The organism is Bacillus thermozeamaize (assembly GCA_002159075.1).
Classification (GTDB): Bacteria; Bacillota; Bacilli; order ZCTH02-B2; family ZCTH02-B2; genus Bacillus_BB; species Bacillus_BB thermozeamaize.
Genome location: LZRT01000121.1, coordinates 1 through 57,671, shown reverse-complemented (window position 1 = coordinate 57,671; position 57,671 = coordinate 1). Strand labels below are relative to the sequence as shown.

Here is a 57,671-nt window from a genome sequence, read left to right as displayed (position 1 = left end):
CTCTCCTTGGCCGAGACGTTCAATCTCCTGCCGTTGCCGTTTTAAATCCGGTGTCAGCTCGCCATACACCACTTCCAGGACCTCGGACAAGCGGCTCCGGGAAACCCGCTCCGCCTCTTCCACCTCGCGGTTGATCTTCTCCCGGCACGCTTCCTTGAGCTGCTCTTCCTGATCCTCGTCCCAGATCCCCTTGGACAGCAAGTACGTTTTCAGGCGTTGAATCGGATCGCGCCGGCGCCATTCATCCAGTTCTTCCTGCATGCGGTAACGGGTCGGGTCATCCGAGGTGGTATGCGGTCCATAGCGGTACGTCACCGCCTCGATCAACGTCGGTCCACCGCCTTGCCGCGCTCGATCCAGCGCCTCTTTTGTCACTTCATAAACCGCCATCACGTCATTGCCGTCCACGCGCACGCCGGGCATCCCATAGGCAGCCGCTTTTTCCGCGATGGTGGCCGTCGCCATCTGCTTGGCCAGCGGTGTGCTGATGGCCCAGTGGTTGTTCTGGCAAAAAAAGACAACCGGCGCGCCCAAAACGGCTGCGAAGTTCATTCCTTCGTGAAAATCTCCCTTGGAGGTGGTGCCGTCTCCAAAATAGACAATCGTCGCCGCTTGTTCTCCACGGATCTTGGAAGCCCAGGCGGCGCCGACAGCCTGCGGAATTTGCGTGGCCAGCATAATCTGAGCAGGCATCAAGTGCACGCCTTCAGGCGATCTGGCGCCATGCAAGTGGCCCATCGTGTACAGAAAAGTGCTGCTCATGCTTTTGCCGAGGATAAAGGTCACCGCCAATTCCCGATAGGTGGGAAACACCCAGTCCTCCTTTTCCAGGGCAAAGGCACTGCCCACCTGCGCCGCCTCCTGTCCGCTAAAAGGCCCGTATGTACCAATCCTTCCCTGACGCTGCAGGCTCAGCGCGCGCTGATCAAACATCCGGGACAAAACCATCCACCGGTACATCTCAACCAACCGTTCCTCACTCAACCGTGTGGTGGCACCTTCTTTGAGGGTACCATCCGGTGTCAATATCTGCACCCATTCAGCCATCATACTACCCTCCCTGGAGTGTGCTTGCCGGAACGCATCCGGCAAAATATTGAATTTTCCGCCACCGAAAGCCAAAAATGACTGGCCACATCTGATTTTGTATGGATCTGTATGAATCGTATGATTCGTGTGCCTGTGACCTGTGTGAAACCCTTTTCAGAAGACACTGTTCGTTAGCTCATTATAGGTTTTTCCGGAAGAGGGCGTCAATCCACCCGCTTTTGCCCAATCAAAACAAATCATCCAGAATGTCAAAGATGGTTTTCTTCTTTTTATGCTTATGATGACTGTGCTTGGAATAGTGGCCAGGGTAATGGGCAGGAGCGTGGTGGTAATCGCCCTCTTTACGGTAGCCTTCATACCACTCGTTAAAGGGTTGCCGGATTTCCCGCGCGCTTTGTAGGATTTTCTCCAATTCGCCCCGATCCAGCCAAACGCCTTTGCAACTGGGGCAAATATCGATCAGGACATCATGTTTTTCAACTTCTCGCATTTTCACATTGTCGCAAACGGGACAATACATATCGCATGCTCCTCTTTGAATAATGGACAGGTGCTTCATATTATACCATGTATGGCTGGATGACGCATCCGACAAGCCGCACAAGATACGGTTCCCAGCAAGTCGCATTCAATGCCGATCCAAGCCAGCCAGCTCAGTCACCGTCAAATGTACCAGCAACTTTGCCGCATCCAGCATGGCCCGCTCGTCAATATTAAAACGCGGGTGGTGGTGCGGATAGACCGCATCCAGCGCCTCGTTGCGGGCTCCGGTAAAGAAAAAGGCCCCTGGCACCTGCTCAAGGTAATAGGCAAAGTCCTCCCCTACCATCAGCGGTTCCATCACGAAAAAGGCACCCTCGCCCATTACCCGGCATACCGCCTCAGCCACCTGCTGCGCCTCACGCTCGTGGTTGCTGACCACCGGATACCCGCGATGGTACCGGAAACTGACGCCGGCGCCAGCCGCTTGGCACAGGCCGTGAACCAGGGCTGACATGTCCCGTTCCATCTGCTCCCGCACGCCGGCATCGAGGGTCCGTACCGTTCCTTTGATTCTCGCTTCCCCGGCAATCACGTTAAACGCCTCTCCGGCGTGAAAGCTGCCCACCGTGACCACCGCAGGTTTTAACGGATCGACACGGCGGCTCACCAGCGACTGCAGCTGCTGGACGATCTGCGCTCCAAGAACGATGGCATCGACGGTCTGATGCGGCATCCCGCCATGTCCGCCCTTGCCGTGAATCAGGATTTCAAAATCGTCGGTCGCTGCCATGATGGGGCCTGGGCGGCAACCAATCCGGCCGCGGGGAAACCCTGACCAGAGGTGGGTGCCGTAGATGACGTCCACCCCATCCAGACAGCCGTCCTCGATCATCGGTTTGGCGCCCCCCGGAGCCACTTCCTCCGCAAACTGGTGAATCAGGACAACATCCCCCGCCAAGTGCTCCCGAAACTGGCTCAACACCCTGGCCACGCCCAGCAGTACGGCCGTGTGCGCATCATGGCCACAGGCGTGCATCACCCCAGGAACCACCGATTGGTACTCCACTCCAGTCTCTTCCTGAATCGGCAGCGCGTCAAAATCGGCCCGCAAGGCGACCGTCTTCCCCGGCCTGCCGCCGTGAATCCGGCCGACCACTCCACGGCCGCCCACCTGCTCCCGCACCGTAACGCCGAACGAACGCAAATGTTCAGCAATGACCCGCGGCGTCCGCTCTTCCTGGAAAGACAGCTCCGGATGACGATGAAAATCCCGCCGCCACGCCACCATCTCCCCATACAGTTCCTCCAGCATCTGCATCATCCGGCCCAACACCATGCCGCACCCCTTTCATTTGCATCTAGGCCATCCATACAAGGCATCCTTTGTGTTGAACCTATTTTAGCATGAAACGAATTTTAGCATGAAACGAACAAATGCTCACGATTCCCTTTTCCGAAGCAGGAGCGTATACGCCATTCGCCATGCGACGATCATCACCAGCGTCCCCACCATCGTGATGAGAATAAACGACCAGTGAAACCAGCGCTGGAGGATGAGCGCGCGGATCAACAGTCCGAGCGGCACGCCGATGAGCCAAGCCAGCACCGCCTTATGGAGCGTGCCCCGGATCGTGGTCAGGTTTTCCGGTTTCAATGCGCCGACCAGGACAGCAGCCACCAGCCAGCCGATCACAAAGGGAGCCGTGGTTTCGCTCACTGCCCATAACTCAAGGGATTGCTGGTGTGCCATCCTCCCCAGCATGGAAAAGAGAAACAGGATGATAATGTCCCCGATAATCAGAATCGTCGTCACGTTCCTCACCTCATTGCCTGGACTCTTTACGATTTCACCCAATACCCGGCTCGTACCTGTGACGTAAAGTCGTTCAGCCGTAACTTCGTTCCATGGAATCACGATGACCAACTGGTGGTGATCATAGCACAAATCAACCGATGAGGCATGCCTCCTGACGCGTTGTTCATGAAATAGTAACCTTTAAACATGCAGAAATACCCTCTTCACGTTGTCCGCCACCTGCAGCCACGCCGTCTCCCATGACACTTGTTTCAGCGCCGCCACGCATTCTGCCACCTGCCGGATCATCGCCGGCTCCGTGCGTCTCCCGGCAAACCTGCCCTCATGCGGCCACGGGCCGTCGGTTTCCAGCAGCAGTTGTTGCAACGGCACCCATTCAAGGAGTTCCTGATCCCGCTGGCGAAAACACACCTCGGGCGTCACCGAAACATAATAACCGGCCTGGACAATGGCCTCCGCCACGGGCCGGGGCGCCTTCAGCCAGTGAAACACCGCTTTCTCCACTTTCCATTGCTGCAGCAGGGCCAACGCGTCTGCGGCGCGGTCGTGCACAGCATGCAACACGAGAGGCAAATCCAGCTCGCGGGCCAACCGGCAAAACCGCCCAAGGCGCTCCAAGGCGGCCGGCGAAACGCAGTCCCGCTCCGTTTCAGGAACCGAATACCAGGGCAACCCCACCTCACCGATGGCCACAATCTGCCCCCGGTGTTCCCGGATCATCCGAATCACCGCCTCTTCCGCCGCTATCCCGTGTTCCTTTTCCGGATGCAGCCCGAGCGCCACGTGGACAAAATCCCCTTGCTCCTGCCGAATCTCCAGCAGCCGCCGGCAAGAGGACAGATCAACGGCCGCCGCAATCACGCCTTTCAGCCCCGCATCCCTCGCGCGCCGGATCATCTCCCGCTGTTCCCGTCTCGTGTATTGATCCCAGTGGATATGCGCGTCGTACAAACGGCTCACCTCTGTCTGAAAGTTGTAAGGATGGGCAATACTAACATCCTGAGGTGACATGCATGCAAAAAATAACCATGCAAAAAGCGGCCAGCCTGTCCACGAAGGCGCTTCTGCGGCGCCTGCAACAGTTTGAAGGTCAGTTGTCCAGCCTTTATCAAAAACGGAACCAGATGCAATACCTGATTGATGAACTGGTGGAACAGCGGATTTACGTACTGCGGGAACTGGAAAAACGAGGCGTGCGAAACGGCAAGGTTCGTGTCATTGAAAACCGGGAACCCAAAAATAACCAGCCGATTTCCCAATAGTACAATCTGGCTTTCCCTCCCGTCTGAGCCAACGGGTGACAAAAGAGAGCATCTCCATTGCCGGCAAGGATTGACCATTGGTCTGAATCGCAGGCATCCGTTACAATAGGGAACAGACACGAATCCACGACAGCACGAAAGGAAGGCTTTATCCATGATTTTGCCGCCGGCATTGGCTCTCAGTCACCAATTGATCAGACAGGTCGTACAACCTGGGGATATCGTCATTGATGCGACGGTGGGAAACGGCCATGACACCTGCTTCCTGGCAGAGTGCGTCGGCCCTGCGGGGAAAGTGTACGGATTTGATATCCAATCCCTGGCCTTAACCCGTGCCGCGGAACGGCTCGTGCAAAGAAATCTCTTAGAACGCGTTCACCTGATCCACGCCGGGCACGAGGAAATGCGGCATTTCATCCCCAAAGAACTCCATGGCGCCATCCGGGCTGTCATGTTCAATCTGGGCTACCTGCCCGGTTCGGACAAGTCCGTCACCACCCAGGCGGACACCACCATTGCCGCCCTTGAAGCGGCTCTCCACATGCTGACCCTGGGCGGGCTCATCAGTGTTGTCATCTATTCCGGTCATCCGACAGGAAAAATAGAACAAACCGCTTTATATCAATGGGCATCCCGGCTGGATCAACAGGCAGTCCATGTGGCCGCCTACCAGTTCCTCAATCAAAAAGGCGATCCTCCTTCACTGATGGCCATGGAAAAAAAAAGGGACTTTCCTCGTTGAAAAGCCAACCCAGCAATATCATCGGCAACTCGCATATATCATACATAATTATAATTTAGTTATGAAATGTTTAGGATGATCGGATAGCACGAGGGACTGAAGTCCTTCTCAAATCATTGAGGGGATACACGGACCCCCGCGCTATGGTATCATGACGGTAAACACCATTAAATCAAGGTTGAGGAGGAGCGCCTTGGATGCCCAAACCTTTCGCCAAATTGCCGGTTGTTTTGCCACCGGCGTGGCCATCGCGACCACGCGCGCCAAAGATGGCACCCCTCATGGATTAACCGTCAACTCATTCACTTCCTTATCCCTCGATCCGCTGCTGGTCCTGGTCAATATCGACAAACAGGCCGGTGTCTACGATGCTTTTATGCAATCTGACACCTATGCGATCAATATCTTGCAGCAGGGGCAAAAGGCATTGTCACGACAGTTTGCCACGTCCGGAATCGACCGCTTTGCCGGGGTGAACTACCGCAGCGGCCAACTGGGCGCGCCCATTCTGGACGGATGTCTGGCCTTCTTCGACTGCAAGATCGTCAACCGGCTGGACGGCGGCGATCATACCATCTTCATCGGGGAGGTGCTGGACGGGGCAGCTGCCGACGATGGACTGCCCCTGCTGTATTACCGGGGACAGTACCGCCAGTTGGCTCCTTAATTCCTTCATTATTGGAGCCAAGCCCGGCATTACCATCAGCCGAATGATTCCGTTTCAGCTTTTCCTTCTTGCACTTGTATTTTAAATACGAAAGTCGCATTTCCTTCTTGCCAAGAAGCATAAATCACACCAATGTAGACACCGTCATCTTCAGGCAAAGTGAATGTGCCGTCGGAAAGGTTTTTAAACGTTACGCCGTTATTTTCCCATAAGCCTGCCTTGATTTCCAATGGCTTGTCTCTGAAGTCAACATGTAACGTTGCATGCGGATGAACCGTTACCGGCTCCAAATCTTTCACCAATTCCGGCGGATCGACAGAATCAACGGTGATCCCACGTCCGCTTTCGGACCAAGAATATGTCCCCATTCTGACGGGGACATTTTTTTCTTGAATGGTTAAAGCAGGCATGGGAGGCAATAAAAGGGGCGCATTGGGATGGTGGACCGATCCGGCCGATTGGCATCCGCCGAATAGAAGCAAGGCCAGGAACAAAGCGTAGATTTTATTCAAAACAACTCTCCTTTCCTTCGTTGCGATATTTCTATCGCCGTGTTAAATTCATTCCTCTCTATTATATAAATTTTTTCAAAACGAATGGACCAAACCCTTGAAACTGCTTCAAATCAGCCGTAACGCAAACACATCTACCGGAACAAAAAAAGGACATCATGCAAAAGGTTCATAAAAATAGACGGATGATCATTTTTCTTTCAATTGTGTATACTTGTGATTTTAGCTCAACACGAATCTCACCTCGATGGATTGCAGATTATCATTTCGACAAAAAAAGCCTGTAGACCTGCTCCATCCTGGAGCTTTATCTACAGGCTGAAGCTACGCCAAAGGCGCAGCTCACATCCTTATTACTATGTCAACGAAAATGTTATGTCAACGAAATTGCATCTTTCCCTACGCTGCTGGCATCCATCGCCGCCAGCAGCTGTTCATGCCGCTCTCGCCAAACCGCCAGCTGCCCTTGATCTTTTAAGGCTTCAATCAAGCCGTTGAAATAGGCATCCACATCCTGAAGAGCGGATTGTTTCACTTGGTCCACCAACTGCCTCATCCATTCTCCGTAATACCGGCCCAACTGTTCCCTCATCTGCTCCAGGTATTTCTGTACCGGACGCTCCAATTGCTTCATCACGGCCTCCCGCATCCGCGCCGAACCCCCTTTTTCATAAAAGGATTTGGCGTTTTTGTAAATGGAGAGGACCGGTTTCCAGTCCTCTTCAAGCATCAAAGACAAACTGCCCGGAACCTCCGGAATCTCCAAGGAAGCGCCGGGGAGCAGCGCGATCCGGCAATGGGGATCCTGCAAGGCGATCCACTCCTGGATATTTTCCTGCACCTTCTGCACCTGTTTCCAGACAAACCGCTCCATCCGAAGCGCCGTGGCGCGGATCTCCTGTTCCAGATCCATGGCCGTCTGCCGCAGCATGCTCTCCAGTGCCTGCGCCAGGTGCTCACGAACCGGGCGGCTGCCTTCGCCAATGGCTGAAAACGCGTCCTGAAAAAAGTCCGGCATCCGCAAAAACAACCGCTGCCGCACGTAATACAGCAACTCTTGCAATTCGTTCTCTGCCGCCACAAAAACAGCCTGCGCATCCAATCCTTCAATCGCACTTAACAGTTCTTGCCACACGTGTTGCACTTCGGCGGCCCGTGAGGCACGTGCCTGGTTGTCGCTTTGCGCCCACTGAATCATTTGCTCCAACTGTTCCAGACCGCGAAGCAGTTCTGCCCGCGCGTTCTGCAGCGCCAGGTCGGCCAGTTGGTGGAAAATGAAATGATAAAACGCCTGTTCAAATTGCTGAATCCCGGAACAGCGCCATGCCTCGTCCGAGACTGGGGATGAAACGGCCCCTGCGGAGATATCTCGCGTCAAGATATCCTGTAATGGACGGACCCGCTCCATCAGCTGCCGGTAACGCAACTGGAGACTTTCCGGCCATTCCACGAGGCCCGAACCGGATGCCGCGGCCGCCCGTTGCAAGTGGGCACGGCGGACAGCCAACAGCGCCAACTGACTGGATACGGGAAAGAGGTTCGGCCTGGAGATCCCCAACGCTCCCAGTTCATGCCGCAAGTGTTCCATGACCTGCAGCAGTTCCTCGCTGGATGAGGCAAGATCGGCCGCATTGAGGAGGAAAAACATCTTGTCCAGTTCAAACGCCGACTTGACCCTGCCCATTTGCAGGAGGAACTCCCGGTCCGCTTTGGAAAACGCATGGTTGTAGTATGTCAGATAAAGCACGGCATCGGCATCCTTAAGGAACTGGAAAGCCACACCGGTGTGACGGGCATGCACCGAATCGGCACCCGGCGTATCCACCAGGGCGATTCCCTGCACCGTCAATGGACAATCATAGTACAGCGTGACACGCTCAACAAAACAGGCTTTCGTTTCGTCAGCGACCATGTTTTGAAATTCGCTGACATCCACCTCCAAGCTCTGCCCGAGCAGCGGAGCCATCTCCGCCCATCCCCGAATGGCCGCGCGAATAAAAGAGAGATACAGTTCGCCATCTGGCGGCGCTTGCTTCTGCTCCAGGGCGGCCAGCCCTTCTCTCAGGACGGCTTCCTGTTCTTCCGCCGTCTTCCCGGCCAGTGCCTCTTCCTCCAGATGAAAGCCGCATGCCCGGAACGCCCCCGTCACATCCCGGACCATGTCGGCCGGCGTTTTCATCTGAATCCCGGCGGTACCATGAGGATGTCCCTCTTCGGAAGCCTGGATGAGGTTAATGGCTGCTGTCGTGGGGTTCGGTGAAACCGGAAGCAGCGGCTCACCCAGCAGGGCATTGGCAAAGGAAGATTTGCCCGCACTGAACGCACCAAACAGGGCAACCGTAAACCGCCTGGCAGCAAGTCGCTCCGCGCGTTCCCGGAGTGTCGCCGACCAAGCGGCAAAAGGGGGAAGATCGCCGAGCAGCTCAGCCCCTTTGCGAAGCAACTTGGCCATCTCCTGCAACCGCCTGCTTTCAGGCGCAACCGCAGCCACACCGGCAACCGGCACATCGCGCTGAACAGCCCCGGTTGGCAGCGTCCCCAGACCAGGGAGCCTGGCGATGGATGGGCCGGACTTCGAAACGGCCGGACCCTGGATGGCGGAACCCTTCCGAATGGCAGCATCCTCCCTATTCAGAGCCGGATTGGCACGGGATGCCAAAAGTTCGGCCACAACCTCCTCCAGCAAGCGTTGCATGGCACCCCGCACATGCTGCCAATCTGCATCTCCCGGCAGTCTGTCCCGCAACGTTTTTTCGTGCATGGACAACGCTTCATCAAGGGCACGGATCGCCTCCCTTGCTTCAGCCAACTCAGCCGTGCGGGCCAGTTCCTGCGCCACGTCTTCGCGCTGGGGCGTCAGGGCCCGCTCAATCTCTTGGCGGGCTTCTTCGATCATCGGAAGCGCCGCCTGCCGCCAGAGCCGCTTCAGTGACTGCGCCACATCTTCCATATATTGCAAGACATAGGTCTCCCCCGCCACGGCCCCCGCTTTCACTTGCTCCTGCAATAGTTCCGGCGTCCATTCCACCTGCAAGCCGTAAACCTTTTGCTCCCATTCCCCGGACTTTAACCCGTATTCCCCGGGCAATTCAATCAGCAGCCGCTTGAGGTGCCATTCCAGTTGCGCCTCCACCTGATGGCGCAACGCTTCGGCAAAGGCGTCCAGCGCCTCCTGTTCAGCCCTGATGGCCCGCTTTTGCCGCCACCGCCCTGCCTGCAGCCGCTTAAACCGGGCTTCCAGATAGGTCTTTCCCAATTGGCGGATCTCATAGGGCGCAAGCGGCGCATGCGTCAGCAATTGTTGCAACTCCCGTTCCGCCGCTTCCTGAAAAGCGGCCGGCATCTGCAAAAGCTGTTGCCGCCTGCCCTCCAGTTCCTCCCGGCGGGCCAGCTTTTCGTCCGCCTGCTCTTCCTGCTCCAGAACGGCATGCCACCGCTGGCGCTCTTCTTCTTGCTGGCGCCGCATCCGCTCAAGGTGCTTGGCGAGAAGATGGCGGGCCGCCGCCAACATACTCCCTGGACGGATCTCGCCCCATAAGCCGGCCAGCCTTTCCAGCAACACGCAAAAAGAATCCCAGGTATTTTCCGGATGGTCAATCTCCTTCATCGAGGTGTAAAAGACGGCAGTGGGTTGAATGCCCCAATTGTCCAGCACCTTGTCGACGCCCTGCCGAAAGGCGGCAAAGGACAATTCCCACTCCAGGTGCTTGTCGATTTGGTTCACGACGACCACAATCGGCTTGTCCTGGGCTTGCAACTGGCGCAGAAAATGCAAATTTACCTCAGACTGCACGTGGTTGTAGTCCATCACGTACACCACCACATCCGCCAGATGCAGGGCGGATTCGGTGGCCAGCTGATGGGCAGCATCGTTGGAGTCCACTCCTGGCGTATCCATGAAGACCAGGCCTTCTGACAAACATGGCGCCGGCACGGAAATGTAGACGTTTTGCGCCAGCTCGCTGTCCTTGAGCACCTCCTGTCCCAACGCCACTTCCTCACGGCCGCGATAAACCTGCTGCCCGCCGGAACGCAGATGCACGTTCATTTGCCAGTCACCATAGGACAAGTAGACCACATTGGCGCTGGTCGGAATGGGACTGGACGGCAGTACCTGGCAGCCCAGCAACCGGTTGACCAGCGTCGACTTGCCGGCGGAAAAGTGGCCACAAAAAGCGATGCGGAGTCCCGGGTTTGCGGCCTTTTCCGCCAGCTCCCGCAACTTCGCGGCCGTCTCGGCGTCGCCCGCCCTTTCCACCTCGCCAGCCAGCTCCTGCAGGCTGCGGCGCCATCCCTCCCACGATGCCAACTCTCCCGTTTCCCGTTCTCTTGCTGTCTCTGTTTTCTGCATGCAAACTAACCTACCTTCAAGATGATTTTCCCGATGTTCCGGTTCTCCTCCATATACCGGTGCGCCGCGGCCACCTCTTCCCACGGAAAGACGCTGTCAATGACCGGCGCCAATCTCCCCTGTTCAAACAGCGGCAAAGCAAAGGAAGCAAACGCTTGCGTCAAGCGGATCTTGTAATCCTCGCTGCGCGAGCGCAACGTGGTTCCGACCAGGGTAATCCGCTTCGCCATCAGGCGGCGCAGATCCAGTACCGGCACCTCGTGGCCACCCAGCGTGCTGATGATGATCCACCGGCCCTCCGTCGCAATCGCGGCCAGATTATCCTTCCAGTAGGAGGCCCCGACAAAATCCAGGATGATATCCGCACCGCGTCCTCCCGTCGCTGCCAGTACCTTTTCCGCAAACGGGCCTTCCTTGTAATTGATGGTCACATCCGCACCCATCTTCTGGCAGGCAACCAGCTTTTCCGCAGAACCGGCCGTCACGATGGAGCGTCCTCCTGCCTCCCGCACCAGCTGAATGGCTGCCGTTCCCACGCCGCTGGCACCGGCATGGATGAGGACCTGTTGTCCCTTATCCAGCCCCCCCAGCCAGAACAGGCACTGATAAGCGGTCAAAAACACTTCCGCGATGGCCGCTGCTTCCTCAAACGTCATCCCCGGCAAAACGGGCATCGCCAGTTCCTCATGCATCACGGCGTACTCGGCATAACCGCCTCCCGGCAAGAGCCCGAACACCTTGTCACCCGGTTTCCAGCGGGTGCAGGCGCTTCCCACCGCTTCCACGATGCCTGCCACTTCCAGGCCCATGATCGGCGACGCTCCCGGCGGCGGCGGATATTTTCCCTGCCGCTGGGAGATGTCCGCGCGGTTCACCGCCGTCGCTTTCACCCGGATCAGGATCTCCCGTTCCCGCGGTTTTGGACGCGGAAATTCTCCGATCATCAACTGTTCCGGACCGCCCGGTTCTTTGACTAAGACAGCTTTCATTGCTCCTCACCCCTGATTGGATTCCACGTTGATTGATTCCGCATGTCATTCAGTGGCCGTCTGCGGTGGACGCACGTAGTGCGGAATGTCCTTCAGTTTCCCGCGCCGCGCCGGCGGCAGGCTGGAGAGAATCCGCTTTCCATATCCCTTCCTGACCAGCCGGCTGTCCATCAACACCACCGCGCCCCGATCACAGGCGCGTCGTATCAGACGGCCAAATCCCTGTTTGGTCTTGATAATCGCCATCGGGATCATGTATTGGTCAAAAGAATCCCCCCCGGACCGCTCGATCCAGTCAAGGCGCGCCCGGGTGACCGGATGCTTCGGATTGGCGAAAGGAATTTTGGTGATGACCACACACTGCAGTTCATCCCCCGGCAGGTCAATTCCTTCCCAGAAACTTTCCGCTCCAAACAGCACCCCGTGAGGATCCTTGCGAAACTGCTCCAACAGGCGTTCCCGGTCCCCGCCCGCTTCCTGCACCAGCAAGGTGCGCTGACGGGCTTCACACCACGCTTTTAGTTGTTCCGCGACGAGGCTCATTTGGCGGTAGCTGGTAAAGAGGACCAGTGTACGTCCGGGACTCAATGTCAAGATCCGTTGCAATCCTTCCACCAAAAACCGTTCATACTGTCCATCCGGCTGGTTGGGAAAAGGAGCCTTTTCACTGACCACAAGCAAGGCATTCCTGGCATAGTCAAAAGGCGAAGGCGCGACAAACGAATCGTATTCATCCAAACCGAGCCGGCCGGCAATAAAAGCAAAATGGCCTTCCGTAGAAAGGGTGGCGGAAAGCATCGACACGGGAACCCGGGAAAACAGCGCATCAGGCAGGACCGTCCGGGCATTGATGGGCTGTGCCACCAGCGTAATCTGCTGCCCGAACGCATCTGAAATCTGTTCCCCTGCCTCAAGCCTCCATTCCACCCAATGCGCCCAGTCTGCTCCCCCCTCCACTTGGGTGATGAACCGGATGTCTTCTCCCAGCGAACGGACGCGCTGGATGAGCCGTTCCATTCCCCGGCGCTGGGTCTCCTCTTGCACCTTTGTCTCCAGGAGCTGGCGGAAAAAACGCTCCAGATCAGCCAACGATTCCTCCAGGCGTTGAAAGACAGGCAGCGGCCTGTCCAACAGCACGGTCAAAGGCTGATCTGCTTCCTGCGCTTCCAGCCTCGCGCCACCCGGCTGCAGCAAAAACACTTGCCGCGCCACCTGATCCAGCATGTCCAGCAGGTGTTGGCGGATGCGCTGCTCATAAGGAATGAGCGCCTCCAGCACCTCCTGATCAAAGATTCCGTCCATCCAGGTCTGCCATCTCATCCGGATCATCCGGAACAGGTGTTCCACCTGTTGATAATTGACACGCCGCGCAAAAAAACTGGAAAATACCTCTTCGATGCGATGCGCCTCGTCAAAAATCACATGGTCATACTCGGGAAAAATTCCGCTGCCTTCCTGTTGTCTCATCGCCAAATCTGTAAAAAACATCGCATGGTTGGTGATGATCAGGTGAGCGGAGGATAACCGCCGGCGGGCTTGTTGGATGAAACAGTGATCAAAATAAGGGGATTCAGAGCCATGGCAATCATCCGCCTCTCCCGCAACAAGCGTCCACAAGTCGGACGGAATGGGAAAAGGAAAAGACGGCCTGTCTCCGTCGGTCAGCTGATCTTTCAGCTGCCACATCTGCCGCGCCACGTCCGCGTGTTCCACTTCTTCGCTCCGCGCCTTTAAAAGGTAAGCCTCGAGCCGCCGCTTGCACAGGTAATTCCCCCGTCCCTTGGCCAGTTCAAAGCGCAGCTCTCCCATTCCCAGCTCCGACATCACTTCGGCCACCAGCGGCAGATCCTTGTCAACCAGCTGCGACTGCAGGGGAATCGTGTGCGTGGATATGACGACCACTTTTTTCTCTAGCAGCGCCCACAGGGCGGCCGCCACCAGATAGGCGAACGACTTGCCAATGCCGGTCCCCGCCTCAGCCAACAAATGATGCTCCAGCTTCAGCGAAGCCATCACGCGCCGGGCAAGGCGCACCTGATCTTGGCGAACCTCATAACCGTGAATCCGCTTTGCGAGAAGCCCATCTGGCGCAAAAACCGCTTCAATCAGCTCTTCATAGGCCGCCATGTCCGGCTCATCGAGCGGCACCCGTTCCTGATCCCGGCTTTCATCGTCAGGAAACATCATCTCACCACTTTCCCATCTTTCCCGCCAACCACGAAAGAGGCGTTCTCTTCCATCGCTTCCTTGTAAAAAAGGCGTATGCCGCCGTGCTCCTCCCTGATTCCTGAATCAGGTCCTATTGTAACACGTTTTTTCTTTGTACTCATCATTTGCTTCTTTCTGACTGAAAAGATAATATTTATATGGCGATATTTCGCGCATCGAAAAAATTGCCAGGTTCAACGAATGGCTTCGTTTCGAGGGCTTGCAATGAGCGTCAAGGTGCCAAGGGAGGAGAGCGGCTTGGAAGAAAAGATATGGACACGGGATTTTACGTTAATCTTTACCGCCAATTTTCTGTCATTTCTCGGCTTTCAGATGTTGATTCCCACACTGCCTCTCTACGTTCGGGAGTTGGGCGGCAGCGACTGGCTCATCGGCTGGGTGGTGGGCAGTTTCACCTTTTCCGCGTTGCTGATCCGTCCCTATGCGGGACATGCGATTGACATCCGCGGCAGAAAGCCCATCCTGCTGGCAGGAATGGGGCTATTGGTCCTCTCCGTCAGCTCTTTTGCCTTTGTTGGCCATTTGTTCCTGCTCCTCCTGATGCGTATGGTCCAGGGAGTCGGTTGGGGGCTTTCCACCACCGCATCTGGAACCGTGGCCACCGACTTGATCCCGCCGCGACGCCGCGGCGAAGGGTTGGGCTACTACGGCCTGTCGATCAACCTGGCGATGACCGTCGGGCCGGCACTAGGACTTGCCATTGTCGGCTGGCACCACTTTCCGGTCCTTTTCCTGCTGTCTGCCCTTTTGGGATTGGGCGCACTGGGCTTGGCCGCCAGCATCCGCTTTCAGCCCCTGCCGTCACCGTCCGGCCGTATCCAGGCCGCCTCTGCGGCGGCAACAAGATTCGCCTGGGACATTGTCGAAAAAACAGCCCTGGTTCCGGCCACGCTCACCCTGTTCATCACAGTGACATTCGGAGGCATCTCCACCTTCCTGCCCATTTACGCTACGGAAAAAGGAATCGCTGGCATTCAGTGGTACTTCGTCCTCTATGCCATCACCCTGATGGTCACCCGTCCCCTGGCGGGAAAACTGTATGACCTCAAGGGGCACCGGGCCGTATTCATCCCCGGAACCCTCCTGATCATCATCGCGATGCTGTTTCTGGCCTGGATGAACCACACGTGGATGCTGCTGTTCGCCTCCATGCTCTATGGCGCCGGCTTTGGCACCATCCAACCGGCCATGCAAGCCTGGGCGGTACAACATGCGCCGCCCGAACGCAAGGGAATGGCCAACGCCACTTTTTTCTCCAGCTTTGACTTGGGGATAGGCCTTGGCGCCATCTTTTTCGGACTTATAGCACCCATCATCGGCTACAGCGGGATCTATCTGATCGGCGCCGGCTCGGTCGTCCTGTCCATCATCGGTTACCTGTTTTTTACCACCGTGAATAAAAAGAAAACCTCAGGGGCGGCGTTTTGAAAGTTTTTCCTGGATCTCCTGGTTCAACCCATGGTTGATGCCGAACACCCGCTCCACCGGGAGGATAAAGGCAATCCCTTTTCCCGGCTGATGGAGCTGCGCCGCTTCCATGATAACCAGTCCGAAGCTGTCGGAAGCAGAACGTTTGGCCAATCAAAAATTTCATAAACACCTCAACCGGCAGGCCGATCAACGTAAACTTCAACAGGGTTTTCACGACGGTCACCGGCAGAATGGCCGAGCCGACTTCCAGCACCGTCTCTTTGATCTTTTGCATGAGCCCCTCCTTTGTTTTTATTTTACATCAATCCGCATCTTTCTCTTAATTGTAAACAAAAACAAAGCAGGAAAACAAAAAGGAAGGTGTATGACCTTCCACGGTTCATGGTTCATGCTCCTTTTTTTCATGAATCAACTTCTGAAACATGGCCTCCAGCCGCCCCCGCGTCGTGACCCCGATCAACTTGTGCCGGATAACCCCTTCCTTGTCAATAAAATAGGAGGTCGGAATCGACAACACCTGGTAGGCTCGCGCCACGTTTCCTTTCTGATCCAACAAAATCGGGAACTCAAAGCCATAACGCCGGGCAAACGCCTGGGCATCCTCCAGCGTATCCCGGACTGTCAAGTTGACCGCAAAGATTTCCACTTGTTCCTTGTATTTTCCGTACAAATATACCAAGTCGGGCGCCTCCAGCTCACAGGGCGGGCACCAGGAGGCCCAGAAATTCACCACGACCGGTTTCTTTCCTCGCAAATCACGCAATTGATACGTTTGACCATCCATTCCCAGCAGCCTAAAATCAGGCGCTTGCCTGCCGACGGCCAGTCCTTCTTCGGCCCCAGCAGCATCCCTTGGCAATTGCGTGTCCACCTCGCCCAGTTCCAGCTTTACCCCCTCCCCTTCCTGTATCCGGTCAGAGGAGGGCATCTCCGTCTCACCTTGCGCATTGGTCTTTCCCTGCGCCTCATCCGAACGTTCTTGGCGAGATGCTTCACTGGCAGGGGCTTGGGAAAATTTTTGGCGCTCGGCTTCGTCAGACTGGAGCCGTTCGCCGGCCACCCAAATAACGGCCACCGCCAAGCCCAGCAGCACCAGTCCTTGCCACCACTTCACACACACTCCTCCTTGCTTGAAGTCGCTCCGACATTTAAAATCCGGAAAAGCCGCCGTACAGCCGGATGAGCCAAATCGTGATCCGCGACATCTGATCGGTCATCAGCAAAATCCCGACCAGGATCATCACCGCGCCGCCGACCCGCATCATGATCTGAGAATGCCTCAACAATCCCCTCAACTTGCCAAGGAAAAAAGCCATCAGGAAAAAGGGCAGGGAAAATCCCAGCACATACACCGCGATCATCCATACGCCTTGTGAGGGATTGGTCGCTCCGAGCATCAGCACCGCGGTCAGAATCGGTCCGATGCAGGGGGTCCACCCGGCAGCAAAAGCTACGCCAATCAGCATCGAACCCATATATCCAAGCGGCCGGTTGCGAAACTGAAAACGCCGCTCATGCATCAGCCAGCTTGGGCTAAAAAAGCCCATCATCAACAGCCCCATCAGAATGATGACCGTACCGCCGATAATCTGCAGCCACGTCTGAAACTGGAGAAACAACTGGCCAATCAAGCTGGCTGACAGTCCCAGCGCAAAAAAAATCACGGAAAAGCCGGCGATGAAGCTCAAGGTATGCAGCATGGCCTGCCGTTGACGCCATATCCCTCCCCCTCCCTGCTGAATCTGCTCCAATGAAACTCCCGTAATGTAGGATAGGTAAGACGGATAAAGCGGCAACATACAGGGAGAAACAAAAGAAAGCACACCCGCCAAAAAAGCTAGCCCGATGGTTACTTCCGAGGTCAGCATGTTTCGTCCTCCTCTGATGCCCCAGTGCTTGGATATCCCATACTTATGTATGATGAAACATGTTTATTTCCTTTTCTGAATACCAGCTGGAGTATTCCTACACATTGTAGTTTAAGCCTTCCCCGGATGTCAATTCGCATTACCGCGTCAAAAAACGACACTCTTGTGTCAAAAAAAAAAAGGAGCCGCCCCTCGTGGCATGACGTCGGGACAGCCCCTGTGGTCTGGAAAATCATGTGATTACCATGGAACCGCAATAATCGCCAGCAGAACGAAGATCACCAGAATAATCCCGATGTGGGTGCTGAGGAAATGTCCACCTCCATACCCGCCTGCATATCCGCCACCTGAACTCATGTTTGAACCTCCTTTCCGACAATCTGCCTCATTGTATTCCATACGCCTTCCGATTGACTGGATAGTCGCCTTGTTTTGCGAAAAACAAAACCACACCTCCTCGCAAGGTGTGGTTCCATCGTATGTATGGCATGCCTGGAGGGATTCGAACCCCCGACACGCGGCTTAGAAGGCCGCTGCTCTATCCAGCTGAGCTACAGGCACATCATGATGTATGGTAGCGGTGGAGGGATTTGAACCCCCGACCTCGCGGGTATGAACCGCACGCTCTGACCAGCTGAGCTACACCGCCACGCCATGAGAACACATGAAATTATATCAAGTAAAATCAAATGGATCAAGGGTATTTTGGCCGCCTGCAAGGCGGCCTGGAAACGTGCATGGCCCGTATCAATCCGGTTTATGACAACAAGGGTTGATTACGGGTAGACTGGTGTCCCTTCAACCGTAACCCGTTTGCGAAACTCAGCGATCAACTGCTTCGTCAGAGGTCCAGGCATACCAGTGCCGATTTTGCGACCATCCAGCTTTGTCACCGGGATCACTTCGGCAGCCGTGCCCGTCAGGAAACACTCATCCGCCACAAACACATCATGACGCGTAAAGGGCTCTTCTGCACATTCGATCCCCTGATCCCTGCAAATATCCATGATCACTCTCCGCGTGATTCCATCCAGGGCCCCGAGATAGGTAGGCGGGGTAATCACCCGGCCATTTTTTACGATGAAAATATTGTCACCCGTGCATTCACAGACATATCCTTCCGTATTGAGCATCAGGGCTTCCATGACGCCGGCCCTGGTGGCCTCGATTTTGGCTAAAATGTTGTTCAAGTAGTTCAGTGACTTGATTTTCGGGTTCAAGGCATCGGGGACATTGCGCCGCGTGGGAATGGTGACCACTTCCATCCCGTTATCATAAAGCTCTTGCGGATACAATTTGATTTGTCCCGCGATGATGATGACCTGCGCCTGTGGGCAACTCCTCGGATCCAGACCCAAATCTCCCTCGCCACGAGAGACGATCAGCCGGATATATGCATCCTGCAACCGGTTTTTCCGAACGGTCTCCAGTACCGCTTCCTTCATCTCCTCATAGCTCAAGGGAATCTCCAGCATGATTGAAAGGGCGGATTCGTACAGCCGCTTCAAGTGATCATCCAGCCGGAATACATTCCCTTGATAACACCGAATCCCCTCAAAAATGCCATCCCCGTATAAAAATCCGTGATCAAATACCGAAACTTTTGCTTCGTTTTTGGGAACAAATTCTCCGTTCAAATAAATCCACATCTCTTCAGATGGCACTGCATGCCCCTCCCTCAATCTACCCGTTCATACTGAGCGAACGTTCAATCATTTAACAATCTAATATATAATAGTATTTTAGGCGTGCCAACCGGGCTTTGTCAAGGTAACTTCCATTTTTTGCAAAAATATCCAATCGAATCAGACAAGCCGTTTTGAATTCAGGCAAGCCGTTTCAGACATCCTCTGCAAGACGATAAATCAGGATGCCGTTTTTCTTTTCTTCCCGGATCTCACCACGCGCCAATAACAAATCGAGATGACCTACCACTTCCGATACGGTCAAGCCAATCTCCTTTTCGTACTTATCGGGGAAGAGCGCCTGTACCACTTCGAAGGCTGTTTCCGCTCCTTCCGCCAGGATTTCTTTAATTCTCCCCGCACGTTCCTCTATCTTTTCCAGGCGCTGCTCAACCAGGGCAGGCAAGTCTTTAACCGCTTGACCATGCCCGGATAAGGTCAACGTCACCGGCAGCTCGGCACACTTGCGGAGATTTTCCATGTATTGGAGCAACGGCTTGACACGCGGTGCGCCAGGCCGCTGCGGCGGTTCCAGCAAAGCGTTGGATGAAATATGTTTAATCACGTGATCCCCTGCGATGAGCAGTCCGTCGCGTTCCCGGAACAACGAAATGTGACTTTGGGCATGCCCTTTGGTTTCGATGATTCGCCACTCGGGAAGGCCGGGAATCGGCGTGCCCTCGATTAATTCGCCAGTCAAATCAGCCCGGCATGAAACCTTTTCCATGACTTTCTGAAAAGCCTGGAATTCTCTCAACAGCTTGAAGGGAACGCCCAACTCCTGATAGAACTTGGCGAAAAACGCCTGATGCCATTGGTAAAATTCCGGATCTTGACGAATCCATGGACGGCAGTTGGGATGCCCGTACACGGGCACTGGATTGGCTTCCAAAATCCGCTCCAACAAGCCGACATGATCGGCATGATGATGGGTCAAAACCACTTGCTCAATGTCCTGGATGCTGTATCCGTGTTCCCGCAGGGCCTGATTCAGGAGCTCCCAGTTCTCCTCATGCTTGGGACTGGTGTCGACCAACGTCAGTTTTTCCGATTGAATCAGGTAAACATTGACTGGGCCTACCGCAAACCGCGTCGGCAGTTCAATCTGTATCACCTGTTCAATATTCAAATCAGGGGCCAGTTTCGTCCCCATGGTCATCCCCCCTATACCATCTACCTGTTCCGACTGAATGTTCACTCAGCCATGCGCCAAAAATGAAAAATGGATGTGAACCAACAAAGAAGGATGCATGGTTCTAAGACACTTCATCCCAATGCGATGCGTCATTGATCCAGGAGATCGTCCACTCTTCCGCACCGCAGGTTAGACATGTGACGGATGTGTTGGCGATTCTGTAACGCGGCTCTGCATGACCTTCTAAATAGGAAAGGATGGCATTGATCGTCCCTCCGTGGGTCACCACAGCAACCCGCTGTCCCAGATGACGGGAAATGATTTCTTCCAACGCCTTCACCGCGCGCTGCTGCATTTGCCGCCAGCTTTCAACACCTTCGGCGGTCAACAGATCGGAGCGGAAACCCGCATGAAATTCGGGAATCTCATCCCACCGCTTTCCTTCAAAGGGGCCATAACCCCTTTCCCGCAACCCTTGATGGAGCCATACCGTCAGGCGGTGGGGCGCGGCGATGATCTCCGCGGTCATCCTCGCCCGCCGCAAATCACTGGAATAAATGGCATCCAGGGAATCTGGTTCAAAGCGTTTCGCAACTTTCTCCGCTTGGCGAATCCCAACCTGGTTCAGCGGAACATCCAAGTGTCCTTGCAACCTGCGTTCCACGTTCCAGTCCGTCTGGCCATGCCGGATAAGATAGACAGTCGTTTTTCCCAATGTCGAAACCCTCTTTTCATTTGTCAATCATCGTCCATCAAACAGTCGATGAACGTTCACCATTGGACGTCTTTCATGATGATATACTATTTTTTATTATTCATTATACCTCATCATATTTTTTTCGGCGAGGAGAAGATATCCGACGGTTTGCGCTTTTTACTTGACTTTACCACTCGACCTCGTATAATATTTTCAGTGTATTTTTCAGGATAGGAATACGGAAAACCCACCCTCTGGTGCCTTGCTTTCATGGCAGCGGCTGAATATCCATGAAAGACGCACGAAGGCATCGGTTTTCTTGTTTTTGTTTTCATTCGTTTTCAGCGGTGATCGTGAAAACAGAACTGGAACACGAAAGGAGCAGTCCAATCCATGTCACGCTATACAGGGCCAAAATATAAGCTAAGCCGCCGTCTTGGCATTTCATTGAGCGGTACAGGCAAAGAGTTGAAGCGTCCCTATCCTCCCGGCCAGCATGGCAGGACCCAACGCCGGAAGTTGAGCGGATACGGCTTGCAGCTGCAAGAAAAACAGAAGCTGCGCCATATGTACGGCCTGAGCGAAAGGCAATTCAGGAACCTCTTCCGCCGTGCCAGCAGGATGCCTGGCGTCGTCGGCGAGAACTTCATGATCCTATTGGAGTCCCGCCTGGACAACTTGGTCTACCGCCTGGGATTTGCACATAGCCGCGCAGGAGCGCGCCAATTGGTCAACCACGGACATGTCACGGTAAACGGCCAAAAGGTGGACATCCCTTCTTATCTTGTCAAGCCGGGCGATGTCATCGGCCTGCGTGAAAAAAGCCGCAACTTGGCCGTTGTCAAGGAGGCCCTGGAAGATCGGGCATACCTGCCTGATTACCTGAGCTACAATGAACAAACCATGGAAGGAACCTACCTGCGGCTTCCGGAACGCAGCGAATTGCCCTCTGAAATCAATGAAACCCTGATTGTCGAGTTCTATTCGCGTTAAAACCAAAAACGGCACCTGGCATGTTCCAGGTGCCGTTTTTTTTGAACCCATCAAGCCGGGATGAATCGATCAAAACCGCTCTCGATCGCTCTCACTTCAGCTGGTCAGGATTCCTTGTTCATACTGTTCACGCAAGGTCTTCTTCGAAAACTTCCCGACACTGGTTTTCGGGATCTCATCGACAAACACCACATCGTCAGGCAGCCACCATTTGGCCACCTTGTCCTCCAGGAACTTGATGATGTCCTCTTTCGTCACTTTCCCTTTCGCTTCAGGCTTCAAAGCCACACAGGCAAGCGGCCTTTCCTGCCATTTTTCGTGCGGAATCCCGATCACGGCTGCTTCGGCTACTTGCGGATGGGCCATGATCAGGTTTTCCAGGTCGACGGAAGAAATCCATTCCCCGCCACTTTTGATCAGATCTTTTGTCCGATCCATGACCTGGATATACCCATTTTCGTCAATGGTCACAATATCGCCCGTGCGGAACCACCCGTCGACAAAAGCCTCCCTTGTCTTTTCAGGATCCTTGTAATATTCCTTCAAAACCCACGGGCCACGGAGCAACAATTCGCCCATTTCTTTTCCATCCCGTGCCACCTCCTGGCCCTGCTCATTGACAATCCGCATTTCCAGTCCAGGCAGCAAAAGTCCGGTTTTCGTCCGCAGACGGAACTTCTCCTCATCAGAAAGATCTTCCATCCAAGACTTCGGCACGTTCACAAAGGTCACCGGCGAAGTTTCCGTCTGACCATAGCCCTGATAAAGCTTGACCCCGAGGTGACGCTGATAGGCTTCCGTCAAAGACTGCGGCAGGGCGGAACCGCCGGACATGAAGATACGGACACAGCTGAAATCGTATTTGCCCGGGTTTTGCAAGACATGGTTGAGTATCCCCATCCAAATGGTAGGCACCCCTGCGCTGAAAGTGACTCTTTCGTTATGGATCAGCTCGCAGAAATCCTGCGGTTGCGGCCTGCTTCCCGGATATACCTGCTTGGCGCCAACCCAGGTATCAGAAAAGGGCCGTCCCCAGGCATTGACATGAAACATGGGAACAATGGGCATGGTCACGTCCTTCTCATCCGTTCCCAGTTCCCCAACCAGGACGCTGAGGCAATGCAAGTACAGCCCGCGATGCGTATACATCACGCCTTTCGGCATCCCGGTCGTGGCTGTCGTATATCCGAGAATGGCAGGCGTCCATTCATCAAAGGTGGGAAAATCATACTGATCGCTTTCTCCTGCCAGCAAATCCTCATACAGATAGACATTGGGCAGGCTGGTCTGCGGCAGGTTCCGTTTGTCGGTCATGACCACATAGGTATGAACCGTTTTCAGTTCGCTGTGTATGTCTTCAATCAGCGGGAGCAAATCCTCGTCGACAAACAGGATCCGATCCTCCGCGTGATTGATCACATAGATCAACTGTTCCTTGAACAGTCGAATGTTCACCGTATGTAACACCCGTTTGCTGCAAGGCACTGCAAAATACAACTCCAGATGCCGGTGGTTGTTCCAGGCAAAAGTGCCGATGTGTTCACCCTCTTTGACCCCCAGCCTGTCCAGGGCATTGGCCAGCCGGCAAACCCGCTTGTACATGTCGGCATACGTATACCGAAAAATACCGGAGTAGTCGCGAGAGACGATCTCTTTTTCCGGAAAGATCGTTTTAGCTCGATAAAGAATGCTTTTCAACAAGAGAGGGTAATCCATCATGATGCCTTCCACTCCTTCTCATCTATTGCTATGAAATCGTTTACCTATTTGATCACAAGTTTATGAAACGGTCAAGAGATTGTCAAATCTAATTTTATGGAATATTGTTTATAATGATGGACGATATTTATCTTTAAAAACGCTCACCAGACAAAAACGGTTTTCCGTTTACTGAAGGATGAAACCAGGGTGTTTGTCAACAATCCGAGAGGCCGTCACCCGTGACGGCCTCCACTATTCGGTTACTTATTAATCGGAATCGCTTTCACTTGGCCATTTTCAACCGCTGCAATCCGCACATCATGCACCAATCCGCCGGCGTCGTCAATGCCTGTAATGTAGTACAAGCGATGCGCATCATCGAGATTGTCAATGGCTTCCTGGATGTGGCTGTGTATCGCCTCGGCGTCGGTCGTCGTTCCCGCCGCTTCCATCGCCTTGGCAATGATGAACATCGCCATGTAGTTCAGACCGGCTTCAGAACCCGGATCTTTGTTGTATTTGCTCTTGTATTTCTCGACAAAGCCTTTTACGCCAGGCGCGTCGCTGAGAATCAGAGGCAACGTGCCAATGGCGCCTTCCAGCGGCTCATACCCGCCCAATACGGCTGCCATTTCCTCCAGCTTTGCCTGATCCATGATGGCAAAGCCTCCCTTGAACCCTTGTTCGCGGGCCGCCTTGACGACCATCGCTGTCGGTTCGGAAGGTCCTCCGACAAACAACACATCCGGCTTCTTGCTCAACGCTTTGCTCACGCCGCTCGTAAAGTCTGTTTCCGTGTTGTAGTCCATTGGGTTCTCCGCCACCACTTCACCGCCGGCGGCCTCCCATGCCGGCTTGAAGAGCGCCGTCCAATCCTTGGCATAGGCATGCGTCCCCGGGACGAGAGCCACTTTTTTGCCGAAGCGCTCCATCTGATATTTGATGAACGGCTCGATATAACCGTCATACTTTGGCGGAATGCGCATGGTCAGCTTATTTCCCGTTTCCGTGATTTTCGGCTCGCTGGTGTAAGCCGCAATCAGGAACTTGTCCTGCTCATTGAATTGCTGGGCCGCAAAAATCCCGCCGCTGTGGGGTATAAAAACGACCGGTGCCTTGAATTCCTGAGCCAGGCGCTTGGCGTTGGCTGCCGTTTCACTGGGCTGGTACTTGTCGTCCAGCGATTCCAATTTAAAGGTCACCTTCTTGCCGCCAACCTCAATGCCACCGGCATTGTTTATCTCTTCAATCGCAAGCTCAAGGCCGCTCTGCACGTTTTTCCCGTAAAAGGCTGCACCACCGCTCAGCGGGCCGCTGTAGCCAATGGTGACCACTTCAGAACCGCCGCCGGCGTTGCCGCCTTCATTTTCTTGTTCTCCTGTCGTGCCTGTATTGGTGGGCGCAGCATTGCCACCGCAGGCCGCCAGAGAAAGTATCATCAAGAAAACGAATGCGGAAAATAACCCTTTTTTCAATCCTTTCATTGGTTACCCCCCTTGATAATCTTCTGAATAATTGATTAATGGTTGATGGTCATTTCAAAGAATGGATCGTATAGTCATTCTTTCATCCGCTATATCCCATTGCATGTCCCACCCCCCTTCCAGTATGCAGCATCGTGCTATGCTCCCAGGTAAGCTTGCCGAACCTGGTCGTTGTGCAGCAATTCCGCTGCGCTGCCCTGCATGACGATGGTACCGTTTTCAATAACATAACCCCTGTGAGCGATCTTCAGTGCCGCATGCGCATTCTGCTCGGCAAGCAAAATCATGGTTCCATCCCGGTTGATCTTCTGAATCACCTCAAACATCTGCTGAACGATCAACGGCGCCAGACCCAGGGAAGGTTCATCCAACAGCAACAGCTTCGGGTCTGACATCAAGGCGCGGCCGATGGCCAGCATCTGTTGCTGCCCGCCGCTGAGCGAACCGGCCGCCTGGCCTGAACGCTCCTTCAGAATCGGAAACAGCTCATAAATATACTCCAGTTTTTCCTTTATCATTTGTTTGTTCTTGCGATGAACGTAAGCTCCCAACAACAGGTTTTTATACACGGACATCATCGGGAACAGTTTTCGTCCCTCCGGACACTGGACGATCCCCATCCGCACAATGCGGTCTGCCGGCAGCCGGCTAATCACCTGATCCCCAAAGCGGATCTCCCCTGCAGACGGCTTCTGAAGTCCGCTAATTGTACGAAAGATGGTGCTTTTGCCTGCCCCATTGGCTCCCAAAAGGACGACCAGTTCGCCCGGACGCACCTCAAGGTCGATGCCATTTAGCGCCCGGTAAGCCCCGTATTTTACCTCAAGTTGCCTGATTGTCAGCATCCGCACCACCTCCCAAATAGGCTTCAATGACCGCAGGATTTTTTTGGATTTCCTCTGGCGTCCCCTCTGCAATCTTGGTCCCGTGATTGAGAACCATGATCTTGTCTGCCAGGTTCATAATCATTTTCATCTTGTGCTCGACCAGGCAAATCGTCAAACCGGATTGGACCATCTTGCGGATCAGTTCGGCCAGTCCATCCGTCTCCTCCGGGTTAATCCCGCCGGCGGGCTCGTCGAGCAATACGAGGGAAGGCTGTGTCGCCATCGCCAGGGCGATTGCCACCCGTTTCTTCGCTTCCTGCGGGATGTCTGCAACGAGCCGGTCGGCCATCCCTGTCAGACCGACAAACTCCAGCGCTTCGTACGCCTTTTCCCGGCTCTCCCGTTCCTCTTTCTTCAGACGAGGCGTGCGGAAGATGGCATCCCACAGTCCTGAACGGGTTCTTAACCGGTAGCCGACAATGATGTTGTCCAATACCGTAGCCTGTTCGAAAAGATGCGTGGTCTGGAACGTGCGGGCGATCCCCAGGCGGGCCACCTGATCGGGCCGCATCCGGGTAATGTCCTGATCCTGAAAGCGAATCCGTCCCGATGTTGGCGGGAAAAAGCCGCTGATCAGATTGAAGAAAGTGGACTTTCCCGCGCCGTTCGGACCGATAATGGCCGTAATCTTTCCCTTTTCTACCGTAAGATCCACTTCATTGACAGCCACCAATCCGCCAAACCGCTTTGTCAGTTTCTCAACTTGCAGCAACATCTGCCCTCACCCTCTATGATTTTGATCCTTCTTGAACTTGTTGAAGTGACTCCTTCACCGCAGGAGCTTTCATCTCAGGTGGCAACGCCTTGCGCAGCTTGTACTTGGCCCACAGGGTGCGGGCAGCGCCGACAATCCCGTACGGCATATAAATGATCAGCAGCACGAGTATCGGTCCGAAAATGATCATCCGGTAATCCTGCAGAAATTGCAGCGATTGCGTGATCCAAGTGATTAGCAGCGTGCCGATGAGCGGACCGGCCATCGAACCGATTCCGCCTACCAGCAAGTAGGTAAGCATGTCAAACGTCACTGTAATATTGCCAATCCCCGGCCCGAGGAAACGAACGAACGAAGCGTACAACCCTCCGGCCAATCCCGCAAAAAAGGTGGAAATGACAAATGAAAGCAGTTTGTTTTTCATCAAGTGGATGCCGATGGTTTGGGCCAGTTCTTCACTGTTCCGAATCGCGATAAAGCTTCGTCCGACCAGTGAATTGACGATGCGGTAGATGACAAAAATCGTCAGGACGAGAAAGAAAAGGACCAGGTAATATTGGGATGTCACGCTTTCAAAGGTAATCGGTCCGATGGCTCCGGGATAAGGGATGCCAATCAGGCCGCGCACCCCCTCCGTCAGTTCATCCCAACGTTCGATGAGCAAGAAGAGAATAAAGCCAACGCACAGGGTAAAAATGGCAAAGTAATGTTCTTTTGTTCGCAAGGAGATCAAGCCGACAAAAAAACCGATGATGGCTGTGATGATACAACCCAGAAGAAGCGCCGGCCAGAAAGGCACGTGGGCCTTGACCGTGAGAATCCCGGTTGCATAGGCTCCGATGGCAAAGAAACCGGCATGGGCGAGGCTCAACTGTCCTGTATACCCGGCCAGCAAATTCATCCCGTATACACTGATCGCCCAAATATAACCAAGCGTCATGACGTAGATGAAATATTCTCTCTGAACGACAAGCGGGAATAAAATGGCAATGGCCAGTAGAGCGAGTGTTCCGTATCTTTTTGCGACAGATATGCGCATTACTGGACCCCCTTCGCGAACAGCCCGGTCGGTTTAAAGGTAAAAATGATGACCAGAAGCAGGAATGCGATAATATCCTTATAATCTGTCGAAATAAAAGCCCCTCCAAATGCTTCTGCGAGGCCGAGAATGTAACCGCCTACAATCGCGCCGGGAATGCTGCCCATCCCGCCGAGTACCACAATAACAAACGCTTTCATGATCACCAGATGGCCCATCGCCGGAAACACGAGGTTAATGGGCGCAACCAGAGAAGCCGCAACTGTTGCCAATCCCCCCGCAATGAAAAACGTCATCATGGAAACCCGGTTGGCATTGATTCCGACCAAGAAAGCGCCTTCACGATTTTGCGCCATCGCGATGATCGTGGAACCCGTGGTCGTGTGCCGCAAGAAATAGTGCAGGGCCAACATCAAAAGAATCGCCGCCGCGATAATGATCAATTTTTGCTGCGTGATTGTCACGCCAAACAGGTTGACCACTTTGTCATAGGGAGTGGGGAGCATCTTGAATTCTGCTCCCCAAATGGCTTGTGCTCCAGCCTCCAAGAACAGCAACACACCGATCGCGGCAATCTTGGCGTGAATAGGGGTGGCATGTCGCAAGGGGTAGAACACAATCCGCTCCATCAGCACGCTTAAGAGACCGACCACGATAATGGACAACAGAATCGCCAACCAGTAGTTCCACCCCATGGAAATCGTGAATACATAGGTGGAAAAGGCCCCGACCATATAAATGGCGCCATGAGCAAAGTTTGGAATGTGCAGGATGCCATAAACAAGCGTCAACCCAAGGGCCACGAGCGTATACACGCTGCCCATCGCCAGTCCATTCAGCAATTGTTGTGCAATCATTACTCCATAACCCCCTATCCACTTCCGCTCACTGATAACAGTTACTGGTACTTGCGCAATTCCAGGCGGGCAATATCCCTGCGGTGCACTTCATCGGGACCGTCCGCCAGACGCAACGTCCGGATATGCGCCCACAGAGAAGCAAGCGGGAAGTCGCCGCTGACCCCCGCGCCACCATGCGCCTGGATGGCACGGTCAAGCACCTTCAGCGCCACATTGGGCGCCACCACTTTGATGGCCGCAATCTCCGCCCTTGCCGCTTTATTCCCTACCGTATCCATCATGTAGGCCGCTTTTAAGGTGAGCAGGCGGGCCTGTTCAATCTCGATCCGCGAATCGGCGATCCACTGCTGAATGACCCCTTGATCAGCAAGCGGCTTGCCAAAGGCAACGCGTTTCTTCACCCGCTCGCACATCAACTCCAGCGCCCTTTCAGCGACGCCAATCGTCCGCATGCAGTGGTGAATCCGGCCAGGCCCAAGACGCCCCTGAGCGATCGCAAAGCCTTTTCCTTCTTCCCAAATGATATTGGAAACCGGAACGCGGACATTTTCAAAAATCACTTCGGCATGTCCGTGCGGCGCGTGATCGTAACCGAAAACGCTCAACAGCCGCTTGACTTTCACCCCCGGCGTATCCATGGGAACCAGGATCATCGACTGCTGCTCATGCTTGGGAGCGTCAGGATTGGTCTTGCCCATAAAGATCGCAATTTTGCAACGCGGATCGCCGGCACCGGAGGTCCACCACTTGCGCCCGTTAATGACATACTCGTCTCCGTCACGGACGATGCTGGATTGGATATTGGTCGCATCCGAAGAAGCCACATCCGGCTCCGTCATCGCAAAACAGGAGCGGATCTCCCCGTTCAGGAGCGGGATCAGCCACTTTTGCTTTTGTTCCTCGCTGCCGTAGCGCACCAGCACCTCCATGTTCCCGGTATCCGGCGCCGAGCAGTTGAATACTTCCGGAGCGATCGGCGAACGACCCATGATTTCGCACAATGGGGCATATTCCAAATTGGTCAGTCCGGCTCCATATTCACTGTCAGGGAGAAAGAGGTTCCACAATCCTGCCGCCTTTGCCTGCGCTTTCATCTCTTCCATGATCGGCGGAACCTGCCATCGGTTTTCTTCAAGCTGCTGATAGTAGACAGGTTCATTGGGATAAACCACTTCCTCCATAAACTCTGTCAGTTTTTTCATTAATTTTTTTACCTTTTCCGAATAGTCAAAATTCATCTCCATCTCCCTTTCTGTCACTTTTTCTTGCAGAGAAAGTGAATAGGTATGCCTCAAGCTTCAGGAAATATGAAAACGCTTTTTCAAATATCAATTTAACCAAAATACCCCTATCATGTCAACAAAGAGTCTTAATTTTTTAGTTGTTGTAGAATGTATCCAATTATGTCTTTATAATATATTATTATTGATTGCACTTCTTCATCCGCGAAATCTAATATTTACGAATCTATACTTTGTTTTTGAATGGCGGTCACAACCTTTTCTCCCCGTTCCAAAAAGGTCATCAACAAACCCAGGCCCAATGCCGCCCCGGCAAATCCGAAAGCGGCGGCAAATCCATGATTCCAACTGTCAATCATCCAGCCGGCAATCATCGGGCCCAACAGCTGCCCCATGCCGAAATAAAAAGTGACATATCCCAACGCCGCCGGCACATCACGCATGTTCACCTGTTGACTGACGCTGGCCAGGAGCAGCGCGATCACCCCTCCCACGGTCAGGCCGAGCAACAGGCTGGCGATGAGAAAAGACAGAGCCGAATCGCGAAACATCGGCAGGAACAGCGCGACCATATTCAAAAGGATGGAAAGCCGGAATACCCCCCTTATCCCGAAACGGTCAGCCAAGATTCCCCACAACGGCCCGCTGAGAATCCCCAACAGTCCATTGAGAGAAACCCATGTTCCTGCCAAGGCGGGCGTCATCCCGGCATGGATCATAAATGCGAGCAGAAAGGTGGGCGGGATGAGATAAGAGAGGCCAATGGTGAAATAGATCCAGCCGTAAAGCAAAACGCGCGGATTGAGATAAACGGCCGCGCGAAGATCCGGGCCAATGTCACGGGCTCCTGGCAGGTTGTCATGGCTCTTTGCCTCGCCAGCACTCACATCCTGCATTTCCTCATTCAAGTCCCGCTTTCTCTTCACTGGAGCAAGGGTGAGGGCCAGCGCAAAGGTGAGCATCCCAACGACGGAAAAAAGCAGCCAGGCATCCCGCCAACCCCGTTCCGGGCTTAAGTGGTTTAAAAAAGGGACGATAAACCCGACCACCAACATCCCCACCCCCGCACCACCGGAAATGATGCCCGTCACAGTAGCGCGAATCTGCGGATAACGCTCCATAAAATAACCGACCAACGGCGTGTAAGAGAAGGAAGTGCCCACCCCGGCAAGGAACATCCAGACCAAAGCCGTCCAGAAAGACTGCGTCCACCCCAAAACGAACAGGCTGACTGTGCACAGGAGAAGGCCTGAAGCAAACGTGATTTTGCTGCCGATTCGGCTGGCCACAGCACCGGCCGGTATGACAAATCCGACATAGCCCAGCGCCGTGGCCGCACCTAAAATCCCAGCCTGCGTATAACTAAGCCCCAGGCTTTTTTGCATGAAAGGCAGGATCACCCCATAGGCAAAGCGCGCAAATCCCAAGACGACCAGATTGATCAAAATGCCGATTGCCAGTTCCCGGACCAGCGTCCAGCGCCTATTCACAGGAATTCCCCTTTGTCAACATCCATCTCCCGAAACTACCTCGCAACCCATCCGCCATCCACATGAATCACCTGGCCGGTGATATAGGCAGACGCATCGGAAGCGAGAAAGACGACAGGCCCCGCCAGATCTTCGATATCGCCGATCCGTCCAAGCAGGGTCTGGCTGACGATTTCCTCATAGCGTTTCTTGTCGGCCAGCCAGTCTCTGGTCATGGGCGTACGAATGTATGCCGGAGCGATGGCATTGACCGTGATCCCATAAGGCGCCAGCTCGGCTGCCCAAACCTTGGTCAACTGATTGATGCCTCCCTTGCTGGCCGCATAACTGGTCTGCATGGGCATGCCAATCGTCCCCAGAATAGACGAAATATTGATGATTCTTCCCGACTTTTGTTTGACCATCTGACGGGCAACCGCCTGGCCGACGAGAAAAATCCCCTTGAGATTGGTGCTAATCACGCGCTCCCAGTCCTGCTCCTCCACTTCCAGGAGCGGCTTGCGAATGTTCATACCCGCATTGTTGACGAGAATATCGATCCTTCCCCAGGCGGAGACGACCTGGTTCACCATTTGCTCCACCTGCTCTTTTTGCGTGACATCCGCTTGCAGGAAGAGCACCCTGCGCCCGAATTTTTCCAGTTCCCGGCGAGCTTGTTCCCCATCTTCCCTGTTTCTGCCGACTATCGCCAGATCAGCCCCGTAATGCGCCAGGGCCTGGGCCATCCCGTAGCCGATTCCCTTGGTTCCACCTGTCACCAACGCCGTTTTTCCCTGGACATCAAGCGCTGGAATGTTCACCGCTTCACCCCTTTTCCGTCTCTGCCAAGATAAACCCGCGGATTAACCATCCACAACCGGCACTTCGTCACGAAATAATCTTTTCGGCCCGCAGCTTTTCTATCGCGGCATCGTCATATCCCAGTTCCTTCAAGATCTCCTCATTGTGCTCACCCAGCTGCGGTTCCGGCAAACGGACCTGGGCGGCTGTTTCCGACAGCTTGATGGGAAACCCGATCTGCCGGATGGTTCCGAGAACAGGATGATCCACTTCCATGATCATTTGTCGGTGCTGTACCTGCGGATCCCGTGTCATCTCCTCCAGGTTGAGCACCGGTGCGACACAGGTATCCCGGCCCTCAAACACATGCAGCCATTCCTGCAAAGGCTTGGACCGGATGATCTCGCCAATCTCCCGCTTCATCCGCTCCTGCTCCGGCAACGGCGCATCCAACAGCGGGATCAGATCGGGACGGCCGATCGCCTTGCAAAACACTTCCCAGAACTTGGGCTCCAAAGCCCCTACTGAAAGATGCCGGCCATCCGCCGTCTCGTACACGGCGTAACAGGCTTTCCCGCCTGACAGGGGCAATGTCCCCCGTTCAGGCAATTTGCCGGATGCCAGGAACGCCGGCAGGCTGGCCTGTAACCAGGCGATCACCCCGTCCGTCATCGAGATGTCGACAAACTGGCCTTTTCCCGTCTGGTTCCTGGCAAGCAGCGCCAGCAAGATCCCGACCGCCGCCATCATCGCTCCCCCGCCCAGATCGGCCACTTGCACGGAGGGAAGAACGGGATTTCCCTCCCGTTCTCCCTGCAGTCCCAACATGCCCGCATAGCTGAGATAATTGACGTCATGTCCCGGCAAATCAGCATAGGGCCCATCCTGTCCATACCCTGTAATGGCGCAGTAGACCAGCCTGGGATTAATCTCCCGCAAATCGGAATACCCCAGCCCCAAACGATCCATGACCCCCGGACGAAACGACTCAACCAGCACATCCGCCTGCTTGACCAGCTCGCGAAAGACGGCTTTCCCCTTTTCCGTCTTCAGGTTCAGGGCAATACTGCGTTTATTCCTGTTCAGCGAGACAAACATGGCCCCCAACTTCCCCTGCAAAGGCGGCATCCAGCGGGCATAATCCCCCAGATCGGGGTCCTCCACCTTGATCACGTCAGCCCCAAAGTCGGCCAGCAGCCAAGTGCAGAAAGGCCCGGGCAACAATCGCGTCAAATCCAGCACACGAAATGAAGCCAATGGCAACATCACCAAAATATCTCCTCCACTTGTCAAGTTCAGCAATTTCTGGATGTCTTTCCTTATTATAAACTATCTGAATTAACCACCTAAATAAAGCCGCCGGACCTCATCGTTGTTTTTCAGCGCCTCAGGCTCACCTTCCAGGGCGATCCGGCCGTTTTCGAGGACGTACGCATAATCGGCAATCTCCAGGGCCTTGTGGGCGTTTTGCTCCACCAGCAAGATGGACGTCCCCTCTTCATTGATTCGTCGGATGATCTGAAATATTTCCTGGACAATATTCGGCGCCAATCCCAGAGAAGGTTCATCCAGAAGCAGGATCTTCGGACCGCCCATTAATGCGCGGCCAATCGCCAACATCTGTTGTTCCCCGCCACTAAGCGTCCCGGCAAGCTGGTTTAGCCTTTCCTTCAGACGGGGAAACAGGTTCAGAACGCGTTCCATGTCCCGCTTGACCTGTTGATGATCACGGCGGGCGTATGCGCCGATGCGGAGGTTTTCCTCCACGGTAAACAACGGGTAGACACGACGGTTTTCCGGACAGTGAATGATCCTGCGCCGGACGATCTCACTCGGCTTTCTTCGGAGCATCGATTCGCCATCCAACTCATAACGTCCGCTTCTTGGCGTCACCAAGCGGGAAATCGTTTTCAGCGTTGTCGTCTTCCCCGCGCCATTGGCGCCAAGGAGGGTGACAATAGCGCGCGGAGGCACTTTCAACGAAACGCTCTTCAGCGCGTGAACATGACCATAAAAGACAGAGATTCCATCAAGTACCAGCAACCGCATCCACCTCACCCAGATAGGCCTCGATGACCACAGGATTCTTCTGCACCTCGTGGGGAAGGCCTTCAGCAATTTTTTTGCCAAAGTTCATCACGATGACGTAATCGGAGATCTTCATGACCATGGACATGTCATGCTCAATCAGGAGCACCGTATATTTCAACTCTTTCTTAAGAAATAGGATCAATTGGCTCAGCCGTTCCGTCTCCACCGGGTTCATCCCGGCCACCGGCTCATCCAGTAATATCAACTTGGGATCGGCCATCATCGCCCGGCCGATATCCACCATTTTCTGGTACCCAAAAGGCAGGTTATGCACCTCTTCTTCAGCCAGATGGGAAATCCCCAACATCTCCAAGATTTCGCAGGCCCGCTTTTTGGCCTCCCGCTCCTCTTTTCGCACCGAAGGCAAGCGCAAAGCAATGGGAAAAATGTTTTTCTTCATCTTAAGGTGCAGCCCGATGAGCAGATTGTCCAATACGGTCATTTTGGAAAACAACTCCACATTTTGAAAACTCCGGGCGATCCCCAGTTGAATCACCTGATGAGGTTTATACTGCAACAGATTTTGCCCGTTAAAGAACATGTCCCCTTCCACCGGGGTATAAAAGCGGCTGATGCAATTGAAGACGGTGGTTTTTCCCGCGCCGTTGGGGCCGATGATGGAATAAATTTTCCCCTCCGGCACCTCCATGCTCAACCGGTCAATCGCTGTCAAACCGCCAAAGCGGACCGTCACATCCTTAAACGTTAACATACTTTTCTTCGGCCCCCTTCTCCAGCTCTCCTGCCTCTTGCTCCGAAACATCCCCACTCTGCCTTTTCTTGGCGGAAAACAGTTGTCCCAGCGAGACCAGCCCCTGCGGCCTGAACAAAATGATCAGCGCCATCGCCAGGCCGATCACCAGGTTGGTCACCCCGACAAACTGGCTGGTGAAGTGGGGAATCAAGGTGAAAAGCACCGCTCCGAGAATGGCGCCCGGCAATGAAGCAAGGCCTCCCACCACAATCATCGCCAGAAGCATGAACGAAGTGGTGGCCGTAAAGTCATTGGGGCTGATGAAACCGACCCAGTAACCGTAAAGGCCGCCAGCCAGCCCGGTAAAAAAGGCGCTGATGACAAACATCACGGTTTTGTAAAAGGCGACGTGAATGCCCATCGCCTGCGCCGCCACCTCGCTTTCCCGGATCGCGACAAAGGCTCTCCCCAATGCGCTTCTCAGGATGTTGTAAATGATCCAGGTAATCAGCACGATGCTCACCACAACCACGTAGTAAAACTTGAATTCGGTATCGAAAAGCACGGGTTTGTTGACGAAAATGCCCGAATACCCGCCCGTCAGATCATCCCAGTTCAAAGCGATCTGCGGGATGGACAAGCCAAAGCCCAATGTCGCCACAGCCAGAAAATGCCCGCGCAAGCGAACGGCCGGCAGCCCGATCAACAATCCGATTAAGCCGGTAACCACTCCCGCCAGGAGCAATGCCAGGATGAAAGGCATGCCCACTTTGGTCGACAAGATGGCTGCCGCATACCCGCCAACCGCCAAAAAACCGGCGTGCCCCACCGACACCTGGCCACCGAAACCGGTCAGCAGGTTCAATGCCATCGCGGCAATGGCATAAATACACATCATGGCAAACAGCGTCATGTAATAGTTGGACTTTCCTACCAAAAACGGATAAACCGCCAGAAGGACCAACAAAACAACCAATGCAATCGGTTTCCATCTCAATCTCACGCTATCACCACACCTCTCCGCCATACGCTTTTCCTAGCATGCTTTGCATACTGCATACTTTGACATCACACTTTGTTGATGACACGGGCACCAAACAATCCCGTCGGCCTGACATAAAGGATGAGAATGATCAAAAGGAAAATGAACGCCGTCTTCAGTTCGGCAGAAACATAAAACGTGATCAGGTTTCCGACCACTCCAATGATCAAACCGCCCAAGATCGCGCCGGGAAGACTAATAAACCCTCCCAAAACGGCGGCAGCGAAAGCCATAATCAATACATCCGCCATAAAGTTGGGATCCAGCATCGTCGTCGGGGCCGTCAGCATCCCTGCGACACCGCCGAGAACCGTGCCAACCACCCACGTCCAGGTAAAGACGCTGCTCACCTGTATCCCCATCAATTCCGAGGTCATCGTATCCTGCGAGGTGGCGCGCATCGCGAGTCCGATTTTGGTATAGCGGAACACGGCAAAAAAGAGCAACATCAACGCCAGCGTCACGGCCACAACAAACAACTCATTGGGGGTCACATAAATTCCGGCCAGCTGGTAAGGGCTTCCCGGAACCGCTTCCGGAAAACTGGTCGGCGTATATCCCCAAATGATCCCCGCCAGCCCGTGAAACACCATGTACAACCCGAGGGTCAGGACAATCTGGTTCAGCACCGGTGCCTGTTGCACCGGACGCATAAAGAGGAATTGCACCACCATCCCGAACACCGCCGCAAACAGGAGCGCCAGGAGAAAGGAAACGCCATACGAAAAACCTTGCTTTTCCAAAAAGACATAGGCGACAAACGTGGTGACCATCGCCATCTCACCCTGGGCAAAATTGACCACATCGGTCGTCCGGTAGATCAGGACCAGCCCGAGCGCTGCCAGCCCATAGATACAACCAAAGATCAGTCCACTGACAATCAATTGCCAAACCAACAAACACCCCTCCATTCCTCTGAATCTATCGCGAAAAAGAGGAGCGGGGGACAACCATCTTCCCCCACCCTTATGTTCCTCTCCTTTGCCTCTGCCCGGTCAGTCTTCATATGTGATCTTGCCGGTGGCCGGATCATAATGGATGATTCCGGTTATCGGCACGATTTTGCCATCCTTGGCTTCCGTCATGAACAGTGACGTCAGGCCATAGCGGTACTCCGGCGTGTAGGTGACGCTGGGGTACAACGAGCCATCCCATTTGTCCAGGGTCTCCAGCGCCTTGATGTAATTCTCCCAGCTCAAATCGTCGCCGGCCCGTTTCAGCCCTTCGACAAATATCTGGGCGGCCACCCATCCCCACTGGGCGTTGCCGTTATAAGTGGAATTGGGAAAATCCTTCGTAAACCGTTCCTTGTACAGCTTCATATCCGGATCATCGGAATCATCCGCCATCGGCATCGATGCGGAGCTGATCACCCCTTCCCAGATCTCTTCACCAGCCAGCTTGAACAGGTTGGTGTCGTTTGCGCCCACCGAACAGACGATCATGGGAATATTCGTCGCATTGATCTTGTGCATCTCCTTGCGCAAGCTGGCCGCGGGTTTGGGTGTCGCAAAAGCGAGGATCACATCGGGCTTGGATTTTTGAAGCTGCTGGGCCTGAGAGCTGAAATCCGCATCAGTCACCAGGAAAGGCACTTCGGCGACAACTTCCAGCCCATTGTATTTTTTGATCGCCTCCTTGGCCCCTTCCAGCCCCTCCTTGCCGAAATCATCGTTCTGGTAGGCGATGGCCACTTTTTTCGCGCCCATCTTGTTCACGGCGTAGTCCACGTATATGGCTGCCTCCATCCGGTAATTCATCAGGTAGCCAAAGTAGTTTTTCACGGGCGGGTTGACAAATTGATCTGCTCCCGAAGAAACAGCCACCACCGGGATCCCTTTTTCGACAAGATACGGTTTGACTGCTGCGTTACAGGGAGTGCAGACATTCCCCACCAGTGCAAACACCTTGTCCTCCTCCACCAGACGCTTGGCGGCAGGCACCGTTTTCGACGGCTGATACTGATCATCGTAGGCGATCAATTTCAATTTCCGCCCATTGACTCCGCCGTTTTCGTTCACATAATTGAAATAGGACTGTATCCCCTGCCGGATCAGATCATACTGCGCAGCCGGTCCGGTCTGCGGTCCGATATGACCCACAAGAATCTCGCTGTCAGTCACGCCCTGCGCCTGCTGCTTCGGTTGATTCCCGGCATCTCCCCCCTGCTGGTTATTTCCAGGAGAAGTGTTGGCGGGCTGATTTCCCCCACAGGCCGTGATGATCAAAAGCAGTACTAAAGTAATAACTCCTCCGACAAACGTGAGCCGTTTCCGTCGCATCATTCATCCTCCTGTATTTATATTTTGTAATTTTCAGATTTTTAGTTAAAAACTACACATTCTTCTTGATTTCCCCCTTTCCCCCCTTTCAACGGATACCTCCCATCGTGATAAGAATGCGCTTTCATTTCGTGTAACGGCACTTAAAATTTTTCTTTATTGAGAGAAATATAATCTATGTATTGTTGCTTTGTCAATAATTAATTTATGTTATTTTATGATATTGATATTATTAATATATTGATATCAATATATTGATATCACTAATGAAAAAGAGTGGAAAAATCCACCCTTTCTTTACAAAAGGAACCTGTTAGATTCCTTTTTTTCAAATCAACCAGATTCAACCGGACTGCCGTTCCACCAGTTCCGCCGCATACATCATCAAATTCCGCACCATCTCCCCAAATGAGGCAAACCGCTCATCCTGCGTCTTTCCTATCTTCCAGCGATAGTAGATCTGCTGCAGGACGACCGCCAGTTTGAAGTGCGCAAAAGTGAGGTAGTAATCGATGTTGGATACATCGCGGCCCGTCTTTTGCGCATAACGTTCGATAAACTCCTCCCGGCGGATAAACCCTGGTGTAGTGGTGATGGTAGGCAGGCCTCGCTTCAACAGTTCCGGATCATCGGCCAGCACCCAGTATCCCAGCGTCACTCCCAAGTCAAACAGGGGATCGCCAATCGTGGCCATCTCCCAATCCAACACTGCCACCACCTGCGAGAGATCCTGAGACATCAACATGTTGTTCAGCTTGAAGTCGTTATGCACAATCGTGGTGCCCCGGCTGACGGGGAGATGGTCCAAAAGCCACCGGGATACCCGGTCGACAACGGGAATCTCCTCTGTCCGGACCCGTTCGTATCGGCCTATCCAGCCCCTGACCTGCCTTTCCAGGAAACCTTCGGGACGGCCAAACTCCTCCAGGCCAGCCTCCCGGTAATCCACCTGGTGCAGCTGGACCAGCGTATCTACGACGGCATAGGAAATTTGGCGGCAGACCGCTTCATTCACCGCAACCCCCGGCGGAAACTGGCGATCCAGCACAACCCCCTTCTTTCGTTCCATCACATAGAAGGGCGCGCCGATCACCGACTCATCCTCGCAAAACACATACGGCTTTGGAACCAACGGAAAAACCGGGTGAAGGCGCATCAGCAACTGCGATTCACGCTTCATATCGTGTGCCTTCGGGGGCAATGGGCCAAAAGGCGGCCGCCGCATCACCGCTTCCCAATCGCCAATCCGAATGAGATAGGTCAGGTTGGAGGCGCCGGAAGGAAATTGCCGAACTTCCATCGGCAGATCCGCCGGAACGCCTTCTACGTGTTCAAGCAAATAACGTCGCACCGCTTCTCTGTCAAAATCTTCGCCCCGTCGGACAGCAATGGTCTCCTCCAACAATGTTCCACTCATCCTTCCTCTCGTACTTTCAATTTCATCAAATCCCAATTTGCTGGATTTCCATTCGACTTTAAGATATCTTCTGTTGATTGTCAATATTTCCTCCCAAAAAATCAGGATTGACATCCATTGCAAAAATGTATATATTGTATATGCACACTAATATAAACATATACATTATAATCACTCTGCAGAGGAACGTGGTTCATGAAAATCATCATTTCAAACGCCGGCAAGGAACCAATCTATGAGCAAATTAAAAGGCAACTGAAGGAAAGCATTCTCAAGGGGGAACTGAAAGAAGGCGACCTTCTCCCTTCCATCCGGCAGTTGGCCAAAGATCTGCACATCAGCGTGATCACCACCAAAAAGGCTTATGAAGAGCTGGAAAAGGAAGGGTTGATCACCTCCGTCGTCGGCAAGGGATCGTTCGTCGCCGGACAAAGCCGGGAATTCTTGCGCGAAAAGCGTTTGAAGTTGGTCGAGGAAAAGCTGGCCGAGGTGGTCGCCGAAAGCAAGGCGTTAAACATTGACCTCAATGAATTGCAAGAGATGCTGCGCTTGCTTTACGAAGAATAAACCACAGATATTTAGACGGATTTGAGAAAGAGTTTTGAGAAAGAGGTTTAGAGAAAGAGCTTGTAAAGGGGGACCTCACCATGGATGATGTCGTCGTCTTTGACCAGGTCAGCAAGTCATATGGCGGTTTTCAACTGGACAGCCTCTCTTTTTCGCTTAAAAAAGGGTATATCCATGGCTTTATCGGCCCCAACGGAGCCGGCAAAACCACCACCATCAAGCTGATGATGAACCTGATCAAACCAGATACCGGTTCCATCCGGATCTTCGGGATGGACAGCCGGCATCAAGGAAAGGAGATCAGACAGCGGATCGGGTTTGTCTATGCGGAAAATCACTTTTACGAATATTTGACAGTGGAACAGATGAAGCGGGTCATCGCCTCTTTTTATCCGACGTGGAATGAAGCTGCATTCAATCGTTACCTCAGGATGTTCGGCCTGCCGGCCAAACGCAAAATTAGACACTTGTCGAAAGGGATGAAAATGAAGTATTCGATCGCCCTGGCCCTCTCCCACGATGCCGATTTGATCATCATGGATGAACCCACTTCCGGCCTGGATCCGGTTGTCCCTCGTGAAATCCTGGAACTTTTGTCGGAAGTAATCCAGGATGAAAACAAGACGGTCTTTTTTTCCACGCACATCACGTCGGATCTGGAGCAAATCGCCGATTATATCACCTTCATTCACGACGGCCGAATCCGCTTCAGCCAACCGAAAGACGAGATTCTCGATCAGTATCGCATCGTCAAAGGAGCGAAGGAGCTGCTCACACCGGACACCCGAAAGCTGTTTGTCGGGTTGCGTGAATCGCCATACGGATTTGAAGGGTTGACCATTGAGCCCGATGAGGTTCGCCGGCGCTTTCAGGATCAGGTGATCTGCGAAATCCCCTCATTAGAGGAGATCATGGTACTGACCGTAAAGGGCCATCAGCAAACAAGAGGTGAAAAAAGATGACAAGCTTGCTTTACAAGGAGTTTATGTCATTGCGAACCGTGATTTTTGTGTATCTGTTGGGTTTAGGAGTCTTGCTCTTCGTTACAACAATTATGAATGAGAATGGTTCAGCCTTCCTTCTCCCTGTCGCTGGTCTCTCGTGGTTTTTCATAATGAGCATCGCGGCTCAGGAAGAAAAAAACGATAGCCACATCCTGATCAACAGCCTGCCGGTCTCCCGGAAACAAGTGGTCGCGGCAAAGTATCTGTTTTCCATTCTGGCCGGACTGGTTTTCATCGGGATCGCCCTGATGGTTCACCCTTTGTTCAACCTGTCTTCCCAGGGAACCAACATGTTCGACGTGGTCTTAACGATGGCCGCCACCGGCTGGTTTGCCGCCATCTATTTCCCGATGTATTACTGGCTGGGGCCGCGTTTTGTCCAAATCAGCATGTTTATCCTCTTCATTCTGGTGTTCGCCATCTTGCCCCCGGTGTTCAACCTGGGAATAAAACATGATTTCTGGGGGCTTGGGGACTGGCTCCGGTCTGCATCACTCAACGTTCTGGCCGTTATCTTGCTCCTCTTGACAACCATCGTCCTACTGGGTTCCTGGGCCCTGTCGGCGCGCATCTACGAAAAAAAAGACCTTTAAGAGAGGTGAATCGATCAAACATCACCTTAAGCATTTCTTCCTTTCCGTAGTTCCAGTTTGGCCACCGTCCTGCGATGCACTTCATCCGGACCGTCGGCAATGCGCAGGACGCGTGAACGCGCCCAGAAATAGGCCAAAGGAAAATCCTGGCTGACCCCGGCACCCCCGTGTGCCTGAATCGCCCGATCCAGGACGCGTAATGCCACATTCGGGGCCACCACTTTGATCATGGCGATTTCCGCACGGGCGGCTTTATTGCCTACCGTATCCATCATGTAAGCAGCCTTCAGCGTCAACAGGCGGGCCTGTTCGATTTCGATTCTGGAATCGGCTATCCATTCCTGGATGACGCCCTGTTCGGCAAGCGGTTTGCCAAACGCGACACGTTCCTTCACCCGCCGGCACATCAGCTCCAGCGCCCGTTCCGCCACGCCGATCAAACGCATGCAATGGTGAATGCGCCCAGGTCCCAGCCTTCCCTGCGCAATGGCAAACCCTTTGCCCTCTCCCCACAAAATGTTCGAGGCCGGCACACGCACATTGTCAAAGATAATCTCTGCATGGCCGTATGGCGCGTCATCATAGCCGAACAAGGTTAAATGCCGGACAATTTTTACACCCGGTGTGTCGATGGGAACCAAAATCATCGATTGCTGCTCATGTTTGGGCGCATTGGGATTGGTTTTGCCCATAACGATAAGAATTTTGCAGTTGGGATGCAAGGCTCCGGTCGACCACCATTTTCTCCCGTTGATCACATACTCATCCCCGTCCCGGACAATTTGTGCTTGGATATTGGTTGCATCCGAAGAAGCGACGTCCGGTTCCGTCATCACAAAGGCGGAACGAATCTCGCCATTGAGCAGGGGAACGAGCCATTGTTCCTTCTGTTCCGGGGAGCCATACAAGACAAGCGTTTCCATGTTTCCCGTATCCGGCGCCGAACAGTTGAACACTTCCGAAGCAAAGGGCACACGCCCCATGATTTCAGCCAGCGGGGCATATTCCAGATTGCTCAGGCCGGCCCCGTATTCTTCGTGAGGCAAAAACAGGTTCCACAGGCCGGCAGCCTTGGCCTTCGCCTTCATTTCTTCCATCAGCGGCGGAACGGTCCACCTGTTTTCCAATTGTTGCAGCTGCTCGTAGTATTTTTTCTCATTCGGATATATGACTTCTTCCATAAACTCCATCAGGCGTGCCCGCAGCTTTTGAACCTTCTCCGAGTATTCGAAGTGCATGTTTCCCCTCCAACTATCTCATTCTAGTAAAATTCTGGTACGATAATAAATATAATATAATGTTAGAAATACGAAAAGAGTGGGCCATGCAAAGCACCACTCCTTAAAAAGCTGTCTGTTCTTAAAAAGCGAACTCATGGACGCGATGTTGAAATCATGGATGCGATGTTGAAGTTTTGAGGCCGCCATCAGAAAAAATACGTTCTTCTTGTATGTTCCCCTCTTGATCGAGGTAGTACAGCGTGTACCCGTCCGCTGTGCCTTGGTCTGACCAAGAAATAAACAGCTGCATGAACATCAAACCGTTTTGGAGTCCATCAACATCTACGGCATCCATTCCGCCGTCGTCAAAAGAATAGCCTTCTTTGGCAGGATAGTCATATCTCCACAACTTCCCGCCTTCTTTGGCATTTGGCACCTCTGCGTGGTCGGTTCCGAACAAGTTCTCGATTTCTTTCTGTGTGCGTCCAATCGTCATGTGGCTTGCCATGTAACTGACCATGCGCCGGACTTGTTCCTTCAAGCGTTCAAATTGTTCCTTTGATGGATACCCGGCTTGTAATGCCAGGCCTTTTTCAATCGATTTCAATGCCTCCTTCGATTGATAGGTTTTTCGTTGCGCATCTGCAAGATAATACCAATAAATGGCTTGATCAGGATGATTAATCGTTTGCTCCTCATAATACGCAACCACTTTTCGGAAATAACCGGGGTATACATCTTCTGCCGGAATCATCTCCTGTCGGCTTGGATCCCAACGGTAAACCTCCACCTGGTAAGCTGACCCCACGTCTTTTTTCCAAATGGCGATTTCCGCCTGTTTATTCTCTCCCTTGGTTGAAGGCATTTGCTCTACGTCTAAGTTGATGTGATAAGCGATATTCGTCAACAATTCCAGGCTGCCATTCCGCCATTGATAAATGTCCAGGCCTTTTCCGGCATCAGCCCCCATCACCCAACCCAACAGCACTTCCGGATGGCCGTCGCCCGTCACATCGGCAAACCCCGCATAATCGACTGCATGCCCCAGACCTCTTGTTGTCCAAATCAATTTCCACTGTTTATTTTGTTCCTTCAATAATGCCGCCGACAAACTTTTTTGGCTTTGCGCGGTCTGTTCGTAAACCACCAACGCCTCATCGATGCCGTCCCCATCCAGGTCCCGAAATTGAATCGCTTGGCTCCCTTCCGGGTTGGCCGCCGCAAGCAGTCTGGCACCAGCAGGCAACCGCTTTTGAATGTCTATTCTCAATTCATCTTCGTGTTCTTTATCATCTAAAACCGTCGGCGGTTTAATCGTATCCCCCGGCGGAGGAAGCATGCCGCATCCTCCCAGCACAAGGAACGATGCGAACGCCACACCTACCCATCTCAATATTGGCATCGATGTTGCCCCCTTCTGTTGTCACCCATGCAAAACCTTCGTCAGTACGGGAGGAAAACTTGAACTTTTGTCCCTGTTCCTTCTTTACTGTCAATGACGATCTGACCACCATGCAGTTTGATCATTTCTTTCGCAATCGCCAAACCCAAGCCGCTTCCTGCAACATTGCTCGTCCCTTTATAAAATTTTTGAAATACATGGGGCAACTCATCCTCAGGAATGCCAATTCCAGTATCCTCAACCGTGATAATCACGTGTTCTTCCGTCTTGCTCGCATGGACATACACATGTCCATGCGGTTCGGTAAACTTAAACGCGTTGTCGACAAGGTTGATCAGAACTTGTTTCAAACGATACTCGTCGGCGGAAATGACAGGAAGCTGGTCATCCGCCTTGACTTGAAATATCAAGCTTTGCCGGAGTGCCCTTGGCTTGAGTTGCTTTTCCAGCCACATCAGCAATTCCGGAATGTGAAGCGGTTCCTTACGCAAAACGATCCTCCCCGCCTCAAACTTGGAAAAATCCAACAATTCTTCAACCAGCCGGCTCAAACGATCGCTCTCTTGCTCAATCACCTCAAGCCCGTCCTCCAGTTTCATCCGCTGGTCATGTTTTCCGGTCCGCAGCGTGATTGCCCAACCTTTGATGTTTGTCAACGGGGTGCGCAGTTCGTGTGAAATGGATGAGATGAACTCATTCTTCAGTTGCTCGCTCCGCGAGATTTGGCTCACCATCAGATTCAAGGTATCAGCAAGCTTTCCCATCTCATCGTTATAACGCTTCTTCGCACGGACCGAAAAATCCCCTTCCGCCATCTTTTCAGCCGCTTTTGTCAAATCGATGACCGGACCGACAATCGTCTTCGCTAAAAACCAACTGATCGCGGCCACCAGCGCAACCACCATTAGGCCAATCAACACCAACACAATGGCAAGGGTTTGGATCGCGTCCTCCACACCAGTCAAGGATGTGACAAACCGCACCACCCCGACCGTTTGCCCGTGATGGATAAGAGGATAAGACACCGCGAGGACAGGCTCGCGCGTAACCGGCATCGTGCCTTTCCAGCTCCCAGGTTCTCCCGCAAGAGCCTGTTGCACATCCGGGTCACGGTTGAACGAAAGATTGGATGGCAAGCCGTTCGTATCTTGCAGCAATCGCCCGGAAGCATTCAAAATCTGTACTTGCGCGCTCGTATGAAGAGAAAAATTATCCAGCAATTCTGCACTTCGTTCTTCCCAATGTTCGTCAGCCAAATACCGCTCAAACAGATGAGCAGACATTTCAGCATGACTAGCCAATATCATTTTGATATTTTGTTCGTAATAATACCTGATTGAAAAAATGAGGGCGATTTCGAGAAATAATACCGTAAGCAAAATCACAATGAGGTAGCTCCCCACCAATCTAACCTTGATCCCGCTCAACTGAATCGCCCTTTCGCCAGCGATATCCCAGCCCCCAAACGGTCTCGATAAATTTTGGCCGGGACGGATCAGCTTCAATCTTTTCCCGCAGTCTGCGAACATGGACATCCACCGTTTTCGGGTCACCCACAAAATCCTGCCCCCAAACCAGATCGAGCAGTCGATCCCGGTCCAAAGCATGGCCCGGATTTTCCATGAAAACCTTCATCATCTGAAACTCTTTTGGTGTCAATTCCACAGGATGCCCCGCTTTATAACATTCGTTCGCGGTCAAGTCCAACGTGAAAGGGCCGGAGCGAAGCACTCTCCGGCGAGTTTCGGAGGCACCTTTTGTCCGCCGTAAAATGGCCTTCATGCGAGCCACAAGTTCCAATGGGTTGAACGGTTTGACGATATAATCGTCAGCGCCAAGTTCCAGTCCCGTCACCTTGTCCATGTCCTGTCCCCGTGCGGTGAGCATCAGGATCGCCATTTCGGGATGCGCCGCCCGGAGCCGTCGGCAAATGTCGAATCCGTTCATGTCGGGAAGCATGATGTCCAGCACCACAACATCCGGCATGAGCCGATCCGCCATCGCCAACGCCTCTGCGCCAAAAGCCGTCTCGGCCACTACAAAGCCGCTCCGCTCCAAATTGATGACGACAAAGCGCCGGATATGCTCATCGTCCTCGACGACCAACACCTGATTGCGCTCAGCAGTACCCATCGCCGCCTCCATTTTGATTCGGTCATGTATAAACCTACCATACAACAAGATAAAACAGACGATGTAAAAACAGGAAACAGGACTTCCTCATATTATATTTCTTCTTCTTTTACGGAACCGTCCGGCATCACGCGATACTCATGTATCATCCCGTCAGCACCCAGATAATAATACGCAAACGATTTAACCTCTCCCTTTTCGTCAAAGCTGACAAACAACTGGGAAGCGAGCGATCCTTGGCGGAGGCCTTCCAAATCAACCGCATCCAGATTCCCTTCCACATGGAACTCATATCCTTCTTTCTTTCCGAAATCATAACGCCACGTTTCATCATCATCCATACCATACACTTCGGTATACACCGTCCCGAAGAGGCGCTTCACTTCTTCCTTGCTCATCCGCTGCTTTAAGTTTTGTTTGACAAACGCAAGGTCAACCGCCTTCTCCGCTTCTTCTACGGCAGAATGCTCACCTGTCAGGCCATCCGCATTCGAAACCTTCTGGTTACCCGCATTGGCATCCGCCTCGTTACCCGCATTTGCATCTGTGTCAGTCATCGCACCATCCACCTTGTTTGCGTCTCCAGCCTTTGCGTCTCCAGCCGCTGCATTTCCCGCATGGACGCCCGTCTCCTTTTCGAGATTGATGTCCGCTTCCTTTCCCGGATTCATCCCTGATGCATTGGGATCGTGGCCACAACCACTCATGAATGCAACGCACATGCACGCCACAGCAATAACGATGCTCCGCATTCTCATCAGATTATCCTTCCTTTCTTAATATTGTATTTTTCAACTTGCAACGTTCCGCATCCATGCTCATTTTATCTGTCAGCAGGCAAAAGAGGGTTACCAAATGGTTAAAAAACGTCGCGAAAAAGTAAAGCGGACCCTGAAAAAGGTCCACTTAAGGATCCTGTAGGATTCGTTGATCATCGCCCGGATGCTGTGATGATTTAATATGATTTAATATTTCGAAAAATAGACACATCAACTGGCGCATTATCTTGTCTGGTGCGCTTCACGCAACACCCGTTTCAGCACCTTGCCGGCGGCATTGCGGGGAAGTACCTCCACAAACTCCACGATGCGGGGTTTCTTGTAAGAAGCCAGATGTCTGGTGCAATGGGCGATCACTTCTTCCGCAGTTAATTGTGCACCCGGCTTTGGAACCACCACCGCCTTGACTGTCTCTCCCCAGGTTTCATCCGGCACACCGATGACGGCCGCCTCCAGGATCCCTGGATGGGTGTAGAGCACCTCCTCGATCTCTGCCGGATAGATATTTTCTCCACCGCTGATGATCATATCCTTCTTCCGGTCCACCACATACACAAACCCTTCCTCGTCCATCCGCACCAAATCGCCGCTGTGGAACCAACCGCCGCGGAAGGCCTCGGCCGTCGCCTCAGGATTTTTGTAGTACTCCTTCATGACAGTGGGCCCCCGGTAAACAATCTCACCAACCTCTCCCACCGGCACATCGTTCATCTCGTCATCCACAATGCGCACTTCCACATTCAACGCCGGCTTGCCGACCGATGTCGTCTTGCGCAGGATATCTTCATGGCCGAGCACCGTGGCACAAGGGCTCATCTCAGTCTGCCCGAATGCTTCATACAAGTTGGCATTGGGGAAGTAATGCATGATCCGTTTCTTCAGTTCCAGCGGACAAATCGCCCCACCGGTCGAACAGGAGGTCAACGAGCTCAGGTCATACTGTTCAATATTCGGGACTTGGAAAAGAAAATTCCACATCGCCGGCACGAGAAAGAGTTGCGTGATCCGCTCCGCCTGGATGGTTTCCAGAATCTTCACTGGCTCAAACTCGCGGTGAATCACCGTCGTCCCTCCAAGCAGGGTGGTCGTCACCAGTGTCGACATGGCCGCCACATGAAAGAGCGGCGGGACGACCAACTGCTTGTTCTGTGGCCTCAGGCCGGAAAAGGCGATCATGTTCATTGAATTCATGTACAGGTTCTTGTGGGTCAGCACCGCCCCCTTGGGACGGCCGGTTGTTCCTGACGTGTAAACGATCATGCAGGCATCGTCATCTGTGAGCCTTTCACAAGGAGTAAAGGAAACCGGTTGTTCAAAAATGGACTTATACCGGACCATTCCAGGAACCTCGTCCTGGCTTCCGACCACCACGATCGTTTCCACCTGCGGCAGTCGCTGGCGGATCGCTTGAATCGTCTCTACAAATTCACGACCGATAAACAGGATTTTGCTATCAGAATGATTTACAATGTAATCGATTTCATCACCTGCCAATCGAAAATTGATCGGCACGCCCACTGTTCCGGCCAGGGCCACCGCAAAGAAAACTTCAGGAAATGCCAGTTCATTCCGGAGAATAAAGCCAACCTTGTCATCGTAACCCAAACCTTGCGCCTGAAGCCATCCGGCCAGATGGAGCACCCGTTGCTCCATCTGGCGATAGGTCAAACGCTGTTCTTCATATACATAGGCTTCCATATCCGGAGAGCGGAAAGCCGCCCTCCGCAGCGCCTCTCCAACCAGCAGTTGTTGCGAATGCCTCAGAGTGGATGTTGTCATGTTCCCCCTCCTTTCGTTCTCACCGGTTTTCCAAACCTGTTTCCTGTTACCAACCGAGCGCCACGGCCGCTTTTTCCCGGTAAAGGCTCGGCGAGCCCAGATAGTTCTCAAGCGCACGCGCCCGCTTGATGTAGAGGTGGCAGTCGTACTCCCATGTAAAGCCCATGCCGCCGTGGTTCTGGATGTTGTGACCGGCCACCCGGATGTAGGATTCGTTGATCATCGCCCGGGCGCTGTAGATGGCCGCCTCTTGATCCGGCGCGCCATTTTCCAGGGCCCATGCCGCGTAATAGGTCAACGAACGGGCGCTCTCAAGGTCCAGCTTCATCTCCACGATCCGGTGCTTGATGGCTTGGAAGCGGCCGATGGGCTGCCCAAATTGCTTCCGCGTCTTGGCATATTCGGTGGACATCTCCACCGCCTGCGCCATCCCTCCCACCATCGTCGCACAGAGCGCCACATGGAGGTGCTTCAATCCTTCCTGCAGGAGTACCCACCCCGCCTGCTCAGGGCCCAGCCGTTGCGACTGCGGGAATCTCACCTCATGAAATTGCACTTCCGCCCAATCCCTCGTCTGATCAAAGCTTTTCAGGACCCGCGCTGACAAACCGGCCGTCTCCCTGTCCACCAGGAAAAGTGTCAGGCCGGATTCCGCGCTTCCCTGCGCCGTCCTCGCCAGCACAATCAGGGTATCTGCCTGATCGCCATGCGGGACCAGCGTCTTTGCGCCGTTGAGGATATAATCTTCCCCCTCTTTTTTTGCCGTCATCTGGATGTCGCCGGCGGCAAACCGGCCGGCAGGCGGCTCGTGACACGCCAGCGTAACCATCCGCTTACCTTCCGCAATGTCGGAAAGATACCGCTGTTTCTGCTCCTCAGACCCGTACATCTCCAGCAAGGGCACGGCCAGGGCCATCGTTTCCGGATACAGCCCCGGAGCCACGACACGGCCCAGCTCCTCGAGAATGGGCACCAGCGACAAGGGACCCTGTCCGAGTCCGCCATACTGCTCGGGAACATTCACGCCCATAAACCCGAGCTCCGCCATTCCTGTCCACAATTGGCGCAGCACTTCCCGCTGTCCTTCCATGTACTGGCGTGCCAGGCCGGTCCCGCCTTTGGATTCCAGATACTGGCGCATCGTCTGCTGAAACATTTCCTGTTCCGAATTCAATGCAAAATCCATCTTGCATCCACCTCCACACAATAATCGCCGGACCTTGTCACGACCGAACCGGACACCACAGGTCGTCCAGGGATCAAAACTTCACATCCTTCGGCAATCCGAGAATCCGTTCCGCCACGATGTTCTTCTGGATCTCGGAAGTGCCTCCTTCAATGGTATGCCCAAAGGCGCGAAGGTAACTGTTCTGCCAAATCGGATTGACCAGGGCGTCTTCCCGCCACAGCGAGCTGTAGGCCCCCTGCAGGGAGACCGCATAACCCAGCAATTCCTGGATCAGGGCGCCGCTCAGCAATTTGTCCATCGAACCTTCCGGACCGGGATGACCGGTTTTCAACTGCTTGGTCAGGTGCCGGTAATAGGTATACAGCGCCGCTTTGGTGCGGGCGTAATAATCGATCAGCCGCTGACGGACAAACGGATCCTTGATCAGTGGCTGCCCGCCCTGCTCCAGGCGCTTGGTCATCTCCACCAGTTCTTCAAACTGCCCCTGCAAACGGAATACCCAACGGGCAATGCCCACCCGTTCGTGACCGAGCAGGATCAACCCAACTTTCCAGCCGTCATCCACCTCGCCGACAATGTCCGCATCCTCGGCAACCGCGTCGTTAAAAAACACTTCGTTAAAATCATATTGGTCGTTCATCTGATGGATTGGACGCGTCTCCACACCCGGCTGGTGCATGTCGACGAGAAATGCCGTGATCCCCTCATGCTTCTTGCCCGTATTGGAGGTTCGTGCCAGCAAAAAACAGCGATCCGCCACGTGGGCATAACTGGTCCAGATTTTCTGGCCATTAATCACCCAGCGTCCGTTTTTGCGCTCCGCCCGCGTCTGAATGGCCGCCAGGTCGGAGCCCGCATTGGGTTCAGAATACCCCTGGCACCAAATCTCCTCGCCGCTCAGGATCTTGGGCACATATTTTTTCCGCTGCTCCTCCGTGCCGATCTGCAACAGCGTCGGTCCTACCATCCAGATCCCAATCGAGTTGAGCACCGGAGGCGCTTTCACGCGCGCCATCTCCTGTTCATAAATCACTTCTTCGATCAGCGTGGCACCCCGACCGCCGTATTCCTTCGGCCAGGAAATGCCAGCCCAACCGCCCTCGTAGAGCTTCCGCTGCCACTGGCGGAGAAACTCGGTTCGTTCAAATCGGTCTTCCGGCAGGGTAACCTTTCCCTCCAGCCATCCCTCCGGCAGGTTCTCCTCCAGCCATTGCCGCAATTCCATGCGAAACTTCTCTTCCTCGGGAGAAAATGAAAAGTCCATCCTGCAATCCCTCCTTAAGAGTCGTGACTTTGGAATCAGGTCAGGCCACTCTTTTGAAAAAGAGATTCATTGTTGGAAATATAAATACAAGACGAGTATATCACAATAAATCCTTTTTGAGGAATAATTGGCACAACAATTATAAACCAAAGTTTTGAATTAAAACATTGACACGACGGTCCGTCCGTCATATGATGGATCAAGATAATATTCTCTATATTTTATATTTTGTTTTGTTTTCTTTTTGTTTTTATCTTGATTCTTTTTTCTGGATAAGGAGGCGATCATCCCATGGCGACCAATGGAATCGTTCGTCTGTTGCGAAGGGAGGTGAAACGTCGCGAGCTGGCAGTATACCCTACTGGAAAATACCGTCTGTTCCTGCTTTTTGTCGTCGTCCTGGCCAACATCGTAGCCAGTTACGAGGGAAATCTGGCGCCCATTGTCCCCTTGCTGATCAAGGAGCTCGGCATCACATCCCTGATTTACGGGCAATTGAATGCGATTACACTTTTGTTTACGGCAATCGTCGTCCTCTTTATCGGTCCTTATGCCGACCGTTTTGGACGGTCGCTCTTTGTGGTCGCGGGAATCCTTGTCACGGCCATCTTTATCTTCGTCATGACGGGAATCGACACCGTTGCCGAATTCCTGATCGTCAAGATCATTTTGGGTATCACGGATGCCGTGGCGCTGGGGCCGGTGGCCGGGCTGGTTCGGGATTTTTCCCCGCAGATGAGCCGTGGCATCGCCTTCGCCTTCTGGTCGATGGGACCTGTCGGCGGCCCTTTCATCGCCAACGGCGTGGCCGCCGTCACTCTTCCGATGTTCGGAACCTGGCAGTCCCAGCTGTATATCATGGGCAGCATCTGTCTCCTGCTGTGGGTCGTGGTTTTTCTCTTTCTGCGGGATTTGTCTCCCGAACTCCGGGGGCGGGTGGTCACCCATGAATCAGAGGCGCACGCGCAGGTTCAACCGGAACAATCAACCGACCCGGCCGGGCTTCCGGAAGAAAAAATCACCCTGCGAAGGGCGTTGAAAATTCCCCTTGTCTGGCTTCAGCCCCTGGGGATGGCCCTGTTTCTGCTGATCTACTTCACCATGCTGGTTTACGGTCCCCTGTTCTTTACGGAGACGTACAAGGTGGATGAGGCGATCGCCGCACGACTGACGATGTTTTTCTGGGTAGGAACATTCATCGGGCTGATTGGTTCCGGCTGGCTGTCTGACCGGTTGCGATTGCGAAAAATTGTCACCACCACGGGCGCGCTCGTGGCTGCCATCTTCAACCCGATCTGGATTCTCTACGGGATGACGCCGGAAACCAGCCAGAATCTGGTCGCCTTGTGTTCCTTCCTAGCCGGCGTGACAGGCGCTTGCGCATATTCTTCCTGGATGGCCATGTATTCTGAAAATCTGGAACAGATCGACCCGTGCATCCAGGCCACCGGCTGGGGCGTCTTCGGCTTTGCGATGCGGGCAATGATTTTGCTCGTTGCCTTCTTTTCACCCATGGTGGCAAAAATGGCTGGAGGGTGGCAGGCCTGGTTTTGGCTTGCTGAAGTCGGCATGATCCTGTACCTGATTTTCCCCTTCCTGGCCTATGGCCCGTGGTTTTCGGCAGAAAAAGGCGCAGCCACACCTCCGTCTGTGAAACCGTCCACCTGAAAGCGGTTTCATCCCATTCGTTCATAATAAACGAAATATGGTGAATATATTAAATGAAAGATTTCTTTAAAGGAGGTTTAAACGTGCAGTCCCCATTGCGGAAGATTGACCAGGTGGATATTGACACGCTGCACACGGATTTCCACGTCGACCAGGTCATCGATTATGTGCATGAAGGCTTGCGGGACATTGACACCAATTACGCCATGGAACTGTACAAAAAATTTGAACAGCAGCGGTGGCAGGTCCATGAGCTGGACTTTACGCAGGATCGAGTGGACTGGCAGGAAAAGTTGTCCAACAGGCAGAAAGAGGCCTTCCTCGCCATCGCAACAGGTTTTCATCACGGAGAGCGGCAGGTAGCCGTCGATATCATCCCGATCATCAGCGCGGTCCCAAAAGATGAGCACAAGATTTTCCTGACCAGCCACCTGGAAGACGAATCGAGGCACACCGTCTTTTTTGACCGGTTTTACCGGGAAGTGGTCGGATTTGCATCGGATGGCATCCAGGACACGCTGGATCAGTCGTATCAATACATGAGCGAAACCTTTATCGGGTCGTTTGGTTTTCTGGCCTATCTGACCGACCAAATCCGCCTGAATCCGAACGACCGCCGGCTTTTGGTCTCCGCGTTGACCAATTACCAGTTGTGGATTGAAGGGGTTCTTGCCCTCAGCGTCATGAAAGTCACGCTCAGCTTTTGCAAAAAATTTCAGGTCCTGCCGGCCTTTCACAAAGGTTTCCTGGCGACAACCAGGGATGAATCACGGCACGTGTACTTCGGGATGAAACTGCTCAAGGAGTTGATCAGCGAGGATCCTTCGCTCGTTCCTGTCGTATACGATACGGTATATACCATGTTGAACATGAGCTCTACTTACACGACCTTGATCGACTATACGCCACTTGGGGTAGAGCGTCTCTTTGTCCGGGCGACAATGATTGAGAATCTGAAAAAGAAACTGAACATGCTGGAAATCCCCATCCCGCGCGAGCTGCAGGCAATGATCGACGCGATTCAGCCGGAGGCAGCCGCAGGGGGTTAAGCCAAGCCTGACGTGACGCACCGATCCATCCTTGAATCATTTTGTCTAGGGAGGCGAAACGATGCCTGCACTTTTCAGCCAGGAATGGCTTGACCGGTTTGCCGAAGAGATTCAAAAGGGACCTTCCCCTGAGCGGCTCCAAAAAGTGGACGACAATTACTGGCAGTGGATTGAAAGGCGCAAACCGGACCTGAATCTCCGGCTTGCACTGGTGATCAAGGAAGAACCGGAACAATACGCCTACCTGGAATTTAAAAACGGTGAATTGGCGGATTGGCACCTCGGTACAGCGGATGAACGGCACACTGCCGACTTTGTCCTCGGCGGGACACGGGAAGATTGGCAAGAGGTCCTGACAGGGCCGCGCGATCTGACACAAAACATCATGTATCGCCGGCTCCGGCTCTTCCAGGGAAACCTGCACGCCTTCTTCCGCGGCATTTATTTCTTCGTCGAAACGCTGCGCGCGGGCCTGCGCGCCCCTGTGAAATTTTAAAGAAACGCAACGTTAGAACGAGCGATCTTAAAAATAAGAGCCACTTTCCCGACAGAAAGTGGCTCTACGTATTTGTCCGCAAGAGTTGCCGTGATGCCCATCGTGCCAGCATGTGCATGAGACGGGAACAAATGAAACGGGGGTCAGCGGTTCACTTCCGTCCCTGCATCATGCAACCTCGGCTGACGCGCCGGCACCATAGACTTCAGCGGCCCCGCCTGTAACAGCAGGAAAAACAGGAGCAGGCAGATCAGGGAAGAAATCCAGAAGGGGCCTGAGATCAAGAAGGTGAAAACCCATCCCCCGAAAAGCGGACCCACAATCCTTCCCAGGCTGTCGGCCGCCTGCTGCAACCCCATGGTCGTCCCTTGGCCCATCACCGTATGCTTGGATAGAAAGGAGATAATCGTCGGCCGGATCATCGCTTCTCCTACACCGATAAACCCGCAACCGAGAACAGCCATCCACACCCCTGTGGAACAAGCAATGAGCAGATAACCCGCGACATTGAGAAACAACCCGCTCAGGGCGATTTTCTCCTCCCGAACATGCCGGTACATCACGTCCATCAGGAAAAATTGCACCGCCACCGATACCCCGGACAACACGCTGAACGACAGACCGGTCTCCATCAAGGATGCCTGAAAGCGTTCAATGAGCAGGTACCCCAACATGCCGAACAGACTGGACGCCGCCACCGATATTCCAAGTATGATGCCGAACATCAGCCGGTACCCTGGATAAAACACCATCATCATCGAACGCCACAATGAGAATGTTCCGCCTGCTGCCAATGCAACCTGTCTGGGAGGCTCGCGCAACATCAACCATACAAAAGGCAGCGTCAGCCAGGCCAGCAGTCCGGCCGCCACAAAGGGCGCCTGCACTCCAAGCGGCGAAAACAGGCCGCCCACCGCCGGCCCGCATAAGAACCCCAGCCCGTTCAACGCCCCCATTCTGGCCATCGCGCTGCCCCGGTTTTCCAAATCCGTGGCGTCAGCCACAAGCGCAAAGACGGCGGGCTGCGTTCCGGAAGAAAGAAAGGCACCGATCATGCGAGCAAGCAACAGTTGAATGTATGACTTGGCAAACAGCAACGAAAAAAAAGCCACGCCAAAACCAAAGAGACCAAAAAGCAACAGCGGCTTTCGCCCCAGCCGATCCACCATTCTTCCCCAAAACGGCGTGCTGATAAACTGGGCCACTGCCCAGCCTGTGATCAAACTCCCCATCTGAAAGGATGTCAAGTGAAGCTGGTCGGCAAGGTATGGAAGCGCAGGCAGAACAATCCCGTAACCAGTCATTGTCAAAAACATGACAAATCCCAGCAGTATGAAGTTTTTGTCCATCATGTCGCCCGTTCTCCATTCTGACAGAAAAAAATTCGATTCCCTAAACAACAGGGACGAAATTTGCTAAAATAAATTTGCATTACCTGAATCATACAACAAAATCGAATCCATTTGAAGACGCAAGACCAAGCTCAAAAAGCGGGGGATCATCCGATGCAGGCCGATATTTTAGCCGATAAAGCAGTTCACCAGGTTGACTCTTTTTCCCTGCCGACAGGCTGGGACATTGGACCGGTCAACCTATTCCTGATATTTGGAGAAAAACTGACTTTGGTGGACACCGGCCACCGTTCCTGGGAACAATTCAATCTGGCCTTGCGGCAAAAAGGGCTCACGCTCAACGACATCCAGCAAATCGTGATCACCCATCACCATACCGATCACGTCGGTCTCTTAGAACGCATTCTGGCAGCCCATCCGGTGCCCGTCTACGGCCATCCCAACGCGGCACCGTATCTCAGCAGGGAGCCGTCCTTTCTTGCCTGGCATCGGGAATTTCTGGACACCTTTTACCGCCAGCTGGGCATCCCAGACGATCTGCTGAAAGCGTTCTGGCGGAAATGGGAAGAACGGAAGGAGGCTCAGGAAGCGGTTCCCCTGTCTGGCGTGCTGAAAGAAGGGGAACCCATCCCCGGACTGGAAGACTGGATCGCGATTGAAACCAAAGGACACGCCCAAAGCCATATTGCCTTGTACCGCAAACCGGATCAGGTGCTCATCTCCGGCGATCATATTTTTCAGCACACGCCATCCAACGCTTTTTTGGAGCCCCCGATCATCCCTCAAACACCCCGGCAGCCGCATCTGATCCAATACCGGGAGCACCTGAAAAAGGTGGGCCAACTACCGGTTCAAATCGTACTCCCCGGACACGGTCCGGCAATTGACGACCTTTCGGCGCTGGTTGAGGATCGTCTGCAAATCATCGAAAGACAAGTAGAGAAAGTGAAGCGCCTCTTGTCCCGGAACCAGCCAAAAACGGCCTTCCAGTTGATGACGGAACTGTACCCGTCCATGTACCGGGACCACTTGCCGCTCGCGGTTTCGGAAGTGGTAGGGCGTCTGGATGTCCTCATCGAACGCCAAGAAGTGGCGGAAGAAATCAGGCAAGGAATCAGGTATTATCGGTTGCTCGGTTAGAATTCCTTTCCACGCACGGAAGGTTGCCGCGATTCGGGAAGCGGAAGCTCCACTTCCCGAAACCACAACGCAACAAAAGGAGGTGCATCCACACCCCCTTCAGCTTTCTTCTACTTCGGCATGCCGAGAACCATCTCGGCGATGATGTTTTTCTGAATCTGGCTAGAACCGGCGTAAATGATTTCCCCACGCGAGGCGAGGTGAATCTGCTGGATCATGCCGCGGCTGACGCTGTCCTCACCCCAATAAGGTGCCTCCGAACCGAGGATTTCCATTCCCAGGTTCCCCATCCGCACGTGCATCGTGCTCCAGTACAGTTTCTGCAACGAAGCGTCGGGACCCAGCTTGCCCTCATTCAACAGCTGGCTGATGGTTTTCAGGCCCAGGTAGCGGAAGATCCGGA

General features: G+C 53.6%; 52 protein-coding genes, 2 tRNA genes and 1 pseudogene (1 of these 55 running past the window's edge). 12 read left to right on the top strand and 43 right to left on the bottom strand.

Annotation, left to right across the window (positions count from 1 at the left end; translation table 11 throughout):
- The 5 genes from BAA01_05810 to BAA01_05790 all read right to left on the bottom strand — a co-directional run.
- Nucleotides 1–1,050, bottom strand: partial view of a pyruvate dehydrogenase (acetyl-transferring) E1 component subunit alpha gene (locus tag BAA01_05810; protein ID OUM84653.1) — the 5' portion only. It extends 24 nt beyond the left edge of the window; 1,050 of the gene's 1,074 nt are visible here — the first part of the coding sequence; the start codon lies at nt 1,048–1,050; its stop codon lies beyond the left edge, outside the window.
- A 226-nt stretch (nt 1,051–1,276) separates the two neighbouring features.
- Nucleotides 1,277–1,570 carry a cytoplasmic protein gene (locus BAA01_05805; GenBank protein OUM84652.1) on the bottom strand — a complete coding sequence of 98 codons (294 nt, stop codon included), beginning with the start codon at nt 1,568–1,570 and terminating at the stop codon, nt 1,277–1,279.
- A 108-nt stretch (nt 1,571–1,678) separates the two neighbouring features.
- Nucleotides 1,679–2,854, bottom strand: a complete 1,176-nt coding sequence (locus BAA01_05800) for a peptidase M20 (protein OUM84720.1) — start codon at nt 2,852–2,854, stop codon at nt 1,679–1,681.
- Nucleotides 2,855–2,971: 117 nt separating this feature from the next.
- Complete coding sequence (locus BAA01_05795) at nt 2,972–3,478, bottom strand: hypothetical protein (GenBank protein OUM84651.1); 507 nt, start codon at nt 3,476–3,478, stop codon at nt 2,972–2,974.
- Between the two features lie 51 nt (nt 3,479–3,529).
- Nucleotides 3,530–4,300 (bottom strand): hypothetical protein, encoded by a 771-nt coding sequence (locus BAA01_05790; GenBank protein OUM84650.1) that lies wholly within the window; start codon nt 4,298–4,300, stop codon nt 3,530–3,532.
- A gap of 62 nt (nt 4,301–4,362) precedes the next feature.
- Here BAA01_05790 and BAA01_05785 point away from each other — a divergent pair, with 62 nt between their 5' ends.
- From BAA01_05785 to BAA01_05775, 3 genes are all read left to right on the top strand, one after another.
- A complete protein-coding gene (locus BAA01_05785) occupies nt 4,363–4,611 on the top strand; it encodes a hypothetical protein (GenBank protein OUM84649.1) in 249 nt (82 codons plus the stop codon).
- A gap of 154 nt (nt 4,612–4,765) precedes the next feature.
- Entirely contained in the window at nt 4,766–5,353 is a 588-nt protein-coding gene (locus BAA01_05780) for an rRNA methyltransferase (protein ID OUM84648.1), read from the top strand.
- Between the two features lie 151 nt (nt 5,354–5,504).
- Entirely contained in the window at nt 5,505–6,020 is a 516-nt protein-coding gene (locus tag BAA01_05775) for a hypothetical protein (GenBank protein ID OUM84647.1), read from the top strand.
- 35 nt (nt 6,021–6,055) lie between these two features.
- Here BAA01_05775 and BAA01_05770 read toward each other — a convergent pair whose 3' ends face one another.
- The 4 genes from BAA01_05770 to BAA01_05755 all read right to left on the bottom strand — a co-directional run bounded on the left by BAA01_05770 (nt 6,056) and on the right by BAA01_05755 (nt 14,059).
- The gene (locus BAA01_05770) at nt 6,056–6,532 is read right to left on the bottom strand and encodes a hypothetical protein (GenBank protein ID OUM84646.1); all 477 of its coding nucleotides are present in this window, start codon (nt 6,530–6,532) and stop codon (nt 6,056–6,058) included.
- Between the two features lie 373 nt (nt 6,533–6,905).
- On the bottom strand, nt 6,906–10,883 hold the full coding sequence (locus BAA01_05765) for a hypothetical protein (GenBank protein ID OUM84645.1): 3,978 nt from the start codon (nt 10,881–10,883) through the stop codon (nt 6,906–6,908).
- A 5-nt stretch (nt 10,884–10,888) separates the two neighbouring features.
- Complete coding sequence (locus tag BAA01_05760) at nt 10,889–11,872, bottom strand: NADPH:quinone oxidoreductase (protein OUM84644.1); 984 nt, start codon at nt 11,870–11,872, stop codon at nt 10,889–10,891.
- A 45-nt stretch (nt 11,873–11,917) separates the two neighbouring features.
- A complete protein-coding gene (locus BAA01_05755; protein ID OUM84643.1) occupies nt 11,918–14,059 on the bottom strand; it encodes a hypothetical protein in 2,142 nt (713 codons plus the stop codon).
- 246 nt (nt 14,060–14,305) lie between these two features.
- Here BAA01_05755 and BAA01_05750 point away from each other — a divergent pair, with 246 nt between their 5' ends.
- Nucleotides 14,306–15,529: an MFS transporter gene (locus BAA01_05750; protein ID OUM84719.1), complete on the top strand. Its 1,224-nt coding sequence runs from the start codon at nt 14,306–14,308 to the stop codon at nt 15,527–15,529.
- Here the strand turns inward: BAA01_05750 and BAA01_05745 are convergent.
- From BAA01_05745 to BAA01_05710, 8 genes are all read right to left on the bottom strand, one after another.
- The gene (locus tag BAA01_05745) at nt 15,486–15,806 is read right to left on the bottom strand and encodes a hypothetical protein (protein ID OUM84642.1); all 321 of its coding nucleotides are present in this window, start codon (nt 15,804–15,806) and stop codon (nt 15,486–15,488) included. The genes BAA01_05750 and BAA01_05745 overlap by 44 nt on opposite strands.
- 105 nt (nt 15,807–15,911) lie before the next feature.
- The gene (locus tag BAA01_05740; GenBank protein ID OUM84641.1) at nt 15,912–16,646 is read right to left on the bottom strand and encodes a hypothetical protein; all 735 of its coding nucleotides are present in this window, start codon (nt 16,644–16,646) and stop codon (nt 15,912–15,914) included.
- Nucleotides 16,647–16,680: 34 nt separating this feature from the next.
- Nucleotides 16,681–17,400 (bottom strand): cytochrome C biogenesis protein, encoded by a 720-nt coding sequence (locus BAA01_05735; GenBank protein ID OUM84640.1) that lies wholly within the window; start codon nt 17,398–17,400, stop codon nt 16,681–16,683.
- Nucleotides 17,401–17,884: 484 nt separating this feature from the next.
- Nucleotides 17,885–17,961 (bottom strand) — tRNA-Arg (locus tag BAA01_05730).
- A gap of 11 nt (nt 17,962–17,972) precedes the next feature.
- A tRNA-Met gene (locus tag BAA01_05725) sits at nt 17,973–18,049 on the bottom strand.
- Nucleotides 18,050–18,176: 127 nt separating this feature from the next.
- Nucleotides 18,177–19,049 (bottom strand): branched-chain amino acid aminotransferase, encoded by an 873-nt coding sequence (locus BAA01_05720; protein ID OUM84718.1) that lies wholly within the window; start codon nt 19,047–19,049, stop codon nt 18,177–18,179.
- 190 nt (nt 19,050–19,239) lie between these two features.
- Nucleotides 19,240–20,244, bottom strand: coding sequence for a hypothetical protein (locus tag BAA01_05715; protein ID OUM84639.1), 1,005 nt, complete (start codon nt 20,242–20,244; stop codon nt 19,240–19,242).
- Between the two features lie 97 nt (nt 20,245–20,341).
- Nucleotides 20,342–20,935 (bottom strand): hypothetical protein, encoded by a 594-nt coding sequence (locus BAA01_05710; protein ID OUM84638.1) that lies wholly within the window; start codon nt 20,933–20,935, stop codon nt 20,342–20,344.
- 375 nt (nt 20,936–21,310) lie between these two features.
- Between BAA01_05710 and BAA01_05705 the strand changes: the two genes are divergently transcribed.
- On the top strand, nt 21,311–21,910 hold the full coding sequence (locus BAA01_05705) for a 30S ribosomal protein S4 (protein OUM84637.1): 600 nt from the start codon (nt 21,311–21,313) through the stop codon (nt 21,908–21,910).
- A gap of 96 nt (nt 21,911–22,006) precedes the next feature.
- On the opposite strand, the gene BAA01_05700 is transcribed toward BAA01_05705, so the two are convergent.
- The 16 genes from BAA01_05700 to BAA01_05625 all read right to left on the bottom strand — a co-directional run bounded on the left by BAA01_05700 (nt 22,007) and on the right by BAA01_05625 (nt 39,633).
- Nucleotides 22,007–23,629 carry a fatty-acid--CoA ligase gene (locus tag BAA01_05700; protein OUM84636.1) on the bottom strand — a complete coding sequence of 541 codons (1,623 nt, stop codon included), beginning with the start codon at nt 23,627–23,629 and terminating at the stop codon, nt 22,007–22,009.
- 242 nt (nt 23,630–23,871) lie between these two features.
- Complete coding sequence (locus BAA01_05695; GenBank protein ID OUM84635.1) at nt 23,872–25,095, bottom strand: ethanolamine utilization protein EutJ; 1,224 nt, start codon at nt 25,093–25,095, stop codon at nt 23,872–23,874.
- Between the two features lie 137 nt (nt 25,096–25,232).
- The gene (livF, locus tag BAA01_05690) at nt 25,233–25,940 is read right to left on the bottom strand and encodes a branched-chain amino acid ABC transporter ATP-binding protein (protein ID OUM84634.1); all 708 of its coding nucleotides are present in this window, start codon (nt 25,938–25,940) and stop codon (nt 25,233–25,235) included.
- Entirely contained in the window at nt 25,918–26,697 is a 780-nt protein-coding gene (gene livG, locus BAA01_05685) for a high-affinity branched-chain amino acid ABC transporter ATP-binding protein LivG (GenBank protein OUM84633.1), read from the bottom strand. The genes livF and livG overlap by 23 nt, the downstream gene beginning before the upstream one ends.
- 13 nt (nt 26,698–26,710) lie before the next feature.
- Nucleotides 26,711–27,736: an ABC transporter permease gene (locus BAA01_05680; GenBank protein ID OUM84632.1), complete on the bottom strand. Its 1,026-nt coding sequence runs from the start codon at nt 27,734–27,736 to the stop codon at nt 26,711–26,713.
- Complete coding sequence (locus BAA01_05675; protein OUM84631.1) at nt 27,736–28,593, bottom strand: ABC transporter permease; 858 nt, start codon at nt 28,591–28,593, stop codon at nt 27,736–27,738. Before BAA01_05675 ends, BAA01_05680 begins: the two co-directional genes overlap by 1 nt.
- 41 nt (nt 28,594–28,634) lie before the next feature.
- Nucleotides 28,635–29,834: an acyl-CoA dehydrogenase gene (locus BAA01_05670; GenBank protein OUM84630.1), complete on the bottom strand. Its 1,200-nt coding sequence runs from the start codon at nt 29,832–29,834 to the stop codon at nt 28,635–28,637.
- Between the two features lie 221 nt (nt 29,835–30,055).
- Nucleotides 30,056–31,327, bottom strand: a complete 1,272-nt coding sequence (locus tag BAA01_05665; protein ID OUM84629.1) for a hypothetical protein — start codon at nt 31,325–31,327, stop codon at nt 30,056–30,058.
- Nucleotides 31,328–31,362: 35 nt separating this feature from the next.
- A complete protein-coding gene (locus tag BAA01_05660; GenBank protein ID OUM84628.1) occupies nt 31,363–32,127 on the bottom strand; it encodes a 2-deoxy-D-gluconate 3-dehydrogenase in 765 nt (254 codons plus the stop codon).
- A gap of 67 nt (nt 32,128–32,194) precedes the next feature.
- Nucleotides 32,195–33,379, bottom strand: a complete 1,185-nt coding sequence (locus BAA01_05655) for a carnitine dehydratase (protein ID OUM84627.1) — start codon at nt 33,377–33,379, stop codon at nt 32,195–32,197.
- Nucleotides 33,380–33,445: 66 nt separating this feature from the next.
- Entirely contained in the window at nt 33,446–34,150 is a 705-nt protein-coding gene (locus BAA01_05650) for an ABC transporter ATP-binding protein (protein OUM84626.1), read from the bottom strand.
- Nucleotides 34,137–34,910 (bottom strand): ABC transporter ATP-binding protein, encoded by a 774-nt coding sequence (locus BAA01_05645; GenBank protein ID OUM84625.1) that lies wholly within the window; start codon nt 34,908–34,910, stop codon nt 34,137–34,139. Before BAA01_05645 ends, BAA01_05650 begins: the two co-directional genes overlap by 14 nt.
- Nucleotides 34,897–35,919, bottom strand: a complete 1,023-nt coding sequence (locus BAA01_05640; protein OUM84624.1) for an inner-membrane translocator — start codon at nt 35,917–35,919, stop codon at nt 34,897–34,899. The genes BAA01_05645 and BAA01_05640 overlap by 14 nt, the downstream gene beginning before the upstream one ends.
- A 41-nt stretch (nt 35,920–35,960) precedes the next feature.
- Complete coding sequence (locus tag BAA01_05635; GenBank protein ID OUM84623.1) at nt 35,961–36,845, bottom strand: branched-chain amino acid ABC transporter permease; 885 nt, start codon at nt 36,843–36,845, stop codon at nt 35,961–35,963.
- Nucleotides 36,846–36,929: 84 nt separating this feature from the next.
- Nucleotides 36,930–38,216 carry a hypothetical protein gene (locus BAA01_05630; protein ID OUM84622.1) on the bottom strand — a complete coding sequence of 429 codons (1,287 nt, stop codon included), beginning with the start codon at nt 38,214–38,216 and terminating at the stop codon, nt 36,930–36,932.
- Nucleotides 38,217–38,559: 343 nt separating this feature from the next.
- A complete protein-coding gene (locus tag BAA01_05625) occupies nt 38,560–39,633 on the bottom strand; it encodes an aminoglycoside phosphotransferase (protein ID OUM84717.1) in 1,074 nt (357 codons plus the stop codon).
- Between the two features lie 195 nt (nt 39,634–39,828).
- On the opposite strand from BAA01_05625, the gene BAA01_05620 reads away from it, so the two are divergent.
- The 3 genes from BAA01_05620 to BAA01_05610 all read left to right on the top strand — a co-directional run bounded on the left by BAA01_05620 (nt 39,829) and on the right by BAA01_05610 (nt 41,797).
- Nucleotides 39,829–40,200, top strand: coding sequence for a GntR family transcriptional regulator (locus tag BAA01_05620; protein ID OUM84621.1), 372 nt, complete (start codon nt 39,829–39,831; stop codon nt 40,198–40,200).
- Nucleotides 40,201–40,280: 80 nt separating this feature from the next.
- Nucleotides 40,281–41,162 (top strand): sodium ABC transporter ATP-binding protein, encoded by an 882-nt coding sequence (locus BAA01_05615; GenBank protein OUM84620.1) that lies wholly within the window; start codon nt 40,281–40,283, stop codon nt 41,160–41,162.
- On the top strand, nt 41,159–41,797 hold the full coding sequence (locus BAA01_05610) for a hypothetical protein (GenBank protein OUM84619.1): 639 nt from the start codon (nt 41,159–41,161) through the stop codon (nt 41,795–41,797). Before BAA01_05615 ends, BAA01_05610 begins: the two co-directional genes overlap by 4 nt.
- A 26-nt stretch (nt 41,798–41,823) precedes the next feature.
- On the opposite strand, the gene BAA01_05605 is transcribed toward BAA01_05610, so the two are convergent.
- From BAA01_05605 to BAA01_05570, 8 genes are all read right to left on the bottom strand, one after another.
- A complete protein-coding gene (locus BAA01_05605) occupies nt 41,824–43,035 on the bottom strand; it encodes an acyl-CoA dehydrogenase (GenBank protein OUM84618.1) in 1,212 nt (403 codons plus the stop codon).
- Nucleotides 43,036–43,189: 154 nt separating this feature from the next.
- On the bottom strand, nt 43,190–44,419 hold the full coding sequence (locus BAA01_05600) for a hypothetical protein (protein OUM84617.1): 1,230 nt from the start codon (nt 44,417–44,419) through the stop codon (nt 43,190–43,192).
- A gap of 41 nt (nt 44,420–44,460) precedes the next feature.
- Entirely contained in the window at nt 44,461–45,846 is a 1,386-nt protein-coding gene (locus BAA01_05595; protein ID OUM84616.1) for a two-component sensor histidine kinase, read from the bottom strand.
- Nucleotides 45,827–46,552 (bottom strand): DNA-binding response regulator, encoded by a 726-nt coding sequence (locus BAA01_05590; protein OUM84615.1) that lies wholly within the window; start codon nt 46,550–46,552, stop codon nt 45,827–45,829. The genes BAA01_05595 and BAA01_05590 overlap by 20 nt, the downstream gene beginning before the upstream one ends.
- A gap of 92 nt (nt 46,553–46,644) precedes the next feature.
- The gene (locus BAA01_05585) at nt 46,645–47,310 is read right to left on the bottom strand and encodes a hypothetical protein (protein ID OUM84614.1); all 666 of its coding nucleotides are present in this window, start codon (nt 47,308–47,310) and stop codon (nt 46,645–46,647) included.
- Between the two features lie 243 nt (nt 47,311–47,553).
- Entirely contained in the window at nt 47,554–49,110 is a 1,557-nt protein-coding gene (locus BAA01_05580) for an acyl-CoA synthetase (protein OUM84613.1), read from the bottom strand.
- A 46-nt stretch (nt 49,111–49,156) separates the two neighbouring features.
- Complete coding sequence (locus BAA01_05575; GenBank protein ID OUM84612.1) at nt 49,157–50,296, bottom strand: acyl-CoA dehydrogenase; 1,140 nt, start codon at nt 50,294–50,296, stop codon at nt 49,157–49,159.
- Between the two features lie 73 nt (nt 50,297–50,369).
- A complete protein-coding gene (locus BAA01_05570; protein ID OUM84611.1) occupies nt 50,370–51,563 on the bottom strand; it encodes an acyl-CoA dehydrogenase in 1,194 nt (397 codons plus the stop codon).
- Between the two features lie 291 nt (nt 51,564–51,854).
- On the opposite strand from BAA01_05570, the gene BAA01_05565 reads away from it, so the two are divergent.
- The 3 genes from BAA01_05565 (at nt 51,855) to BAA01_05555 (ending at nt 54,776) form a co-directional block, all read left to right on the top strand.
- Nucleotides 51,855–53,231, top strand: coding sequence for a hypothetical protein (locus tag BAA01_05565; GenBank protein ID OUM84610.1), 1,377 nt, complete (start codon nt 51,855–51,857; stop codon nt 53,229–53,231).
- Between the two features lie 113 nt (nt 53,232–53,344).
- On the top strand, nt 53,345–54,280 hold the full coding sequence (locus BAA01_05560; protein ID OUM84716.1) for a hypothetical protein: 936 nt from the start codon (nt 53,345–53,347) through the stop codon (nt 54,278–54,280).
- A 61-nt stretch (nt 54,281–54,341) separates the two neighbouring features.
- The gene (locus tag BAA01_05555) at nt 54,342–54,776 is read left to right on the top strand and encodes a hypothetical protein (protein ID OUM84609.1); all 435 of its coding nucleotides are present in this window, start codon (nt 54,342–54,344) and stop codon (nt 54,774–54,776) included.
- A gap of 143 nt (nt 54,777–54,919) precedes the next feature.
- Here the strand turns inward: BAA01_05555 and BAA01_05550 are convergent, their stop codons facing one another.
- Nucleotides 54,920–56,128, bottom strand: a complete 1,209-nt coding sequence (locus tag BAA01_05550; protein OUM84608.1) for an MFS transporter permease — start codon at nt 56,126–56,128, stop codon at nt 54,920–54,922.
- 153 nt (nt 56,129–56,281) lie between these two features.
- Between BAA01_05550 and BAA01_05545 the strand changes: the two genes are divergently transcribed.
- Entirely contained in the window at nt 56,282–57,268 is a 987-nt protein-coding gene (locus BAA01_05545) for a hypothetical protein (protein OUM84607.1), read from the top strand.
- A gap of 110 nt (nt 57,269–57,378) precedes the next feature.
- Here BAA01_05545 and BAA01_05540 read toward each other — a convergent pair.
- Nucleotides 57,379–57,671: pseudogene (locus BAA01_05540) on the bottom strand (hypothetical protein).

Excerpts from the sequence above, each read along its gene's own strand:
- BAA01_05680 (OUM84632.1), bottom strand. The coding sequence starts at position 27,736 with ATGCGCATATCTGTCGCAAAAAGATACGGAACACTCGCTCTACTGGCC.
- BAA01_05600 (OUM84617.1), bottom strand. The coding sequence starts at position 44,419 with ATGCCAATATTGAGATGGGTAGGTGTGGCGTTCGCATCGTTCCTTGTG.
- BAA01_05765 (OUM84645.1), bottom strand. The coding sequence starts at position 10,883 with ATGCAGAAAACAGAGACAGCAAGAGAACGGGAAACGGGAGAGTTGGCA.
- livF (OUM84634.1), bottom strand. The coding sequence starts at position 25,940 with ATGCTGACAATCAGGCAACTTGAGGTAAAATACGGGGCTTACCGGGCG.
- BAA01_05570 (OUM84611.1), bottom strand. The coding sequence starts at position 51,563 with ATGGACTTTTCATTTTCTCCCGAGGAAGAGAAGTTTCGCATGGAATTG.
- BAA01_05785 (OUM84649.1), top strand. The coding sequence starts at position 4,363 with ATGCAAAAAATAACCATGCAAAAAGCGGCCAGCCTGTCCACGAAGGCG.
- BAA01_05800 (OUM84720.1), bottom strand. The coding sequence starts at position 2,854 with ATGATGCAGATGCTGGAGGAACTGTATGGGGAGATGGTGGCGTGGCGG.
- livG (OUM84633.1), bottom strand. The coding sequence starts at position 26,697 with ATGTTGCTGCAAGTTGAGAAACTGACAAAGCGGTTTGGCGGATTGGTG.
- BAA01_05575 (OUM84612.1), bottom strand. The coding sequence starts at position 50,296 with ATGGATTTTGCATTGAATTCGGAACAGGAAATGTTTCAGCAGACGATG.
- BAA01_05630 (OUM84622.1), bottom strand. The coding sequence starts at position 38,216 with ATGCGACGGAAACGGCTCACGTTTGTCGGAGGAGTTATTACTTTAGTA.
- BAA01_05755 (OUM84643.1), bottom strand. The coding sequence starts at position 14,059 with ATGATGTTTCCTGACGATGAAAGCCGGGATCAGGAACGGGTGCCGCTC.
- BAA01_05670 (OUM84630.1), bottom strand. The coding sequence starts at position 29,834 with ATGAATTTTGACTATTCGGAAAAGGTAAAAAAATTAATGAAAAAACTG.
- BAA01_05715 (OUM84639.1), bottom strand. The coding sequence starts at position 20,244 with ATGACCATGGGGACGAAACTGGCCCCTGATTTGAATATTGAACAGGTG.
- BAA01_05545 (OUM84607.1), top strand. The coding sequence starts at position 56,282 with ATGCAGGCCGATATTTTAGCCGATAAAGCAGTTCACCAGGTTGACTCT.
- BAA01_05640 (OUM84624.1), bottom strand. The coding sequence starts at position 35,919 with ATGGCGGAGAGGTGTGGTGATAGCGTGAGATTGAGATGGAAACCGATT.
- BAA01_05775 (OUM84647.1), top strand. The coding sequence starts at position 5,505 with ATGACGGTAAACACCATTAAATCAAGGTTGAGGAGGAGCGCCTTGGAT.
- BAA01_05750 (OUM84719.1), top strand. The coding sequence starts at position 14,306 with ATGAGCGTCAAGGTGCCAAGGGAGGAGAGCGGCTTGGAAGAAAAGATA.
- BAA01_05720 (OUM84718.1), bottom strand. The coding sequence starts at position 19,049 with ATGTGGATTTATTTGAACGGAGAATTTGTTCCCAAAAACGAAGCAAAA.
- BAA01_05645 (OUM84625.1), bottom strand. The coding sequence starts at position 34,910 with ATGTTAACGTTTAAGGATGTGACGGTCCGCTTTGGCGGTTTGACAGCG.
- BAA01_05585 (OUM84614.1), bottom strand. The coding sequence starts at position 47,310 with ATGAGAATGCGGAGCATCGTTATTGCTGTGGCGTGCATGTGCGTTGCA.
- BAA01_05695 (OUM84635.1), bottom strand. The coding sequence starts at position 25,095 with ATGAAAGGATTGAAAAAAGGGTTATTTTCCGCATTCGTTTTCTTGATG.
- BAA01_05580 (OUM84613.1), bottom strand. The coding sequence starts at position 49,110 with ATGACAACATCCACTCTGAGGCATTCGCAACAACTGCTGGTTGGAGAG.
- BAA01_05635 (OUM84623.1), bottom strand. The coding sequence starts at position 36,845 with ATGGAGGGGTGTTTGTTGGTTTGGCAATTGATTGTCAGTGGACTGATC.
- BAA01_05605 (OUM84618.1), bottom strand. The coding sequence starts at position 43,035 with ATGCACTTCGAATACTCGGAGAAGGTTCAAAAGCTGCGGGCACGCCTG.
- BAA01_05805 (OUM84652.1), bottom strand. The coding sequence starts at position 1,570 with ATGTATTGTCCCGTTTGCGACAATGTGAAAATGCGAGAAGTTGAAAAA.
- BAA01_05615 (OUM84620.1), top strand. The coding sequence starts at position 40,281 with ATGGATGATGTCGTCGTCTTTGACCAGGTCAGCAAGTCATATGGCGGT.
- BAA01_05675 (OUM84631.1), bottom strand. The coding sequence starts at position 28,593 with ATGATTGCACAACAATTGCTGAATGGACTGGCGATGGGCAGCGTGTAT.
- BAA01_05610 (OUM84619.1), top strand. The coding sequence starts at position 41,159 with ATGACAAGCTTGCTTTACAAGGAGTTTATGTCATTGCGAACCGTGATT.
- BAA01_05760 (OUM84644.1), bottom strand. The coding sequence starts at position 11,872 with ATGAAAGCTGTCTTAGTCAAAGAACCGGGCGGTCCGGAACAGTTGATG.
- BAA01_05620 (OUM84621.1), top strand. The coding sequence starts at position 39,829 with ATGAAAATCATCATTTCAAACGCCGGCAAGGAACCAATCTATGAGCAA.
- BAA01_05565 (OUM84610.1), top strand. The coding sequence starts at position 51,855 with ATGGCGACCAATGGAATCGTTCGTCTGTTGCGAAGGGAGGTGAAACGT.
- BAA01_05550 (OUM84608.1), bottom strand. The coding sequence starts at position 56,128 with ATGATGGACAAAAACTTCATACTGCTGGGATTTGTCATGTTTTTGACA.
- BAA01_05590 (OUM84615.1), bottom strand. The coding sequence starts at position 46,552 with ATGGGTACTGCTGAGCGCAATCAGGTGTTGGTCGTCGAGGACGATGAG.
- BAA01_05780 (OUM84648.1), top strand. The coding sequence starts at position 4,766 with ATGATTTTGCCGCCGGCATTGGCTCTCAGTCACCAATTGATCAGACAG.
- BAA01_05745 (OUM84642.1), bottom strand. The coding sequence starts at position 15,806 with ATGCAAAAGATCAAAGAGACGGTGCTGGAAGTCGGCTCGGCCATTCTG.
- BAA01_05705 (OUM84637.1), top strand. The coding sequence starts at position 21,311 with ATGTCACGCTATACAGGGCCAAAATATAAGCTAAGCCGCCGTCTTGGC.
- BAA01_05625 (OUM84717.1), bottom strand. The coding sequence starts at position 39,633 with ATGAGTGGAACATTGTTGGAGGAGACCATTGCTGTCCGACGGGGCGAA.
- BAA01_05735 (OUM84640.1), bottom strand. The coding sequence starts at position 17,400 with ATGCTGACCTCGGAAGTAACCATCGGGCTAGCTTTTTTGGCGGGTGTG.
- BAA01_05700 (OUM84636.1), bottom strand. The coding sequence starts at position 23,629 with ATGATGGATTACCCTCTCTTGTTGAAAAGCATTCTTTATCGAGCTAAA.
- BAA01_05555 (OUM84609.1), top strand. The coding sequence starts at position 54,342 with ATGCCTGCACTTTTCAGCCAGGAATGGCTTGACCGGTTTGCCGAAGAG.